This window comes from Nonomuraea sp. MTCD27, assembly GCF_041950495.1.
GTDB lineage: Bacteria > Actinomycetota > Actinomycetes > Streptosporangiales > Streptosporangiaceae > Nonomuraea.
Genome location: NZ_JBGNUW010000032.1, coordinates 1 through 57,671, shown reverse-complemented (window position 1 = coordinate 57,671; position 57,671 = coordinate 1). Strand labels below are relative to the sequence as shown.

At 70.9% G+C, this 57,671-nt stretch carries 44 protein-coding genes and 1 pseudogene (1 of these 45 running past the window's edge); 25 read left to right on the top strand and 20 right to left on the bottom strand.

Features of this window, described 5'->3' with window-relative positions:
- The 9 genes from ACBJ59_RS55490 to ACBJ59_RS55450 form a co-directional block, all read left to right on the top strand.
- On the top strand, positions 1-54 hold the 3' end of the coding sequence (locus ACBJ59_RS55490) for an ABC transporter substrate-binding protein (protein WP_375118054.1). Its footprint begins 1,308 nt before the window's first position; the window shows 54 of its 1,362 coding nt (coding positions 1,309-1,362); the start codon falls outside the window, past its left edge; the stop codon is at positions 52-54.
- A 26-nt stretch (positions 55-80) separates the two neighbouring features.
- Positions 81-1,031, top strand: a complete 951-nt coding sequence (locus tag ACBJ59_RS55485) for a carbohydrate ABC transporter permease (RefSeq protein ID WP_375118053.1) — start codon at positions 81-83, stop codon at positions 1,029-1,031.
- Positions 1,028-1,879 (top strand): carbohydrate ABC transporter permease, encoded by an 852-nt coding sequence (locus ACBJ59_RS55480; protein ID WP_375118052.1) that lies wholly within the window; start codon positions 1,028-1,030, stop codon positions 1,877-1,879. Before ACBJ59_RS55485 ends, ACBJ59_RS55480 begins: the two co-directional genes overlap by 4 nt.
- A gap of 22 nt (positions 1,880-1,901) precedes the next feature.
- The gene (locus ACBJ59_RS55475) at positions 1,902-4,157 is read left to right on the top strand and encodes a hypothetical protein (RefSeq protein WP_375118051.1); all 2,256 of its coding nucleotides are present in this window, start codon (positions 1,902-1,904) and stop codon (positions 4,155-4,157) included.
- Complete coding sequence (locus ACBJ59_RS55470; RefSeq protein ID WP_375118050.1) at positions 4,154-6,391, top strand: FAD-dependent oxidoreductase; 2,238 nt, start codon at positions 4,154-4,156, stop codon at positions 6,389-6,391. The genes ACBJ59_RS55475 and ACBJ59_RS55470 overlap by 4 nt, the downstream gene beginning before the upstream one ends.
- Complete coding sequence (locus tag ACBJ59_RS55465; protein WP_375118049.1) at positions 6,388-7,248, top strand: NAD-dependent epimerase/dehydratase family protein; 861 nt, start codon at positions 6,388-6,390, stop codon at positions 7,246-7,248. Before ACBJ59_RS55470 ends, ACBJ59_RS55465 begins: the two co-directional genes overlap by 4 nt.
- A 98-nt stretch (positions 7,249-7,346) precedes the next feature.
- Entirely contained in the window at positions 7,347-8,156 is an 810-nt protein-coding gene (locus ACBJ59_RS55460) for a helix-turn-helix transcriptional regulator (protein ID WP_375118048.1), read from the top strand.
- A gap of 87 nt (positions 8,157-8,243) precedes the next feature.
- The gene (locus ACBJ59_RS55455) at positions 8,244-9,782 is read left to right on the top strand and encodes a long-chain fatty acid--CoA ligase (RefSeq protein WP_375118047.1); all 1,539 of its coding nucleotides are present in this window, start codon (positions 8,244-8,246) and stop codon (positions 9,780-9,782) included.
- A gap of 131 nt (positions 9,783-9,913) precedes the next feature.
- Positions 9,914-10,606 carry a DUF4386 domain-containing protein gene (locus ACBJ59_RS55450; RefSeq protein WP_375118046.1) on the top strand — a complete coding sequence of 231 codons (693 nt, stop codon included), beginning with the start codon at positions 9,914-9,916 and terminating at the stop codon, positions 10,604-10,606.
- Positions 10,607-10,642: 36 nt separating this feature from the next.
- On the opposite strand, the gene ACBJ59_RS55445 is transcribed toward ACBJ59_RS55450, so the two are convergent.
- The 9 genes from ACBJ59_RS55445 to ACBJ59_RS55405 all read right to left on the bottom strand — a co-directional run bounded on the left by ACBJ59_RS55445 (position 10,643) and on the right by ACBJ59_RS55405 (position 23,650).
- Positions 10,643-12,562, bottom strand: coding sequence for a molybdopterin biosynthesis protein (locus ACBJ59_RS55445; RefSeq protein WP_375118045.1), 1,920 nt, complete (start codon positions 12,560-12,562; stop codon positions 10,643-10,645).
- Positions 12,559-13,779, bottom strand: coding sequence for a gephyrin-like molybdotransferase Glp (glp, locus tag ACBJ59_RS55440; protein WP_375118044.1), 1,221 nt, complete (start codon positions 13,777-13,779; stop codon positions 12,559-12,561). The genes ACBJ59_RS55445 and glp overlap by 4 nt, the downstream gene beginning before the upstream one ends.
- A complete protein-coding gene (locus ACBJ59_RS55435) occupies positions 13,776-15,521 on the bottom strand; it encodes an NAD(P)H-dependent oxidoreductase subunit E (protein ID WP_375118043.1) in 1,746 nt (581 codons plus the stop codon). Before ACBJ59_RS55435 ends, glp begins: the two co-directional genes overlap by 4 nt.
- The gene (gene fdhF / locus ACBJ59_RS55430; RefSeq protein ID WP_375118042.1) at positions 15,518-18,496 is read right to left on the bottom strand and encodes a formate dehydrogenase subunit alpha; all 2,979 of its coding nucleotides are present in this window, start codon (positions 18,494-18,496) and stop codon (positions 15,518-15,520) included. The genes ACBJ59_RS55435 and fdhF overlap by 4 nt, the downstream gene beginning before the upstream one ends.
- A gap of 108 nt (positions 18,497-18,604) precedes the next feature.
- Complete coding sequence (locus ACBJ59_RS55425) at positions 18,605-20,407, bottom strand: aldehyde ferredoxin oxidoreductase family protein (protein ID WP_375118041.1); 1,803 nt, start codon at positions 20,405-20,407, stop codon at positions 18,605-18,607.
- A 62-nt stretch (positions 20,408-20,469) separates the two neighbouring features.
- Positions 20,470-21,315 (bottom strand): NTP transferase domain-containing protein, encoded by an 846-nt coding sequence (locus ACBJ59_RS55420; protein WP_375118040.1) that lies wholly within the window; start codon positions 21,313-21,315, stop codon positions 20,470-20,472.
- Positions 21,316-21,417: 102 nt separating this feature from the next.
- Entirely contained in the window at positions 21,418-21,993 is a 576-nt protein-coding gene (locus ACBJ59_RS55415; protein WP_375118039.1) for a TetR/AcrR family transcriptional regulator, read from the bottom strand.
- A gap of 148 nt (positions 21,994-22,141) precedes the next feature.
- Positions 22,142-22,969, bottom strand: a complete 828-nt coding sequence (locus ACBJ59_RS55410) for a class I SAM-dependent methyltransferase (RefSeq protein WP_375118038.1) — start codon at positions 22,967-22,969, stop codon at positions 22,142-22,144.
- A 114-nt stretch (positions 22,970-23,083) separates the two neighbouring features.
- Positions 23,084-23,650 (bottom strand): hypothetical protein, encoded by a 567-nt coding sequence (locus ACBJ59_RS55405; RefSeq protein ID WP_375118037.1) that lies wholly within the window; start codon positions 23,648-23,650, stop codon positions 23,084-23,086.
- A 253-nt stretch (positions 23,651-23,903) separates the two neighbouring features.
- Between ACBJ59_RS55405 and ACBJ59_RS55400 the strand changes: the two genes are divergently transcribed.
- From ACBJ59_RS55400 to ACBJ59_RS55375, 6 genes are all read left to right on the top strand, one after another.
- Positions 23,904-24,443: a MauE/DoxX family redox-associated membrane protein gene (locus tag ACBJ59_RS55400; protein WP_375118036.1), complete on the top strand. Its 540-nt coding sequence runs from the start codon at positions 23,904-23,906 to the stop codon at positions 24,441-24,443.
- Entirely contained in the window at positions 24,440-26,272 is a 1,833-nt protein-coding gene (locus ACBJ59_RS55395) for an ABC transporter ATP-binding protein (protein WP_375118035.1), read from the top strand. The genes ACBJ59_RS55400 and ACBJ59_RS55395 overlap by 4 nt, the downstream gene beginning before the upstream one ends.
- A 196-nt stretch (positions 26,273-26,468) precedes the next feature.
- Positions 26,469-27,377: a CAP domain-containing protein gene (locus ACBJ59_RS55390; protein WP_375118034.1), complete on the top strand. Its 909-nt coding sequence runs from the start codon at positions 26,469-26,471 to the stop codon at positions 27,375-27,377.
- 81 nt (positions 27,378-27,458) lie between these two features.
- Positions 27,459-27,908 (top strand): MerR family transcriptional regulator, encoded by a 450-nt coding sequence (locus tag ACBJ59_RS55385; protein WP_375118033.1) that lies wholly within the window; start codon positions 27,459-27,461, stop codon positions 27,906-27,908.
- Between the two features lie 14 nt (positions 27,909-27,922).
- Positions 27,923-28,957 carry an SDR family oxidoreductase gene (locus ACBJ59_RS55380; RefSeq protein ID WP_375118032.1) on the top strand — a complete coding sequence of 345 codons (1,035 nt, stop codon included), beginning with the start codon at positions 27,923-27,925 and terminating at the stop codon, positions 28,955-28,957.
- A gap of 593 nt (positions 28,958-29,550) precedes the next feature.
- Entirely contained in the window at positions 29,551-32,094 is a 2,544-nt protein-coding gene (locus ACBJ59_RS55375) for a tetratricopeptide repeat protein (protein WP_375118031.1), read from the top strand.
- A 488-nt stretch (positions 32,095-32,582) separates the two neighbouring features.
- Here the strand turns inward: ACBJ59_RS55375 and ACBJ59_RS55370 are convergent, their stop codons facing one another.
- Positions 32,583-32,801 (bottom strand): hypothetical protein, encoded by a 219-nt coding sequence (locus tag ACBJ59_RS55370; protein WP_375118030.1) that lies wholly within the window; start codon positions 32,799-32,801, stop codon positions 32,583-32,585.
- Between the two features lie 206 nt (positions 32,802-33,007).
- Between ACBJ59_RS55370 and ACBJ59_RS55365 the strand changes: the two genes are divergently transcribed.
- Positions 33,008-33,490 carry a S26 family signal peptidase gene (locus tag ACBJ59_RS55365; RefSeq protein WP_375118029.1) on the top strand — a complete coding sequence of 161 codons (483 nt, stop codon included), beginning with the start codon at positions 33,008-33,010 and terminating at the stop codon, positions 33,488-33,490.
- 507 nt (positions 33,491-33,997) lie between these two features.
- Here the strand turns inward: ACBJ59_RS55365 and ACBJ59_RS55360 are convergent.
- Complete coding sequence (locus tag ACBJ59_RS55360) at positions 33,998-34,627, bottom strand: TetR/AcrR family transcriptional regulator (protein ID WP_375118028.1); 630 nt, start codon at positions 34,625-34,627, stop codon at positions 33,998-34,000.
- Between the two features lie 84 nt (positions 34,628-34,711).
- Here ACBJ59_RS55360 and ACBJ59_RS55355 point away from each other — a divergent pair, with 84 nt between their 5' ends.
- Positions 34,712-35,485, top strand: coding sequence for an SDR family oxidoreductase (locus tag ACBJ59_RS55355; protein ID WP_375118027.1), 774 nt, complete (start codon positions 34,712-34,714; stop codon positions 35,483-35,485).
- A gap of 47 nt (positions 35,486-35,532) precedes the next feature.
- On the opposite strand, the gene ACBJ59_RS55350 is transcribed toward ACBJ59_RS55355, so the two are convergent.
- Entirely contained in the window at positions 35,533-36,069 is a 537-nt protein-coding gene (locus ACBJ59_RS55350) for a GNAT family N-acetyltransferase (protein WP_375118026.1), read from the bottom strand.
- An 85-nt stretch (positions 36,070-36,154) separates the two neighbouring features.
- Positions 36,155-38,338: a BTAD domain-containing putative transcriptional regulator gene (locus ACBJ59_RS55345; protein ID WP_375118025.1), complete on the bottom strand. Its 2,184-nt coding sequence runs from the start codon at positions 38,336-38,338 to the stop codon at positions 36,155-36,157.
- 332 nt (positions 38,339-38,670) lie between these two features.
- Here ACBJ59_RS55345 and ACBJ59_RS55340 point away from each other — a divergent pair, with 332 nt between their 5' ends.
- Both ACBJ59_RS55340 and ACBJ59_RS55335 read left to right on the top strand, forming a co-directional pair.
- Positions 38,671-39,777: a hypothetical protein gene (locus ACBJ59_RS55340; protein WP_375118024.1), complete on the top strand. Its 1,107-nt coding sequence runs from the start codon at positions 38,671-38,673 to the stop codon at positions 39,775-39,777.
- 185 nt (positions 39,778-39,962) lie between these two features.
- Positions 39,963-40,943 carry an MBL fold metallo-hydrolase gene (locus tag ACBJ59_RS55335; protein WP_375118023.1) on the top strand — a complete coding sequence of 327 codons (981 nt, stop codon included), beginning with the start codon at positions 39,963-39,965 and terminating at the stop codon, positions 40,941-40,943.
- A 24-nt stretch (positions 40,944-40,967) separates the two neighbouring features.
- Here the strand turns inward: ACBJ59_RS55335 and ACBJ59_RS55330 are convergent, their stop codons facing one another.
- From ACBJ59_RS55330 to ACBJ59_RS55320, 3 genes are all read right to left on the bottom strand, one after another.
- Complete coding sequence (locus tag ACBJ59_RS55330) at positions 40,968-42,494, bottom strand: beta-N-acetylhexosaminidase (RefSeq protein WP_375118022.1); 1,527 nt, start codon at positions 42,492-42,494, stop codon at positions 40,968-40,970.
- Between the two features lie 96 nt (positions 42,495-42,590).
- Complete coding sequence (locus ACBJ59_RS55325; protein WP_375118021.1) at positions 42,591-44,144, bottom strand: polysaccharide lyase family 1 protein; 1,554 nt, start codon at positions 44,142-44,144, stop codon at positions 42,591-42,593.
- A gap of 110 nt (positions 44,145-44,254) precedes the next feature.
- Positions 44,255-45,838 (bottom strand): right-handed parallel beta-helix repeat-containing protein, encoded by a 1,584-nt coding sequence (locus tag ACBJ59_RS55320; protein WP_375118020.1) that lies wholly within the window; start codon positions 45,836-45,838, stop codon positions 44,255-44,257.
- A gap of 417 nt (positions 45,839-46,255) precedes the next feature.
- Here ACBJ59_RS55320 and ACBJ59_RS55315 point away from each other — a divergent pair, with 417 nt between their 5' ends.
- Complete coding sequence (locus ACBJ59_RS55315; RefSeq protein ID WP_364122752.1) at positions 46,256-47,095, top strand: prephenate dehydratase; 840 nt, start codon at positions 46,256-46,258, stop codon at positions 47,093-47,095.
- A 178-nt stretch (positions 47,096-47,273) separates the two neighbouring features.
- Complete coding sequence (locus ACBJ59_RS55310) at positions 47,274-49,949, top strand: hypothetical protein (protein WP_375118019.1); 2,676 nt, start codon at positions 47,274-47,276, stop codon at positions 49,947-49,949.
- A gap of 144 nt (positions 49,950-50,093) precedes the next feature.
- Here the strand turns inward: ACBJ59_RS55310 and ACBJ59_RS55305 are convergent.
- A pseudogene (locus ACBJ59_RS55305) lies at positions 50,094-50,312 on the bottom strand (response regulator transcription factor); the annotation flags it as partial.
- Between ACBJ59_RS55305 and ACBJ59_RS55300 the strand changes: the two are divergent.
- On the top strand, positions 50,254-52,746 hold the full coding sequence (locus tag ACBJ59_RS55300; protein ID WP_375118018.1) for a tetratricopeptide repeat protein: 2,493 nt from the start codon (positions 50,254-50,256) through the stop codon (positions 52,744-52,746). The pseudogene ACBJ59_RS55305 and the gene ACBJ59_RS55300 overlap by 59 nt on opposite strands.
- Before the next feature lie 169 nt (positions 52,747-52,915).
- Here ACBJ59_RS55300 and ACBJ59_RS55295 read toward each other — a convergent pair whose 3' ends face one another.
- Positions 52,916-53,533, bottom strand: coding sequence for a class I SAM-dependent DNA methyltransferase (locus ACBJ59_RS55295; RefSeq protein WP_375118104.1), 618 nt, complete (start codon positions 53,531-53,533; stop codon positions 52,916-52,918).
- A gap of 225 nt (positions 53,534-53,758) precedes the next feature.
- Between ACBJ59_RS55295 and ACBJ59_RS55290 the strand changes: the two genes are divergently transcribed.
- Positions 53,759-54,130, top strand: a complete 372-nt coding sequence (locus ACBJ59_RS55290) for an STAS domain-containing protein (protein WP_375118017.1) — start codon at positions 53,759-53,761, stop codon at positions 54,128-54,130.
- The gene (locus ACBJ59_RS55285; protein ID WP_375118016.1) at positions 54,127-54,489 is read left to right on the top strand and encodes an STAS domain-containing protein; all 363 of its coding nucleotides are present in this window, start codon (positions 54,127-54,129) and stop codon (positions 54,487-54,489) included. Before ACBJ59_RS55290 ends, ACBJ59_RS55285 begins: the two co-directional genes overlap by 4 nt.
- 114 nt (positions 54,490-54,603) lie before the next feature.
- On the opposite strand, the gene ACBJ59_RS55280 is transcribed toward ACBJ59_RS55285, so the two are convergent.
- Positions 54,604-54,768 carry a DUF6461 domain-containing protein gene (locus tag ACBJ59_RS55280; RefSeq protein ID WP_375118015.1) on the bottom strand — a complete coding sequence of 55 codons (165 nt, stop codon included), beginning with the start codon at positions 54,766-54,768 and terminating at the stop codon, positions 54,604-54,606.
- Between the two features lie 169 nt (positions 54,769-54,937).
- On the opposite strand from ACBJ59_RS55280, the gene ACBJ59_RS55275 reads away from it, so the two are divergent.
- On the top strand, positions 54,938-55,567 hold the full coding sequence (locus ACBJ59_RS55275) for a hypothetical protein (RefSeq protein ID WP_375118014.1): 630 nt from the start codon (positions 54,938-54,940) through the stop codon (positions 55,565-55,567).
- Positions 55,568-56,122: 555 nt separating this feature from the next.
- Here the strand turns inward: ACBJ59_RS55275 and ACBJ59_RS55270 are convergent.
- A complete protein-coding gene (locus ACBJ59_RS55270; RefSeq protein WP_375118013.1) occupies positions 56,123-57,151 on the bottom strand; it encodes a trypsin-like serine peptidase in 1,029 nt (342 codons plus the stop codon).
- Positions 57,152-57,671: the final 520 nt, after the last annotated feature.

Below are 57,671 nucleotides of genomic sequence, written 5' to 3'. Positions count from 1 at the left end.
CTGGCCAAGGCGGAGACGGACGTCAACGCCAAGCTCGCGGCGGCCAGGCAGTGAGTGCCGGCCGCACCGGGACGCCCACCGTGTCCCCGCCCACCGTGTCCCCGCCCGCCGTGTCCCCACCCGCCGCGTCCGCGGTCCGGGCGGAGCCCACGAGACCGGCGGTCAGGAAGGGCCGGCACACGCTGACCGCGCTGGTGTTCCTGGTCCCGGCGCTGGTGGTGTTCGGGGTGTTCTCCTGGTGGCCGATCGTCAGAGGCCTGCTCATCAGCTTCCAGGAGACGAACCTGGTCGACCCCGCCGCCTGGGTCGGCCTGGACAACTTCCGCGCCCTGTTCGCCGACCCGCTGCTGGGCACGGCCGTCGCCAACACGCTGGTGTTCGTCGGGCTGGCACTGCTCATCGGCTTCCCCGCGCCGCTGGTGCTGGCCGTGGTGCTGTCCACCGTGCGCAGAGGCGCGGGCGTCTACCGCTTCCTCGTCTACCTGCCCGTGGTGGTGCCGCCCGTGGTGGCGATCCTGCTCTGGAAGTGGTTCTACGACCCGGGGCACGGCCTGTTCAACGGGCTGCTCGGCCTCGTGGGGCTGGGGCCCTACCCGTGGCTGGACTCGCCGGACACGGCGATGGTCAGCCTGGTCCTGCAGTCCACCTGGGCGGGCATGGGCGGCGCGGTGCTGATCTACCTGGCCGCGATCGTCGGCGTCCCGTCCGAGCTGTACGAGGCCGCCCAGATGGACGGGGCCTCCATCCGGACGCGCGTGTGGCACATCACGCTTCCCCAGCTCCGCCCGGTGATCGGCCTGCTGCTGCTCATGCAGCTCATCAACACCATGCAGGTCTTCACCGAACCGTACGTCTTCACCGGCGGCGGCCCGGAGAACGCCACGCTCACCGTCCTGCTGCTGATCTTCAGGTACGCCTTCCAGGACGGCGCCTACGGTCAGGCGGCGGCGCTGTCGTTCCTGCTGGCGATCGTCCTCGGCCTGCTGTCGGCCGTCTACCTGCGGGCCACCAGGAGCTGGAGCGCGTCATGAGCCTGATCTCACCTGTCGAGGAGCGCCGCCCGGCGGTCAGGGCGGGGCTGCGCACGATCCAGGCGCTCACGCTGGCCTTCCTGGTCCTGATCGGCCTCGGCCCGCTCTACATGACGGTCAAGGGCGCCGTGTCGCCGAGCGCCGACCTGATCTCCAAGCCGCTCGACCTGTGGCCCGCCGACCCGCGCCCGGAGAACTTCGCCACCGCCTGGGACGACCTCGGCATCGGCCACTACCTCCTCAACACCGTGCAGGTGGTGGGCGGTTCGTGGGCGGTGCAGCTCGTCGTGGCGATCACCGCGGGCTTCGCGCTGTCGGTGCTGCGACCCTGGTTCGGCAAGTACGTCTACGGCGCGATCCTGGCCACGATGTTCGTGCCCTACACGGTCTCGATGACCAGCCTGTTCCTGACGGTCATCGACCTGGGGCTGGTGGACTCGTACTGGTCGATCTGGCTGCCCTCCGGCGCCTATGCGTTCAACGTGCTGCTGGCCAAGCGGTTCTTCGACGCGCTGCCGCCCGAGCTGTTCGCGGCGGCGCGGGTGGACGGGGCGAACACGTGGCAGCTGCTGACCAGGATCGTGCTGCCGATGAGCCGGCCGATCCTGGCCGTGATCAGCCTGCTGGCCGTCATGCACAGCTGGAAGGACTTCATCTGGCCGCTCGTGGCCATCACCGATCCCGAGAAGCAGCCGATCAGCGTGGCCCTGGCCAGCCTGGCCGAGCAGGCGCCGCAGGACGAGCTGATCGCCGCCATGGCGATGGCACTGGCGCCTCCGGTGCTGGTGTTCCTGGTCTTCCAGAAGCACATCGTGGCCGGGCTCGGCTTCACCGGCATCAAGGGCTGACATTTAACGAAAGGCACCCCCCATGGCCGAAATTTCCCGTCGTATCCTCTTCCAGGCTCTCCCGGCCGCGGCCGGCGCCACCTTCGGCGCCACACCCGCCGCGGCGGCCGGCACCGCGACCGGCGGCGCCGCCGTCGCCGAGCCGATCTCCGTCCAGGCCGACGGCATCACGCTGATCGCCGAGGAGGGCGGCTCGATCCTGGTGCGCGACGACGCCGACCGCCTCCGGCTCAGCCACTTCATGATCAAGGACAGCGTGCTCGGGCAGCAGCGCACGTTCGGCGGCACGCCCTCGCTGGTGACGGTGGACGGCAAGCCCGCCATCCAGGTCGACTACGTGATGTCGGCGTCGGCCCAGCAGGTCAAGGTGCGTGGCCTGTTCACCGTCTCCGCCCGCAGGGCGCACCTGCGCTGGGAGGTGAGCGGCAGCGCCACCCTGACGCCTTCCGGCTTCATGTTCGCCAGGGCCGTGCTCGGCCCGTCGGCGCCCGAGCGGTACGTGCCCGTCACCAGGTGGACCCGCGACCCGCGCGGCGGCGTCCCGTACGAGGTCAACGCCGGCGCCCTCTACCAGGAGACCTGGACGGACACCGCCGCGTTCTTCCGCCTGGACAAGACCACGCCCGGCTTCACCAACGCCACCTGGATCCACGCCCCCGCCACCACCGGGACCGTGACCGAGGCCGAGCTGGTGCTCGGGGCGATGCGCCCGTCGGCCGCCAACGGGATCGCCACCGGGCTCCCGCTGAGCGTGGACGCCTGGTGCGACCAGCCGTTCGGCCTGTACGAGCCGAACGCGAGCATGCGGCTCAGGGCCCAGGTCGTCAACGGCTCGGCCACCGAGCGCAGCGTGCGGCTGAGCTGGTGCGCCCGCGACTTCGACGGCAGGAAGGCCGCGCACGGCGCGCTGACCAGGACGCTCGCGCCCGGCGCGGTCTGGGACGAGACGTTCACGGTCGGGGGCTCCCCGCAGGGCATTCTGTTCGCCGAGGTCAAGGCCGTCGCCGACGACACCGACGAGGCGTTCGCCCGGACGAACCTGGCCACGCTCAAGCCGTACGACTACCAGGCCGAGGGGAGGTTCGGCGTCGCCAACTACTTCTGGATGCTGGTGCCGGACAAGGAGTCGGTCGGCGCGCTGATGCGCAGGATCGGCGTGAAGTCGGTACGCATCGCCTACGACGGCGCGCCGGGCCACTCGCCCGCCGAGCTGGACGCGCTCGGCGTCCCGCACAACGTGCAGCTCGGCGGCGTCATCTTCAACGGCACGCCCGAGCAGATCGCCGCCTGGGCCGACGACCGGGCGGCGATCGCCAGGGCGTCGGGCGCCCGCTACTTCGAGGTGGCCAACGAGCTGAACAACCCGTGGATGCAGGGCAAGCGGGTGCCCGAGTACATCCGCGACGGGCTCAAGCCGATCCACGACCGGCTCAAGGACTCCGGCATCAAGCTGATGAACTGCGGCCTCGGCGGCATGGACACGGTGTGGACCGCGAAGTTCATCGAGGCGGGCGGCTGGGACCTGATCGACGGGTTCGCCATCCATCCGGGGCGCGGCAACTTCACCCCCGACTACGCGCCACCGCCCGAAGAGTGGGAGCAGGGCGAGAACGGCACGTACTGGAACTTCCTCGGCGCGCTGCGGGAGGCCCGCAGGACCATCGACGAGCAGGGCGGCGGCAAGGAGCTGTGGCTCACCGAGGCGTACGCCTGCACCAGGCCGAACCGGTGGTGGAACGACAACCACCGGCAGGCGGCCGAGAACGTGCTGCTCACCCTGGCGCTGGCGGTCTCGGAGGGCGTGGACGGGGTGAACTGGTACCAGCCCCACGACAGCACGATCCACCATCCGCAGGAGGCCGACCCCGCCAACCCCGAATACCACTTCGGGCTGATGAACCGCGACACCAGCGCCAAGGCCGCGCTGCTGGCCTACGCCACGGCCACGCGGATCCTGGAGGGAGCGAGGTTCGTCCGCTGGCTGACGTTCCCCGACCCGGAGCTCAAGGGCCTGCTGTTCGACGGGTTCTCGATCCTGTGGAGCCGCAAGGACGGCTATCTCCAGCACGCGGACCACGGCACCGACCAGTGGTATCCGCACAAGGAGGCCTGGGCCGACCACTGGCCCACCAAGACCCCCCTGCTCCTGCCCGCCGGGGGCGCCACGGTCCGCGAGGTGGACTGCATCGGCCGCGAGCGCACCCTGCCTGTCTACAACGGCAAGGTGCGGGTGGTCCTGGACGGCGCGCCCCGTGTCTACTACGGATTGAGCGAATGAGACAAGAAACCGTAAGTCATGACATCACCGTCGTGGGTGGCGGCCTGGCCGGGGTGTGCGCGGCCGTCGCCGCCGCCCGGCTCGGGCGTACGGTGGCGCTGGTCGGCAACCGGCCGGTGCTGGGCGGCAACTCCAGCAGCGAGGTGCGCGTCTGGGTGTGCGGCGCGACCGGCCACGGCAAGAACCACCACGCCCGCGAGGGCGGCATCATGGGCGAGCTGCTGGTCGAGAACCAGTATCGCAACCCGCTCGGCAACCCCTACTTCTGGGACACCACGGTGCTGGACGCGGTCCGCGCCGAGCCGAACGTCTCGCTCTACCTCAACACCGACGTCCGCCTCGTGGACGCCGACGGGAGCGGGATCTCCTCCGTCACGGGCTGGATGATGGGCTCGGAGCGGCTCATCACGTTCGAGTCGTCGCTCTTCCTCGACTGCACCGGCGACGGCCTGGTCGGCCACCTCGCGGGCGCCCGTCACCGCATCGGCCGCGAGGGCCGGGCGGAGTACGGCGAGCCGTGGGCGCCCGACGAGCCCGACGACATCACGCTGGGCAGCACGCTGCTGTTCTACACGAAGGACGCGGGAGAGCCGGTCCGCTACGTCCCGCCCGGCTTCGCCAAGGACATCACCACCACCTCGATCCCCGAGCGGCGCATCATCAAGGCCGGTGACAACGGCTGCGCGTACTGGTGGATCGAGTTCGGCGGCGAGCTGGACACCGTGCACGACAACGACCGCATCAGGGACGAGCTGTGGTCGGTCGTCTACGGCATCTGGGACTACATCAAGAACTCCGGCAAGTTCGACGCCGACACGATGACGCTCGAATGGGTGGGCGCGCTGCCGGGCAAGCGGGAGTACCGCCGCCTGCTCGGCGACTACGTGCTCACCCAGCACGACGTCCTCGGCCAGACGCCGTTCGACGATCGGGTCGCGTTCGGCGGCTGGTCGATCGACCTGCACCCGCCGCAGGGCATGTACGCGACCGAGGCCGGGGCCAAGCAGCGCTACGCCGACGGCGTCTACCACATCCCCTACCGCTCGCTCTACTCGGTCAACGTGCCCAACCTGCTCATGGCCGGGCGCAACATCTCCGCCTCCCACGTGGCGTTCGGCTCGACCAGGGTGATGGCCACCTGCGCCACGATCGGCCAGGCAGCGGGCACGGCCGCGGCGCTCTGCGCCGAGCGCGGCACGCGCCCGCGCGACCTGCCGGCCGCCGACCTGCAGCGAACCCTGCTGCGCGAGGACGCCTCCATCGTCGGGCTGCCGCTCGACGACCCGGCCGACCTCGCGGGCACCGCCACCGCGTCGGCGTCGAGCACGCTGTCCCGCCTGGTGGTGGACACCCCGGCCGACCCGTGGCCGCTCGACGCGGACGCGGGGCTGGTGCTGCCCGCCGACCCGGCCCTCGGCGGCGTGCGGCTGCTGGTCGACGCGGCCGGTGACACCACGCTGACCGTCGAGCTGCACGACCCTGTGCTCGGGCAGAACTACGTGCCGCGCGAGCTCGTCACGACCGGCGCGATCCCCCTGTCCGCGGGCGAGAAGCAGTGGGTCGACCTGGGCCTGGACTGGCGGCCCGGCACGCCGCGCAACGCCTTCATCGTCGTCAGGGCCAATCCGCTGGTCCGCCTGCACGTCGCCGACCAGCCGACGCCCGGCGTGCTCTGCTTCACCCGGATCCCGCTGCGCCCGCAGGACGAGAGCCCCCAGCCGCTCCGCGAGTGGGTGGACACGGGGCTGCTGCGCCGGACGTTCTGCCTGGAGACGGGCGGCACGGAGGCGTTCGCGCCGGGCAGGGCTCTGGACGGCTATCAGCGCCCCTATGCCGGGCCGCACATGTGGGTCTCCGGCACGCTGCCCGCCAGCCTGGATCTGGAGTGGGCGGAGCCCGTGACGATCGCGCGCATCGAGGTGATCGCCGACGACGACGTGAACGAGGACCTGATCAACCTGCACCACCACCGCACCCCGTTCGAGGTGCTGCCCACGCTCGTCCGCGGCTACCGGGTCGAGGTGCGGCGGGGCGGCGCCTGGCACGCGGTGGCCGAGACCCGCGAGAACCGGCGGCGGCGCAACGTGCACGTCCTCGACGAGCCGGTGCCGGCCGACGCGCTGCGGATCGTGGTCGAGGCCACCAACGGCGCGCCGTCGGCCCACGTGGTCGCGGTCCGGGCGTACCGTCCTGAGGACGGTCCGCGCGGCGGACGGACGGGAGGCGAGCGGTGAGCGGCGGCGTGCGGCGGGTGCTGGTGACGGGCGCGGCGGGCCGCATCGGGCGGGCGGTCCTCGACCTGCTGGCCGACCGGGGGATCGCGGCCGGTGCGCTCGTCCTGGACGACCCCGGCGACCTGCCCGCCGACCTGCCCGCCGATCTGGTGGTCGTGGGAGACGCGACCGACCCGGCCGCCGTACGCGCCGCGCTGAAGGGGGCCGACGCCGTCATCCACCTCGCCGCCATCCCGACCCCGGAGCGGGAGCCGGCCGAGAAGGTGTTCGCGGTCAACACCCAGTCCACCTTCACCGTGCTCGAACAGGCGGGGCTGGCGGGGGTTCGGCAGGTGTGCGTGGCGAGCTCGCAGGCGGCCGGCGGTCTGGCGTTCGCCTCGAAAGAGCTGCACCCCGCCTACGCGCCGGTCGACCACGCCCTGCCGTCGCAGGCCGAGGACCCGTACGCGCTGTCGAAGCTGGTCGACGAGCTCACGGCGGAGACGATGGCGCGCAGGCACGGGATGAGCGTGGTCGCGCTGCGCCTGCCGTACGTGGGGGGCGTGGACGAGCGGCTGCGCGACTTCGCCGCCGCGTGCGCGGCCGACCCCGGCCTGCACGCGCGCGGGCTGTGGGCGTACCTGGAGGTGCGCGACGCGGCCCGCGCGTGCCTGCTGGCGCTCGGCGTGCCCGGGCCCGGCGCGCGGACGGTGCTGGTCGCCGCCCCTACGACGCTCGTCCCCCATCCGACCGAGGACCTGATGCGCCGCTACCATCCGACGACCGAGCTGCGCGCGCCGCTGCCCGGCCGCACGGTGCCGATCGACCTCAGCCGGTCGGCCGGGCTGCTGGGCTTCACCGCCGACTTCGTCCTTTAGGGCCGCCGTCGGAACGCTCGGGGGCCGCACCTTCCCGGAAAGGGCTTCCGCCACGACGATCAGAGGTTGAGGCAACCTCATCCGGAGAAGGAGGCGTGATGTCGCATCACTGGCGCGGCTGGTGTCTGCTCCGCCCCGGCGTCCTGCTGTACGGCGGAACCATCGGTACGAACCAGCTGCACGCACACCACGCGGTCCACCTGATCGTCTCCGCGGAGCCCTTCACCATGGCCGACGCCCAGGGCCGGCGGCTGACCACCCGGACCGCGGTCATTCCGCCCGACACCGGCCACGCCATCCTCACGGGAGCTCGCGGGGCCCTCCTGGCTCAACTCGAACCCGGCAGCTCGCCAGGCCGCTCCCTTCTCGCCTCTTCGGGGGCGGGAGCCTGCGCCTCGACCTGGAGCCCGCCCCTCCCCCGTCCGACGCGCGCCGGCACGAGCCCGGGACACCACCAGGTCGCGGCACCGCTCACGTTCGCGAGACCCCCGAACGGCCACGAACACTCCGCCGAGGCCGCGGCCGCCCTGCAGATCGTCGAGGACTGGACGGGTCAGCGTCGTGCCGCGGAGATCCCGATTCACCCGGCGGTGGAGATGGCGATAGCCGTGATCCCCACTCTCCTGGCCGGGGGGCCGGTGCGTCTGGGCGTGCTCGCGGCCGCGGTGCACCTGTCCCCCAGCCGGTTGGCGCATCTGTTCAGCGCGCACGTGGGGATCCCGCTGCGGCCCTATGTGCGCTGGCAGCGCCTTCAGCATGCGATCAGGCTGGTCGCCGCGGGAGAGTCGCTGACGGTGGCCGCCCACGGTGCCGGATTCACCGACGGGTCGCATTTCACCCGGGTCTTCCGGCACAACTTCGGGACCGCGCCCTCCACGCTGGCCGCCGCCATCGACTGGCTGCCCTGATTCGACACGTTCGTACAAGCGCTGACCGCATCGACGCCGCATCCTTGCCACGGACGCAGGTATTAGCAGCCCGAGGGAAGGCCCGCGATGCTCAATCTGTCGATCATTCTGGAAGACAGCGCCCGCAATGTCCCAGACCGCACCGCCCTGGTCTTCGGCGACCTGCGCCTGCCGTACTCCATGGTGGACTCCGTCGCGAACCAGGTGGCCAACCTCCTGGTGGCCAGGGGGATCGGCAGGGGCGACAAGGTCGCGCTGCTCTGCCCGAACCTGCCCTACTTCCCCTTCGTCTACTTCGGCATCCTCAAGGCCGGGGCGACCGTGGTCCCGCTCAACGTGCTGCTGCAGCCGCGCGAGATCGCCTACCACCTGACCGACAGCGACACCAAGGCGCTCTTCTGCTTCGAGGGCTCCCCCGAGCTGCCCATGGGCGCGCGCGGGCGGCAGGCGTTCGACGCCGTCGAGGGCTGCGAGCACTTCTTCGTCCTGCCCGCCACGCCGCTGGCCACCGAGTCGGAGCACGGCGAATCGTTCTGGGCGGCGCTGAGCGGCGTGTCCGGGGAGTTCGAGACGGTGCGGACCGGGCCGGACGACACCGCGGCCATCCTCTACACCTCCGGCACCACCGGGCAGCCCAAGGGCGCCGAGCTGACCCACATGAACATCCTGACCAACACCATCGTCAGCGACGAGATGTTCCCCGCCGACCCCGACGGCGACGTCTCACTCACCGTGCTACCGCTCTTCCACTCCTTCGGCCAGATCGCGGGCATGAACGTGAGCGTGCGCCGCCGCGCCACCCTCGTACTCCAGCCGCGGTTCGAGCCCGGCGAGGCGCTGGAGCTCATGCGCAGGGAGAAGGTGACCATGTTCGCCGGGGTGCCGACGATGTTCTGGGCGCTGCTGTCGAAGATCCACGCCGACGGCGCCGAGGTGCCCTCGACGCTGCGGTTGGCGGTGGCGGGCGGGGCGTCCTGCCCGGTCGAGGTGCTCAAGGACTTCGAGGGCACCTTCGGCATCCCGATCCTGGAAGGGTACGGCCTGTCGGAGACCTCCCCGGTGGCCAGCTTCAACCAGCCCGGACGGCCCACCAAGCCCGGCACCATCGGCTTCCCCATCTGGGGCGTGGAGATGCGGCTGGTGGACGACGACTGGAACACCGTCGAGGGCGGGGGCCCCGGCGAGATCGCCATCCGCGGGCACAACGTCATGAAGGGCTACTACGGGCGGCCCGAGGCCACCGAGGAGGTCATGCGGGACGGCTGGTTCCGCACCGGCGACATCGCCACGCGTGACGAGGACGGCTACTACGCCGTCATCGAACGCACGAAGGACATGATCATCCGGGGCGGCTTCAACGTCTATCCGCGCGAGCTGGAGGAGGTGCTGATGACGCACCCGGCGGTCTCGCTGGCGGCGGTGGTCGGCGTGCCCCACGACTCGCACGGCGAGGAGGTCAAGGCCTACGTCATCCCGGCGCCCGGCGCGACGGCGAGCGAGGACGAGCTCGTCGCCTGGTGCAGGGAGAACATGGCGGCCTACAAGTACCCGCGGATCATCGAGTTCCGCGAGCGCCTGCCGATGACGGCGACCGGCAAGATCCTCAAACGCGAGCTGCGCCAGTAGTCGCGCCCGCCGCGGCGGCGGGGACGGCAGCACTCTTGCAGACTTACAGGTGTAAGGGGTAATGTCGGGGGCGCCCTTACAGGTGTAAGGAGAATGCGGCCGTCCCGCGCCGTCACATACGGGGAAGTGTCATGAACACCAGCAGGCGAGCGACCGCCATCGCCGGCGCACTGGTCATCGTGGGCATGATCGCCGGTGCGTTGAGTATTGTTCCCGCTCTCGAGGAGCCGCACTATCTCGCCCTCATCTCCGCGCATGAGGGTCAGGTCATCGCCGGTGCGTTCTTCCAGTCCATCATGATCCCCGCCTATGTCGGGTTCGCGCTGTACCTGTATCCCACCTTGCGGAAGGAGAACGAGGCGCTCAGCCTGGGTTTCCTCGGATTCAGGCTGATCGCGGCGACGTTCCATCTCGTCGGCGTGATTCTCCTGCCCCTGTTTCTGGTGCTGGGCCAGGAATTCGCCCAGGCCCAGGCCGGCGCTTCGGGCGCGGCTCACCTCGGGGTCCTCGGTGAGATGCTGCGGACGGGACGTGACCTGGTCAACCATGTCGCCTTGATCATCTCGCTGGCTCTCGGCGACCTTCTCCTGTTCTCGGTTCTCTATCGGTCGAGACTCGTCCCGCGCTGGCTGTCCGTGTGGGGGCTTCTCGGGGCCGGGCTGGCCATGTCGGCGAGCTTCCTGGTGCTGTTTGGCCTGACCGATGTCGTCACACCGCTCTACCTGGCCATCAACGCACCGCCGGCCCTACACAGCGTGGTCCTGGCCCTGTGGCTGATCGCACGAGGCTTCGAGACGAGGACATTGACCACGAGCGCGGGTTGAACCGGTACGGCGGGGACCCCCGCCGCCGAGCCGGCGTCAGCGGATGCGACGTCCCGTCTCGGCGCAGGAGTACCCGCCCAGGGCCTCCACCCCGGCGCGGAAGTCCGGCAGCTCCAGCAGCGCCCACAGCGGAGCCAGCAGCTCCTCCGACAGCGTGCTGGTACGCAGCACCAGGTCGTACGGCTCCTGGGCCACCGGGACGAAGTCGAGCCCGAAGGCGCGGGCGGCGGCGAGGATCCCCATGCCGGCGTCCGCGCGCCCCGCGGCCACGGCCGCGGCCACCGCCAGGTGCGTGTGCTCCTCGCGGGAGTAGCCGGACACCTCGCTCGCGTCGATGCCGAGGCCGGCCAGCTCGTGGTCCAGCAGCGCCCGGGTGCCGGCACCGCGCTGCCGGTTCACGTAGCGCAGGTCATGCCTGGTCAGGTCCTTGAGCCCGGTCAGGCCGAGCGGGTTGCCGGGGGCGACGATCAGCCCTTGCTCGCGGTGGACCAGCCGGACCACAGCGATGTCGGCGTCCGCCCCGAGCAGCCGGTCCACGTAGGGCAGCGTGTACTCGCCGGTGGCCGGGTCCAGCAGATGCGACCCGGCCAGGTGGCACAGGCCGTCGCGCAGCGCCACGAGGCCGCCCAGCGAGCCGACGTTCGACGACGCCAGGGTGATCAGCGGGTCGGCGGCGCGCAGGGCGGAGGCCGCGAGGTCGAGCACCATGTCGTGCGAGCCGATCGCGACGATGGTCCGGCCGATCTCGGACAGCCCGCGCAGCAGCTCGACCCGGACCCGCTCCCCGGCGTGGTGGCCCTCCACGCCCGAGGGCACGACGAGCAGGCCGTCGGCGCGTACGAGCGAGGTGAGCACCCCGGCACCCCGGGGCAGCGGGGTGGCCACGAGCCGGTCCTGCACCCGCCCCAGGCGCACGCGTACCCAGTCGTCCATGCCGATGGCGGACGGCAGCTTCCTGGCCAGGTGCGCCGTGGCCGACGGGCGTTCCCGCGGGGCGGCGCCCTCCAGCTCGGCGAGCAGCGGAGCCGCGAAGATCTCGAAGGTCAGCGCCGCCGACACCGGGTAGCCGGGCACGCCGATCACCGGCGTCTCCTCGACCGCGCCGAGGACGACGGGATGGCCGGGACGCACGGCGACCCCGTGGACCGCGACGACGCCGGCCCCGGCGACCACGCGCGCGGTGTAGTCGTCCCGCCCGGCGCTGGAGCCCGCGATGAGCAGGACCAGGTCGGCGTCGCGGGTGGCCTCCCGGAGCACGGCGGCGATGGCTTCGGGGTCGTCGGGGACGATCTCCGTGACCCGGGCCGCGCAGCCCGCCTCCCGGGCCTGCGCCGCCAGCATCATCGAGTTCGTGTCGAGGATGTCACCGGGGGCCAGCTCGACGCCGATCGGGCGGATCTCGTCGCCGGTCGGCACGATCACCACGCGCGGTGCGCGGCGGACGCCGAGCTCGACGACTCCCGCCGCGGCGCAGGCCGCGACGTCCACGGGGCGCAGCCGGTGGCCCTCCGGCAGCAGCAGCTCGCCGGCGCTGATGTCCTCCCCGATGGAGCGGACGTGCTGGTAAGGCGGGACGGCCGCCTGGAGCTCGGCCCGCCCTTCCGCGGTGCGGTGCACGTGCTCCCGCATGACCACGGCGTCGTAACCGTCGGGCAGCGGGTCGCCGGTGTCCACGACGGCGAAGTCGCCTGGAGACAGGAGCACCGGGCTGGTCTCGGCCGCGCCCACGGTGTCGGCGGCGCGTACGGCGATGCCGTCCATCGCCGCGGAGTCGAAGGCGGGCGAGGACCGCAGCGCCCACACCGGCTCGGCCGTCACCCGCCCGACGGCGGCGCCGACCGGCGTACGGACCAGGCCGACCCGGGCGGGGCAGCCGGCCGCGGCGCGCGCCTCGCGCCAGACGAGCCGGGCCTGCGCCGCGGGGACGTCGGAGACGAAGGGACTTTCCACGTTCATCGATACAGGATGACCTCTACCTCGGTGCCCGCGTCCAGCCCGGTGGCCGGTTCGGGCACGATCACATAGCCGTCGGCGCGGGTCAGCACCGACAGCAGCGCCGACGGGCCGAAGATCGGCTCGGCCACGCCGTTCCGTACCCCGACCTGGACCACGTCAAGCCGGCCGGCCGCCGATGCCAGGTCGCGCGACAGTCGAGCCCGCGTGCTCGGCTGCGGCGGCGGGGTCTCGCAGCCGGCGACGCGCCACAGCAACGGCACTCCGACCTGCCCGAACACGACCAGCGCGGACAGGGGGTTGCCGGGCAGCCCGATGAGCGGGATCCCGGAGCACTCGGCCAGCAGCGTGGGCTTGCCCGGCTTGATGGCGATCCCGTGGCACCAGACCTCGCCGATGGCGGCCACGGCGCCCGCCGTCTCGTCCCTCGCGCCGACCGACGAACCCGCCGACACGACCACCAGGTCGGAATCGGCCAGGACCGCGGTCAGCCGCTCCTTGAGCGCGCCGGGCTCGTCCGGGACGATGCCGGCGATCACCGGCTCGCCGCCCGCGTCGGCGACCAGCCCCGCCAGCGCGGAGGCGGTGGCGTCGCGTACCTGCCCGGATGCGAGCCGCGCGGTGGCGGGCGGCACCACCTCGTCGCCGGTGGAGATGATCGCCACGCGGGGGCGGCGGTGCACGGTGACCGTGGTCACCCCCGCGGCGGCGAGGAACCCGAGATCCGGGGCGCGCAACGGCCGGCCACCGGGCGCCAGCACGCCGCCCGCCGCGACGTCCTCGTCGGCGCGCACGACGCCGCCGCCGGGCGCGACGGGCCGGGTCACCTCGATCGTGCCCGGCATGGTCTCCGCGGTGTACTCCACCATGACCACCGCGTCGGCGCCGGCCGGAAGCACTCCCCCGGTCGGCATCGCGACGCATCCGCCGGCCCGGACCGCCACGGTCGGCTCGGCGCCCATGCGTACCGCGCCGAGCAGGTCGAGGTAGGACGGGAGCCCGTCGGAGGCGCCGTAGGTGTCCATCGCCCGCACCGCGAAACCGTCCACGGTGGACCGGGCGAAGCCGGGCAGGGCGGCGGGGGCCGTGACGTCCGCGGCGGGCACCCGGTGCAGCGCCTCGGACAGCGGGACGCGCTCGGCGGGCGTGCGATGCGAGGGCCGGAACCCGGAGCGGACCTCGGCGAGGGTACGGGCGGTGAAGAACTCTCTGCCGCTCAACGGTCCGGCTGCTCCCTCGATCCTTCCGGCCGGGGCTGCGGACGCGCCGCCGCACCGCCCTTGTCCAGCCCGAGCACGGACACCACCGGGCCCAGCGCCACCTGCCCGAGCCCGCAGATCGACGTCTTGCGCATGGTCTCCTCCAATTGCAGGATCCGGCCCTTCCGCGCGGCGTCGAGGGTGGCGGATCCGGAGTCCAGCACTTCGCGCAGCAGCTCGTGGGCCTTGGTGGAGCCGACCCGGCAGGGCACGCACTTGCCGCACGACTCGTTACGGAAGAAGCGCAGCACGTTGGTGGAGGCAGCCAGCAGATCGGTGCCCTCGGCGAGCACCACCAGGGCGCCGGAGCCGAGCATGGTCCCGGCCTCGGCGAGCGTCCCGAAGTCCAGCGCCAGGTCCAGCCGGCCGGGGCCGATGAAGTTCGAGGACGCGCCGCCCGGCTGGACGGCCGCGACCCGGGCGCCGCCGAGCACCCCGCCGGCCAGGTCGATCAGCCGGCGCACCGTGGTGCCCATCGGCACGCAGTACACGCCGGGGTTCTCGACGTGCCCGGACACGGCGAAGAACTTCCAGCCGACGCTGTCGCCCTCGCCCTGCTCGGCCCACCATGCGGCGCCGCGTTGCAGGATCACCGGCACGTCGGCGAAGGTCTCCACCGAGTTGATCAGGGTGGGGCGGCCGTGCAGGCCGTAGTTGCCCGGGAAGGGCGGCTTGTTGCGCGGCTCGCCGCGGTGGCCCTCCATGCACTCCAGCAGCGCGGTCTCCTCGCCGAGGATGTAGCCGCCGGGCGAGACGAAGATGTCGAGGTCGAGGCGGCGGCCGCTGCCGCAGGCGTTCTCGCCGATCACGCTGGCCGCGCGCAGTGCCGCGATCTCCGCGTGCAGCACGCGCTCCTCGGGGCCGTACTCGTGCCGGATGAAGATCCAGCCCTGCTCGGCACCGACCACGGCCATGCCGAGCAGGAGCCCCTCGATCACCAGGTGCGGCTGATCGGTCAGGATCTGCCGGTCCTTGAACGTACCCGGCTCGGACTCGTCGGCGTTGCAGATCACGTATTTGACGCCGCCCGGATCCGCGGAGGCGACCAGGCCCCACTTGCGGCCCGTGGGGAACCCGGCGCCGCCCATGCCGCGCAGCCCGGAGGCCTCCAGCGTGGCCACCACGCTCTCGGCGCTCACCTCGCCGGCCAGCAGCGCGCGCAGGCTCGCGTACCTGGTCGAGACGTCCGAGCCGGCCGGGTACGGGTCGTTCGGCCAAGGGTCGGCGCGTCCGGTCACGGTGGCCTCGGCGAGCTCCTCCTCCCGCGCGGCGGCCACGAGCGCGTCGACGTCGGCGACCGGGGCCGGGTGCTCGTTGACGGCCAGCGCCGGGGCGCTGTCGCACCGGCCCAGGCAGGACACCTCGACGAGCTCGATCTCGGCCTCGTCGCCGTAACGCTCGCGCACCTCGGCGATCCGGTCGTCGGCCGAGCGCAGCCAGCACGACAGGTCGTGGCACACGTTGACGGACACCTTGGCGGGCGGGGTCGTGCGGAAGTGCGGGTAGAACGAGACGAGGCCCTCGATCTCGTACAGCGGCCGCCGCATGGTGCGGCCCAGCTCCTCCAGCTCCTCACGCGGCAGCCAGCCCAGCCGCGCCTGGATGGCGTTGAGCGCCGGGATCAGCGACGGCCCGGGGAACTTGCCGGCTCGTGCCTCGACGCCCGGAAGCCGCCCGCGCACCGACTCGAAACTCAGGGTCATTCAGACACTTCCCCTATTACTGAGGGGCGCATGTCGAGGGCCTCCGTGCCATCGACGCTCAGCGCCTCGATCTGGATCGCGCAGAACTTGAACTCGGGGATCTTGCCGTGGGGGTCGATCTCGTCGATCGTCAGCAGGTTCGCCGCCGCCTCCCGGAAGTGGAACGGGATGAAGCAGTTGCCGAGCTGCTCCCGGTGGGAGACGCGTACCTGCAGCTCGATCGAGCCGCGCCGGGAGCGCACGCGGGCCATCTGGCCGTGCGTCAGCCCGCGGTCGGCGGCGTCCTTGGGGTGCATGTACACCTCGGCGATCGGCGAGATCGTGTCCAGCGCGTACGAGCGCCGCGTCATGGACCCGGTGTGCCAGTGTTCGAGCAGCCGGCCGGTGTTGAGCACCAGCGGGTATTCCGCGTCCGGCAGCTCCTTGGCCGGCAGCCACTGCGCCGGGACGAGGTGGGCGAGGCCGTCGTCGGTGTTGAACCGCTCGTCGAACAGGACCACGGTCCCGTCGGAGTGCTCGGGGTCGGCGTTGGGGTAGAGCTTTCCGGTCAGCCCCAGGTTGTCGTATCGCAGGTTCGCGTACGACGGCATGAGCGCGACCATCTCGTCGAACACCTCGCTGGGCGAGGAGTAGGACCAGTCCAGCCCGATCCGCTGCGCGATGTCCTGGATGATCTCCCAGTCCACCCGGGCCTGGCCCGGCGGGTCCATCACCTTGCGGCCCAGCTGCACGCGCCGGTCGGTGTTGGTGTAGCTGCCGTCCTTCTCCAGGTACGACGACGCCGGCAGGATCACGTCGGCGAACTCCGCGGTCTCGGTCAGGAAGATGTCCTGCACCACCAGGAAGTCGAGCTGCGACAGCGCCTTGCGCACCTTGTTGATGTTGGGGTCGGACAGGAACGGGTTCTCGCCGAGCATGTACATGCCGCGCACGCCGCCCGGCTTGAGCACCGAGCCGATGATCTCGGTGACGGTGAGACCTCGGTTGGGGTCGAGCTCGACCCCCCATGCCTCCTCGAACCGCCGGCGGGTGCCGTCGAGGTCGACGCCCTGGTAGTCGGGGAAGAACATGGGGATCAGCCCCGCGTCGGAGGCGCCCTGCACGTTGTTCTGCCCGCGCAGGGGGTGCAGCCCCGTCCCCGGCCGGCCCACGTTGCCGGTGATCGAGCAGAGCGCGATCAGGCAGCGGGCGTTGTCGGTGCCGGTGGTGTGCTGGGAGATGCCCATCCCCCAGTAGATGACCCCGGCCTTGGCCTCGCCCCAGACCCGCGCGACCGTGCGGATGAGGTCCGCGTCGACGCCGGTGATCTGCGCGGCACGCTCCGGCGGGTATTCGTTGACCGTGCGCACCAGCTCCTCGAAGCCGGAGACGCGGGCCTTGACGAACTCCATGTCGATCAGGCCGAGCCGGATCACCTCGTGCATGACCGCGTTGTAGAACGCCACGTCGGTGCCGGGCTTGACCTGGCAGTAGTAGTCGGCGTGCTCGGCCACGGTGCTGGCGCGCGGGTCGACATAGATGATCTTCGTGCCGCGCCGGCGGGCCTGCTTGAAGAAGGAACTGGCGACGGGGTGGTTCGCCGTCGGGTTCGATCCGGTGATGATGACGACCTCGGCGTTGGCGACGTCGCCGTACGTGGTCGAGACCGCGCCGGAGCCGACGCCCTCGAACAGCGCGGCCACCGACGAGGCGTGGCACAGCCGGGTGCAGTGATCGACGTTGTTGGTGCCGAACCCGGCCCGGATCAGCTTCTGGAAGAGGTAGGCCTCCTCGTTGGAGCACTTCGCCGAGCCGAACCCCGCGATGGCGCCGGCGCCCAGCTCCGCGTGGATCTCCTTCAGCCGCCGGGCGACGAGGTCGAGAGCCTCCTCCCAGGTGGCCTCGCGGAAGTGCGGCAGCACCTCGTCGTAGTCGACCAGGCCGCCGGGCTTGCGCCGGCCGTCCTTGCCGTTCTTGCTCAGCCGGCCACCGCGTCCCCCGCCGCTGCGGTCGCCTCCGCCGCCCGCCCGCCCGCGGTCGTTGCGGGCGTCACCGCGCACGTCCGCCGACAGCGGGCCCTTGGGATAGGCCGAATCCACCCGGATCAGGGGCATGGTCAGGCGCTGCGGCGACGCCGCGTAGTCCCAGCCGTACCGGCCCTTGACGCACAGCCGGCTCTTCGAGCCCGGCTGGTCGCGGCCCTCCGCGAAGGAGATCGCGCCGCGCGACCGGTCGACGTAGTAGGTGAGGGCACAGCCGACGCCGCAGTACGGGCACACGGTGTCGACCGCGTCCAGCTCCTCGCGGGGCCGGATGGGGATGTCGTTGATCGCCTTGTTGGTCAGGGCGCCGGTGGGGCAGGCCTGCACGCACTCGCCGCAGGTCACGCACGAGCTGGCGCCCATCGGATCGTTGAGGTCGAAGGCGATCCTGGTCGAGTAGCCCTTGCCCGAGCGGCCGATGACGTCGTTGCCCTGGATGTCGTCGCACGCGCGCACGCAGCGGTCGCACAGGATGCACGCGTCGTGGTCGACCGCGATCACCGGGTTGGAGGTGTCCAGACCCCGGCCCGAGCCGCACGGCAGGTCGGTCGTCTCCTTGGCCACGTCGAACCGGTCGGCGAGGTCGAGGAGCAGGTTGTCGCCGGTGGTCGTCTGTTTCGGGTCCTCCGCGCGCGGTGGCTGGTCGGAGATCAGCAGCTCGGTCAGGGTGGCGCGGTTGCGCTCCAGCTCGGGGGTGCTGGTCTTGACCTGCATGCCGTCCTCGCAGGGGCGTACGCAGGCGGCGGCGAAGGCCCGCCCGCCCGTGTCCACGACGCACATGCGGCACACCCCGACGGGGTCATAACGCTCGTTGTGGCACAACACCGGGATGTCGATGTCCAGCAGCTTCGCGGCATCGTAAATACTCGCGCCCTCCGGCACGGTCACAACACGGCCATCGATCTCGACTGTCACGGTCCGTACGGCGGTCGCCGGCTCCTCGAGCGTCGTCATGTCTACCTCAAGCTGGTATACGGAATACGGCATACGCTATGCCGGTAATTTACCCCTGCGGGCACCCGATCTTCTACCCCCCTCGCCCGTTCCGTGACACACGATCTTCTACTCGTCCAGCAGGAGATCTGCGAGGTCGGCCGCCATGACGCGCCCCTCCTCGTCCAGACCACGCGCGGCGTAGTATCCGGCCACCATCGACCGCAGGCGGCTCTCGTCCAGTGCCGCCCGACGGCCGGAGGGGAGCTCCAGCGGCGTTTCCAGCATCCGCGCCGGCAGCGTGTCGTCGGCCGCGGTGGCCCCCTCGCGCACGTTGAAGGCGCGCTTGGCCCGGACGATCCGCCGGGCGGTCTCCCGCAGCTCGGGGGCGTCCAGCCGCCATCCGGTGACCAGCGCGAGCAGTTTCGCCCACTCCGTGAAGGGGTCGTCGAAGACGCCGCGCAGGAACTTGCACAGGATCATCGAGTCCATGACCGCGGCGCGGTCCTCGGTGTCGATCGCGGCGGCGACATGGGCCGCGCCGCCGGCCAGCCGGTCGAGCTCACCCGACAGGTCGGCCTCGTAGGCACCGGACCGGTTGTGATCTGCTCCCCTGGAGTTCACCGCGAGCCCGAGCGCCATCGCCTGCAGGCTGCGAGGCTCGTAACCGGGCAGCTCCAGCCCCTTGACCTGCGGCGCGAAGTCGATCGAGGACTGCCCGACCACACCGGCGGCCCGGCGTGAGCCCTGCGCGAGCAGCTCCCCCAGGCCCGGCGACCGCTCCCCGATCGCGTCCAGCGCGCGCAGCAGCGCCGCGCCGTCGCCGAACCGCAGCCACGGCTCGTCGAGCAGGCCACGCTCGACGCACTCCATGGCCCACGCGATCGTGCCACCCGCCGAGATCGTGTCGATGCCCAGCTCGTCGCAGCGCGCGCTGGCGGCGAACACCTCGTCGGGGTCGGACACGCCGCACAGCGGGCCGAGCGCGAAGACGTTCTCGTACTCCATCCGCTGGCTGCCGCCGCCCTTGCGCGAGTAGATGTGCTCGCAGCCGATGGAGCACGACGCGCAGCTGTTGCGCGCCACCCCGCGCAGCTCGTGCAACTCCTCGGCGGCCAGCCGGGGCGCGCCCTCGAAGGTCGCCGCGGTGAAGTTGCGCGTGGGCAGGGTGCTGACGGCGTTGAAGGCCAGGAGGTTGGCCAGCGTGCCCAGCTCGCGGTATTTCGCGGTGGCCGGGCCGAAACTGCGCCGGCGCAGGTCGCGGGCGGCGGCGAGGACTCCCGCCGGATCCGCCACCGGCACCTTGGCCGCCGCTCTGACCAGCACCGCCTTGATGTTCTTCGCGCCCATCACCGCGCCCAGGCCGCCCCGGCCGGCGTGGCGGCCGTCGTGGCTGATGGTCGCGTACCTCACCTGCCGCTCCCCCGCCGGGCCGATGGCCGCGGTCTGCCAGTTGCGGCCGAAGCGCGCCCGGGCCTCCGCCTCCGCCTGCGCCGCGGTCAGCCCGGCGAGTTCGGGAGCCGGTACGAGCCGCACCCCGTCGCCCTCGATCAGCAGCACCGACAGCTCCTCGGCCCGGCCGCGGATCACGATCGCGTCATGCCCGGTCAGCTTGCCCGCGATGGCGAACCGGCTGGAGGCGAGGGCATCGGTCAGCAGCCCGGTCAACGGCGACTTGGCCACGACCGCGAACTTCGCGCTGGTCGTCAGCGGGGTGCCGACCAGCGAGGAGAAGACGAAGGCCAGCGGCGCCTCCGGAGCCAGCGGATCGACCCCGGCGGGCGCCAGCCGGTGCAGCAGCCACGTGCCGAGGCCCACCCCGCCCAGGTAGGCGCGCAGCACCCGCTCGTTCAGCTCGTAGGGGGTGCCGCTCGCCTCTCCGGCGGCGACGTCGATCAGCAACGCTCTTCCGAAGAAACCGCCAGTCACCATGTCCCGACTCTACGACGGGACAGGCCGAGCCCCGGACGGGCGACCGGCGGACGCCACACTCCTCAGCCGCCGGCGTCCGCGGACAGAAAGGTGACGGTGTCCCCGGCCACGAGGGGCAGCGACCCGTCCCGGGTGACCTGATCGCCGTTGAGCGCGGCCACCACGTGACGATCCAGGGCCAGACCGGCGGCGGTGGCCGCGGCTCCGAGCGTGGCGGCCCGGACGGCGCGCGGCCGGTGGCCGCCGTTCCTCGCGAGCGCGCCGAAGCTCTCCACCACGACCTCGGGCGGCTGCCGGTCCCGGGCCGCGGCGTAGTCCTCCGGAGAGTTGACGTTCACCACGGACTCCAGCGTCGGGTCGTGCCGCGCGAGCGCGGCGTCGGCCAGCAGTTCCGCGTCGCTCAGCTGGACCGCCTCGCAGTGCTTGAAGAGCATGCCCGGCCGTAGGTCACCCGCCGCCAGGAGGTCGGTGACCAGCCCGGCCAGGGAGGTCCGGTATCCGGCGGCCAGCGGCTGCCGGAACCCGCGGGCGACCGGCAGCGCCACGTCCGTCCCCGGGACCATGGCGCGCAGGACGCGGCGGACGAAGGCCGGGTGGAGGAACGGCAGGTCGGTCGAGCACACGAAGGCCGTCTCAGCCCGGTCGGCCACCGCGCCCAGCCCCACGGCCAGTCCCTGCATGGGCCCCAGCCCCTCCACGGGATCCTCGACCACCGCGACCCCCGAGGGCACTTGCGGGAGCTCCTGCCCGGGCGCGGCCACCACGACGACCGGACCGTCGACGGCCCGGGCGAGCACGGCGGTGGCCCGGTAGAGCAACGTCGAACCATGCCATTCCAGCCAGGCCTTCGGCTGCCCCATCCGCGAGGATCGCCCACCCGCAAGCACCACGCCCGCAGCAGTCTGCATGCCCGCATGTTAGGGCACGCCGGGGCGCGAACAGGCTCCGGGGGCGCTACGGCAGCGCAGCGTGATCGCCGGCCACCGTGATGCAGCGATCCTTGGTGATCGTCACGTCCGCGGGCCGATGCCGTCCAGTACGGCACCGGCCAGATCATCGACGAACTCGGCGGTCGGCTCCCGGGGGGCGGAGCCGTTGGCGAGCAGCCCGGCGAGGATCATCTCGTGGCAGATCCCGACGATCATCGCCGCGGCCGCGTCCACCTTGGCATCCGGGGCAAGTCGCCCCAGGCCGACCTCGGCACGCAGGTATCCGCGCAGCCGATCGCGCCAATCCTTACCGGGCACCCCGAGCTCGGCGAACGCGGCGAGCACCTTCGGCTGAGAGATCAGACCGGCGGACGCCGGCAGCACCGCCGTGTGGAACGCGATGCCGTACGCGATGTACGCCCGCAGGTTCTCCCGGACGCAACCGTCGCCCGGGCCGGGCAACTCGCCCAGATCCCGCTCCACCGCACCGACATGTGCGCGCAGGGCGAGCGCCAGCAGTTCCTCCTTGTCGGCGAAATGGTTGTAGAGCACCCCGTCGGCGACGCCCGCCTCCCGGGCTATGACCCGGACGGCCAGGCCGGCGGTCCCACGTTCGGCGATCAGGCGTTCGGCCGTCGCGATCAGATGCTCCCGCATGCTGAGGTTGGTCCCACGCAGTACCGGTGCTTTTCTCGGTGACACTAGGGCACCGTATCGAGGTCGAGCCCGAAGCCGTGGGCCGATGCCGCCCCGGAGGGGGTCGGCACCGACCCGTCAGCGCCGGCGTGCGTCCAGGCCGGCGACTTCATCGGTCGGCGCGCACCAGCCAGGCGGCGCTCCGGAGACGGACGGCGCCGTCGCTTTCGAAGTCCCGGAACGCCGCCTCCAGGACCGTACGGACCGGCGCCGGATCGGCGCCGCCGAGGTGGTGCCGGACCGGGCCCCAACCGCTGAAGAACTCGGCCGCGGCCACGGCGCTCGGCCCCCAGTCCCCCACTCCCTCCACGTGCGTCACCGTGATGTTCCGGAAGCCCGCCCGCGCGAGCACCTCACGGATCCGGTCAGGGTCGGCGAGTGAGAGCGGGCCCGACCCATCCGGTGCGGACGCCGGCTGCCCGCCGGGCAGGTGCCCGGCGAGCGCCGCCATGATCGTGCCCAGCTCCGTGCCGTCCAGCTCCTTCATCGACACGAAGGCGAGGCGGCCACCGGGCCGGAGCGCCCTTGCGACGTTGCCGAAGGCGGCGACCGGCTCGCCGAAGAACATCACGGCGAACCTGCTGACCGCCACATCGAACGAACCCGCCGAGAACGGATACACCTGGACATCACCGGACTCGAACCTGACATTCCGGATGCCCTCGGCGGCGGCCGTCGATCGGGCCCGCGCCAGCATCGGCTCCGACAGGTCCACCCCCACGGCCTGCCGGGCCGTGCGGGCGGCGAGCCTGGCGATCTGCCCGGTTCCGCAGCCGATGTCGAGTACCCGATCGCCATCGCCGATCTCCGCCGCGTCCAGCAGAGCCTCGTTGAACCCGCTGTTCACCGCGTCGTACCGGTCGTGATTCGCCGCCCAGTGCTCGCCCTCGTACCCGTTCCACGCCTTCGCCTGTGCGGTGTTGACGATCGGTTGCATGGCGCTCCAGTCTGTGAACGTACGTTCATGAACACGTGTTCATAGTGGAGCACGGGCAGGGACGCGTCAACCGCCGACCGCACGGCCCGCCCCGGCCCGGCGGAGGCGAAGGGATCAGCCCGGCACCGTCTCGGCCGTCGTCGGCAGGTCGGCGGCCCGGTGGGACACCGCCGCCACCCGCCCGCCCTCGACGACGAAGTACGTCGGGTAGACGCTGACGTCGAAAGCCGTCTGGAGCGGCCCCTGGAAAGCCTCGACGATCACCTCGCCGGCCTCTCCGATCCGGTCGGCCAACTCGGCCACGTGCGGATCGGACGCCACGTCCCCGGCGGAGCCGGCCAGCACGGCATGGCCCGACCAGCCGCGCCCGGCCGCCTCGGCCATGCGCCCGGCCAGTGCGGAAACGTCCTCCTCGCAGGAGTGGCAACCGAGCGAGTGGAAGGCGACGATGCCGGTCCCGTTCCGCAGCGCGGCCGGCGAGAAGGTGGCGCCCCGGGTGGTCGCGGTGGCGGGAAACGCACCGACCGGGGCTCCCGGCCGCAATCCAGGTCTCGGACCCTCCAGGCCGTCTCTGAGCGTGGCCAATCTGGTGGTGTGCTCACGCAATCTGCGAATCACTCCGAAGGTCAGCAGCAGATCGACGAGCACCAACAGGATGAGCACTCCGACCAGGAATTCCATCGTTTTCCCTGTTCTCCATACGAGAATAGTCCGCCGGGCCGGCACGCGCCCCGCCCGGCATTTGCCGATGACGTAGTCGACTTCTTTTCAGCCTGCTCAGGCCACTCGACCACGGTGCCACGCGGCTGTTTCCGCGCGGCTTCACGAGGGCTTCATCGCGGCTTCGACGGGCTTTTCACCGTTGAAATGCCTGTCGGCCGTCGGCAGACTCGGAGAAAGCCACGGACGGATTTGACCGGTCATGAGGATGCGAATGCTTGCCTATTTACTGCTGAGCTGCCGAGTCGCCGTCTCCGGCGTGTTCCTGCTGTCGTTCGCCGGCAAAATACGGGGGCGGACGGCCTATCGCGAATTCGTGGCGTCCGTCGAGGCGCTGAACGTGGTGCCCCGGCCGCTGGCCCGAGCCGCCGCGACCGCCGTGATCGCCGCGGAGGCGTGCACCGCGCTGCTCGTCGCCCTGCCGCCGCCGGCCTCGTTCGCCGGATTCGTCCTGGCCGTCGGCCTGCTGACCGCCTTCACGGGCGTGATCCTCGTCGCGCTGCGCAGGGGTTCCACGGCCCCGTGCCGCTGCTTCGGCGCCGCGGCGGCCCCGCCGGGCCGCCCGCACGTGATCCGCAACCTGACCCTCCTGGCGGTCTCCGTGACCGGCCTGGCGGGGGCCGCCGGGGTCGCCACCGTACGGCTCGCGGGGGAAGGCGTCCTGGCGGCCGTCATCGCCGCCGCGGTGGTGGTGCTGCTCGTGTCTCGCTTCGACGACCTCCTCGCGCTGTTCCGCCCGGAGGGAGCCCGGTGATCCGCGACCTCGGCACGGCCTGGCGGCTGACCTGGCAGGCGGGCCCGCTGCCCGCCATGGGACTGCTGGCCTGCGCGATCGTCGGCGGGCTCATCCCGGCGAGCACGGTGTGGCTGACCAAGCTGCTGCTGGACGGCATCGTCGCGGGCCACCCGGGCGCCCTGCTCCTCGGCTGGTCGGTCGGGCTGGCCGTCGCGGGCACCGCGGCCGCCGCGCTCCCCCAGCTCAGCCAGTACCTCGACAGCCAGCTCGGCCGCAGCGTGGACCGGCTGGTCCAGGACCGCCTCTACACCGCGGTGTGCACTTTCCAAGGACTGTCCAGGTTCGAGGACCCCCGCTTCCGTGACCGGCTCCAGCTCGCCACGCGTGCCGGCGGCGGCCTGCTGGCACCGGCCACCACCGGGCTGTTCACCATGGGCGCGAGCGTCATCACCCTGGTCAGCCTGCTGGCCACGCTCGCCGTCCTGAGTCCGGTCATGGCCGGCATCGTCGCGCTGGCCGCCGTTCCCGCCCTGATGGCGCAGATCTGGCTGCGCAGGAGCTGGGCCGGGGTCATGCTCGACATCACCCCGGCCAACCGCCGTCACCTCTTCTACTGCTCGCTCATCACCGACGTCTCGGCCGCCAAGGAGATCCGGCTGCTCGGCCTCGGCGCCTTCTTCAAGCGGCGGCTGCTCGGCGAGCTGGTCAAGGTGCAGGCGGGGGAGCGGCTCATGGACCGGCAGAGGCTCAAGATCCAGTTCCTGCTGTCGGTGCTGGGCAGCCTGATCGCCGGCGCGGGGCTGGTCTGGGCCATCCAGAACGCGGCGGCCGGCCGGCTGACGATCGGCGACGTCTCGGCGTTCATCGCGGCGGTCGCCGGCGCGCAGCAGGCACTGGTCTCCCTGGTCAACGCGATCGCCAACGCGTACCAGTCGCTGCTGACGTTCGCGCACTACCGCCACGTGACAGACCTGCCCGACGCGCTGGCGGCCGCCTCCGCCGCCCCGCTCTCGCCGGAGCCGCTGCGGCGCGGCATCGAGCTGCGCGACGTCTGGTTCCGCTATCACGAGGGGCACCCCTGGGTCCTGCGGGGCGTCAGCCTGACCATTCCCCACGGGCGTTCCGTGGCGCTGGTCGGGCTGAACGGCGCCGGCAAGAGCACGATCGTGAAGCTGCTGTGCCGCTTCTACGATCCCACCCGGGGCGCCATCCTGTGGGACGGCGTCGACCTCCGCGACCTGGACCCCGCCGAGCTGCGGCAGCGCCTGGGCGTGCTGTTCCAGGACTTCATGTCCTACGAGCTGACCGCCGCCGAGAACATCGGCGTCGGCGACCTCCTCGCCCGGCACGACGCACCCCGGATCGAGCGGGCCGCTCGCGACGCCATGGTGCACGCCGAGGTGGCAGCCCTGCCGCACGGTTACCGGACCATGCTGAGCCGGATCTTCTTCGCCGAGTCGGGCGAGGACGACCCGGACGCCGGCGTCGTCCTGTCCGGCGGCCAGTGGCAACGGCTGGCCCTGGCCAGGACCCTCATGCGCGGTGACCGCGACCTGCTCATCCTCGACGAGCCGAGCGCCGGCCTGGACGCCGAGGCCGAGCACCGGGTGCACACCCGGCTGCGTCTTCACCGCGCGGGCCGTACCAGCCTGCTCATCTCGCACCGGCTCGGCGCGGTGCGCGAGGCGGACGAGATCGTCGTCCTGGCCGACGGAGGGATCGCCGAACAGGGCACCCACGCGGAGCTGATGGCCCTGGACGGCCACTACGCCCGGCTGTTCACCATCCAGGCCAGCGGCTACCAGGCCGAGGACACCCCCGCGGAGGACGCCGCCGTCCACCGGTGAGCCGCCTGCTCTCCCCCGGGAGTGAGCGGCGCCTTCCGCGCAGCGCCGTCACGCAGGACGCCGAAGCGCCCTGAACGTCTCCCGGGGCGCTCCGTTGACATTAATCACAGAGCGAAATGTCCGTTTTGCGTGACAAGTCCGTAATGGGGACGACAGAATGCGGGACCGACAGCCTCTCCCGCCCCTGGAGGAACCCATGCGCAGATCCCTGGGTGTACTCGCCGCCGTCGCCGGCCTCGCCGCCTGCGCCCCGTCCGCCGACCGGCCGCCGGCCGGAGCGGCCGGAGCGGGGCCCGAGGTGACCGCGCCGGCGGACGGCGCGGCGCCGGCACAGACCGGGGAGCCGACTCCCCGGGCGACCCCTGAATCGGACGAGTGCCGCGTGAGCGTGACCAGGCCGGGCGTCTCCGCACTGGAGATCCGAACCTCGGCCGCCCGCCGTGGCTGCGTGCACCCGGCGCTGCTGCGCATCCGGGTCAAGCGCGCCGTCCCCGGCGCCGATCCGGTCGTCAAGAGTGGCGCCACCAGGAAGGGCAGCATCGCCCTGCGCCTGCCCTGCGAGCCGGGTACGTACTACGCGGTCGCCACCGACTACCGGGGCGGCACAGCCAAATCCAAGGCCGTACGGCTGACCTGCGCCACCCCCACCCCGACCCCCACGACACGGGAGACGGAGGCGCCGCCGGCTCCCAAGACCAAGGCGCCCATCACGTCCGTCGGCACGACCATGGAGAACGAGGTCGTCCGGCTGACCAACGCCGAGCGGGCCAAGGGCGGCTGCGACCCGCTCAAGCACGACGCGCGGCTGCGCAGGGCCGCGTTCGGGCACTCGGCCGACATGGCGAAGAACGACTACTTCGACCACGACTCCCGGGACGGCCGCGACATGGTCGACCGCATGCGCGCGACCGGCTTCACCGGCTCGGCCTGGGCCGAGAACATCGCCATGGGTCAGCGGTCGGCGGCCGAGGTGGTCCGCGGCTGGATGAACAGCGACGGCCACCGGCAGAACATCATGAACTGCTCGTACACCTTCATCGGGGTGGGCGCGGCCAAGGACGCGCAGGGACAGATCTACTGGACGCAGGACTTCGCCACCCGCTGACCCCGCGGGCGCCGCGTCGCACTTCCGCTTCGTTGCCGCGCGCCTTGACTTGAAGCGCTTCAAGTTCCGGAGACTGGACTCATGGCGGCGACGGACAAGATTGACGGCACCTCTCGCATGACGATTCAGGAGGTGTCCAGGCTGAGTGGGCTGTCGGAGCCGACCCTGCGGTACTACGAGAAGATCGGGCTGATCAGCGCGGTCGAACGCGACCGGAGCAGTGGCCACCGGCGTTACGGTCCGGCCGTCGTGGAGACGATCGAGGCGCTCAGCTGCCTGCGGTCGACCGGGATGAGCGTGCGGGACATGCGCGCCTACCTCCGGCACCTGGACACAAGCGACGCGGGCCGGCTGCGTGAGTTGTTCCAGCGCAATGCCGAGCGCCTCGCCGGGGAGATCGAGCGCATGCGGGTGCGGCTGCGTTATCTGGAGCTCAAGGCCGACCTCTCGAGCGCACGGGAGCGCGGGGACGCCGAGGCCGAGCGCCGCGCCGTCACGGACATCATGCCGGTCATCGCTGACCTGTATTGACGAGGGGAAACGACATGACACAGCGATCAACCGCGGACGACGGGCTTGTGCTGGTGACGGGCGGCAGCGGTCACGTGGGCTCGCACGTGATCCGTCGCCTGCTCGCGGACTGGCACCGGGTGCGGACGACCGTCCGCTCGCTCAGCCGGGCGGCCGGCGTGCGGGCGATGGCAGACGAGGCCGGCGACCGGCTGGAGATCGTCAGCGCCGATCTGTCCGCCGATGATGGCTGGGCCGAGGCCGTGGCGGGGTGCGCCCATGTGCTGCACGTCGCGTCGCCGTTTCCGGCCGCCCAGCCCGACAACCCCGACGAGGTCATCGTTCCCGCGCGCGACGGCGCGCTGCGCGTCCTGCGGGCGGCACGCGATGCCGGGGTGAAGCGTGTGGTGCTCACCTCGTCGTTCGCCGCCGTGGGCTACAGCCGCAAACCCGGCGACGAGTACGACGAGAACGACTGGACCGATCCCGCCGACGACAACACCCCGTACATCAGGTCGAAGGCCATCGCCGAACGGGCGGCGTGGGACTTCGTCGACGCGGAAGGCGGCGGCCTGGAACTGGCGGTGATCAACCCCAGCGGGATCTTCGGCCCACTGCTCGGACCGTACCTGTCCGCCTCGACCGGCCTCATCAAGGCGATGCTGGAGGGTGCCATGCCGATCGTGCCCCCGGTGTACTTCGGCGTGGTGGACGTACGCGACGTCGCCGACATCCACGTGCGGGCCATGAGGCATCCAGCCGCCGCCGGCCAGCGGTTCCTGGCCGGCAGCGGCGAGGCGCTCAGCTTCCTCCGGCTGGCCCGGATACTGGCCGCGCATCTGGGCACGGCCGCGGCCCGGGTGCCGACGCGGGAGTTCACCCCCGACGAGGTACGCGAGGCGGCCCGGTCCAACCCCGCGTTGCGGGAGACGGTCAGCCGGCTGGGCCACATCCCTGTCCTGCGCACCGACAAGGCCCGCGAGGTGCTCGGGTGGGCGCCCCGCGACCCGGAGACCACGATCGTCGACACGGCGGAAAGCCTCATCCGCCTGAAGCTCGTGGCGACCTGAACCGCTCATCCAGCTCGGGAATCCTCTGGAAACCGCTCACCACGGACGACGCGTGGCCGATCACCCGCTTCGCGTACCCCTGCGCCCGCGCCGGCCGACCCACGCGCAGGTTCGTCGACCCGGCGCCCGATCCGCGGCGCTTCGGGTGGTCGCTCGAGCGCCGCACTCCACCCGGAGACGTCCGCGCCAGGAGATCAGCAGGACGAGCAGCGCTGCAGCGTACGCGACCCCGTAGCACATGGGGAGCCAGCCACCCCCCAGCAGCCCCGAGCCTGCCGGCGGGCCGAACCTGCCGATGCCGGCACAACCCGCTCGCCGAGACGTTTGACACAGAAGCTCAATCCGGATGAGCTGGAGGCCGAACTGCACGCGATCCGCACGTTCTACACCGGGGGGCGAAGCTGCACGAGCCGGGCTCGAGGCCGCGCACGAAACCGGGCTGCAAGTCGGCAGGACCTTCGCCAGGCTCCCCTATGACAGCCTCCCCGCGATTGATGGGTATTTACGGCCAGATCTGGTGCATTTTCCGTGAATGCCGCCAGAAGGGCATAGGCCTTGTCTTTCATCGCAACTAGGCTGCGGGAGGAGCCCTCATGCCGCCGACGGACGGACCGGTTCTGAGCGTCTTGCTGCGCGCTTGGCGCGAGCGCGCCCTGCTGACCCAGGAGCAGCTGGCAGCACGGGCCAACCTCAACGTACGAACCATCCGCCGGTTGGAGGCGGGCGAGCTGCAACGCCCGCGCGGCGCATCGATCCGGTTGCTGGCCACGGCGCTGTGCCTGGACGATGCGGAGCTGGCGATCTTGATAGGCGCCGTCAACACGACCCCGCCGCCCTCGCCTTCGGCGCGCATCACACCACGGCAGCTGCCCACTGACGTGGCCGCGTTCGTCGGCCGGGCGCGGGAGTTGGACCTGCTGGACCAGGCCCAGGCCGGGGACGACGCGGCCGCCGTGGTGATCACGGCGATCGACGGCATGGCGGGGGTGGGCAAGACCGCGCTCGCCGTCCATGCCGCTCACCGGCTGGCGCCACGTTTCCCCGACGGGAACCTGTTCGTCGACCTGCACGGCTACACCCGGAGCATGACCCCGGCGAACCCGGCCGACACGCTCGCCTCCATGCTCGGGGCACTCGGCGTGCCGGGTGACATGATTCCTCAGCGCCTGGACGAGCGGGCGGCTCTCTATCGCAGCGTGCTCGCCGGCCGCAGGATGATCGTCGTCTTGGACAATGCCACCGATGAAGCGCAGGTCCGGCCGCTGCTGCCGGGCGGCACGTGTCTGGTGCTGATCACCAGCCGTCGGCGGCTGATCGGTCTGGACGGCGCCCGGACGGTGTCGGTGGACGTGCTGTCTCCGGCGGAGGCGATCGCGTTGTTCTCCCGTACCGCCGGACCGGACCGCGTCGCGGACGTGTCACACGAACTGCTGGCCGAAGTGGTACGGCGGTGCGGGCTGTTGCCGCTGGCGATCCGTCTGGCCGCGGCCCGGCTCAAGGTCCACCCGGCGTGGAGCGTGGCACATCTGCTGAACCGGCTGGAAGAACATCAACGCCGGCTGACCGAACTGCACGCCGGCGAGCGCAGCGTCACCGGCGCACTGGGCCTGTCCTATCGTGAGCTGGCCACCTCCGACCAGCGCGCCTACCGGCTGCTGAGCTTGCACGCCGGGGTGGACATCGCCCCCGATGCGGCGGCCGCGCTGCTGGCCACCACCACTGAGCGGGCCGAACGGGTTCTCGAGGGGCTGCTGGAGGTTCACCTGCTGCAGGAGCCGACAACCGGCCGCTACCGGTTCCACGACTTGATCCGCGTCCATGCGAGGGAGCGGGCCGACGACGAAGAAGCCGAGCTCGATCGGCGCGCCGCGCTGACCCGGCTGCTGGACCACTACCGCCAGGCCACCTCAGCGGTGATGGACCGCCTCCACCCCTACGAGTCCGACCTGCGCCGGCACCCTGCGACCGGGACCTTCTCGCTGCCCGACGCACCAGCCGCCACCGCCTGGCTGGACGCTGAACTGACCAATCTGCTCGCCCTCGCCCAGCACGCCGCCGAACACGATTTCCCCGAGCACGTCCAGCACCTCTCGACCACCCTGCACTGGTGCCTGCGCTCCCGCGGGCGCTGGGCCGAAGCTGAAACCCTCCACACGTCGGCGTTGTCCACCGCCCGGGCCACCGCAGACCTCAAGGGCGAGATGGACGCGCTCATCGCCCGCGGCGGAATCCACCACATAGGTGGTCGACACCAAGCAGCAATCGAGGACACCAAGGGCGCGCTTGGTATCGCCCGTGCCATCCAGCACCGCTCCGGCGAGCTCCGGGCGCTGAACGTCCTGGGCATGACCCACGGGCTCCAAGGAAGGTTCGCCCAGGCCGGCGAATGCGCCGCGCAGGCGCTCCGCATCGCTCGGGCGATCGGCCACCGGGCCGGCCAGGTGGAGGCGCTGATCAGTTCCGGCAAAGTCCATCGGATCATGGGCGAGCACAAACAAGCCGTCGACGATCTGACGCAAGCCATCACCATCGCGGAGGCGATGGATGACCAAACGGGTGCGCTGCGAGCATTGAACAGCCTCGGACGCATCCATCTGGGGCAGGGTGAGTACGACCTGGCCACCGGCTCGTTCACCCGCGCCCTGGATCTTGCCCGCGGCACCGGTCACCGGGTCGGCGAACTCGACAGTCTCACCGCCCTCGGCCACCTGCACCGCATCCACGGGCGATCCCACCAGGCCCAGGAGTGCTACCAGCAGGCGCTGGTTCGCGCACGCGAAGTCGGGGACAGGAACTGGCAGTTCGAAGCCATCCATGGCATGGGCCGCCTCCATCACGAATGCGGTCGAGCCGATCAAGCACTGGACGACCACCACCAGGCACTCCGCCTCGCCTCAGACCTCGATCAGCCCAGCGATCAGGCCCGTGCCCACGACGGCCTGGCCCACGCCCACACCACACTGAACCACCGCGACAAAGCCCGCCACCACTGGGCTCAGGCCCTGGCCATCCTGACGTCCCTCGGCATCGACCGGACAGAGGAGAGCGGTGTCGATGTCACGAGCATCCGCCTGCACCTCGATGACGCCGTCGTGATGAACGCTCGATCGACGATCACAGACGAGTCCCACACGTAGTCTCCCCCGCTCCAAGCGCCCCACCTCCCTGGGAGTGCCCTCGTGTCCGGGCTCCTGACTGAGCTGCGCCGCAGGTGCGGTCAGAGCCGTCCGATGCAATAGCCGGGCCGACATCGGGTTCGGTACGAGGAGTCTCAAGCACGCTTGCGGGCCACCACCCGGGAAGCCCGAGCGTGCGTCCGGCGTCGATGGCGAACCGGCGGGCCCAGCCGGCGCAGAACTCCCGCCACTCGGCATCGGCGGCCGCGCCCCGAGTTCGTGCCAGCGCATCCAGTGGCGCCTACCGGATGTAGAACCAGCGATCGACCAGGCCGTCATCTCGCAGCGCGGCGGCGGGCCGCTGGTCTCGGTGCTACGCGGGACGCGGGCGTAGGTCTTCCTGCCGTGCGAACTCGTGAGGTTCACCGTGGCGACCCACGCCCGCTCCCCCTCCGCACCGCATTCAGGAGGTCAGCCGGCTTCCGCCGCGGCTGACGGATCTGTGACCGTCAGCAGCACTGGAAGCACTGGTACTGCCAGCCGTCGCAGGTGACGAGCCCCGACTGCCAGCGGCAACAGGTGCGGAGGTACAGGTACGAACCGAACTGGTCCCGGTCACAGCGCCGTTCCGTCCAGCAATCAGCTGCCTGGGCGACACCGACGCTGGGGACGAGCAGCTCGACCAGCCGATCCCCGGCATTCACAACAAGACGGATGATCTTATCCACGTTCTGCCTCCTCTTCCTGCTGGACAGCTTCGGTGGAAATGTAGGCGGGGGCTGCGTCATACCAGCCTCAAAGTGCTCCACCACGGTCCGGACGACGAGCACACCCGTCCTTGCGCGTGAAGCCGGAACGAAGCCGACGAGACGTTTACTGGAGACGCGCGACCCACGTCCGTCGCGCCCGCCGACGACACGCAGGAGGCCGGGCTTTGCTGCTGACCACGGTGCTGCTGGTGGTGATCGCCGCCGCCTTCTGCGCCCTGCGATGGGTGCGGCGCAACACGGTGCTGGTGACGGTCGCGGGACACAGCATGGAGCCGACCCTCCGCGACGGCGACCGCGTTCTCGTCCGGCGCCGCAAGGTGACTCAGCTCAAACTGGCGGACATCGTGGTGCTCGACCCGCCCGGCACGGTCGTGGAGGCCGGCGCCGTACAGCGCTCACCCTCGGCCGGGCTCCAGGTCAAGCGGCTCGTGGGCCTGCCAGGTCAGCCAGTGCCTCCCAGGATGCGCGCGGCCGTGAAGTCCGACCGGGTGCCTGCGGGGACGGTGCTGGTGCTCAGCGACAACCTTCGTCACGGCCTCGACTCGCGCGTGTGGGGTCCGTATCCGGCGGGCGGCGTGGTCGGCGTGGTTCTGTTCGGTCAATGGTTCGGTTCCGGGGGCACGAGGTTGCCGGGCTGCCGTTCCTAGCGCGGTGTGGGCGTCGTGATCGACGTGACGACGCCCGGCCGTAAGGCGTCGGTGGCGTTCTTCGAGACCGAATCGGCAGCGCCGCCGGGAGGAGCCGGTGCCGTCCGGCCCGATCCCGGGTGGCCCGGTGAAGGTGACACCGTTCATGCTGGGCCGGCCGGTCTCCACCCCCTGGCTCGCCGCCGAACTCGTACGCCTGGCCGAGGGCGAACGGTGGCGTGCTGCCGGTCGGCGACTTCCGCAGCGGGAAGACCACCTTCGAGCAGTGGGCGCATGACGTCCTTCGCGCAGGCCTGGTAACCCCAGCCGGCCTTGCTGCGGTGCGCCTTGGAGCAGGCGGTCTTGCTCTTGATCTGTGTATGGCCGCTGGATTCCCACTTCTTCGTGGAGGGGTGGTAAACCTCCAGCCGGAGAATACGGTGCGGTGCCACCGCCACTGACCTCATGGGGACTCCTAACGTTGACGAGCAGTTCGCTGCTCCCGCCTGGCCGATCGAGGGCTGTGCGTCAGCTTGGCGGACCTGGCTCGTGCCGCGGCCACGCGGCCAGGGCCAGTTCGGCGATCTCGGCGAGTTCGGCCGCGTCAGCTCCGTCCCGGGCGCGCTGCGACATCCCTTGGATGACGGTGGCGAAGTAGCCGGCCAGGGCGCGGGGGTCGGCGTCGGCGGGGAGCTCGCCATCCTGCTGAGCGGTGCGCAGGCGGTCGTGGAAGATCTCGAGGTTGGCGTTGCGCAGGTCGCGCAGGAACGCCGCTATCTCGGCGTCCTGGACGGTCACGTTGGTGGCGGCACTGATGGTGAGGCAGCCGGCGGGATGTGAGGGGTCGGGGTAGATCGCCGCGGCCTCGCGCAGGATGCGGGCGAAAGCGTGGTACGCCGCGGGCTCCTCGCGGAGGGCGACGCCGACGAACGCGCCGACGGGCGAGCGGGCGTATGTGTGCACGACCTCCTTGAACAGCGCCTTCTTGTCCCTGAAGGCGGCGTACAGGCTGCCCGGGCGGATGCCCATCGCCTCGGTGAGCTCGTTGAGCGAGGTGGCCTCGTAACCGCGCTCCCAGAACAGCCGCGTGGCCGCGGCGAGTGCCGCGTCACGGTCGAACGTGCGCGGGCGGCCCCGTGCCGTGCCTGCTTGACCCATGCCGCACATTCTAGAGCGTCCGCTCAAGAAGTCGTGCTAGCGTACTTGTTGAGCAATCACTCAATAAATAGAGGACGGGACATCATGGACGGACGCATGCTGGAGGGCAAGGTGGCGCTGGTCACCGGCGGCAGCAGGGGGATCGGGCGGGCCATCGCCGAGCGGCTCGGCCGGGACGGCGCCGTCGTGGCCGTCGCCTACGCCCGCGATCAGGCCGCGGCCGACGAGGTCGTCGAGAGAATCGGCAAGGACGGCGGCCGGGCGTTCGCGATCCGGGCGGAGCTGGGCAGGCACGGCGACGCGGCCGCGCTGTGGGCCGCCTTCGACGCCCGGGTCCAACCGCACTCGCTCCGGCCGGGCGTCGACATCATCGTCAACAACGCCGGCATCGGCCGCAGCTCCGACCTGGCCGCGCTCACCGAGGAGCAGTTCGACGAGGTCTTCGCGGTGAACGTCCGGGCGCCCTTCTTCGTCGTGCGGCACGGGCTCAGCCGGCTGCGCGACGGCGGGCGCGTCATCAACATCTCCAGCGGCGCCGCCCGCCTGGCCATGCCCGAGATCATCGCCTACGCCGCCACCAAGGGCGCCCTGGACACCTTCACCCTCAACCTGGCCGCGCAACTGGGCCCGCGGGGCATCACGGCGAACTCGGTGGCCCCCGGGATCGTCGACACCGACATCAACGCGGGATGGCTGCGCGGCAACCCGGAGGCCGAGGCCCACGCCGCGTCACTGGCCGCCCTCGGCCGCGTCGGGCAGCCCGAGGACATCGCCGGCATCGTGGCCTTCCTCGCCTCCGACGACGCCCGCTGGGTGACCGGCAGGGTGATCGACGCGACCGGCGGCGCCGGATTGTGACCCGCTTCTCGGGTGGGACCGCCGCGCCGGTCCCACCCGAGAAGCGGTCACAGCGCCGGCTTCCAGTCCTGCACGAGCAGCCCGAGCAGCACCTCGTCCAGGAACTCGCCCATCACCCAGGCCGAGGAGCGCAGCACGCCCTCGCGGAGGAAACCGTTGCGCTCCGCGGCGCGCAGCATCGCGACGTTGTCCGACAGCGTCTCGATCTGCAGCCGGTGCAGGCTGCGCACGACGAAACCGTAGTGGCACAGCACCGCGACCACGTCGGTGCCGTAGCCCTTGCCACGGGCCGACGGCAGCAGCCCCAGCCCGATGTGCGCGGACCGGTTGTGGGTGTCGATGCCCCAGAACGTCGCGGTGCCGACCAGCGTGCCGCCGTCCAGCTCCACGACCGAGAACGGGACGCGCCCGTGCTCCTTGTCGTCCACCACGAGCCGCGGATCCTTCGAGCCGGGGGTGATCGGCCGCCACGGCCCGCCTTCGGCCCGCGAGGAGTTGACCACGTCGTCGTAGAGCTCGGTCCGCAGGATCGGAATGTCGTCCTCGTACCGGGCCCTGAGCCCGACCTTGCTACCTCTCAGCATGCCGACTTCCTATCCGACCGGGCTGTCCGGCGGCAAACCGCGCCGATCCTGACCGCCTCCGTCGCGCTTCCGGCGTCAGGAACGCTCACAAGCCGGCCGGCGCGCCGTTGTCCGAGGTGCACGCGGTGGCGAGGTCGCCCTGGAGGGCGCCGCGGTGGCGGGCGAGAAGCCGGACGACCCGACGGATCGGGAGCTGGGCGGCCAGGCCCAGTCCGAGGGAATGGAACCGGTCGGGGAAGCCGTGCCGGGCGAGGGCGAGCAGGTTGGGCAGCTCCGCCTTCAGCCAGCCGGCGGCATCGGCCATCGGAGGCGTGAGGATCCCGCTCGGGTCAAGGCACGGGCGCGTGCCGAATTCGTACGGATAAAGGCGGTCGATGGCCGCCGAAGCACCCCGGCTGTAGTAGTCGAGCAGGCGGCTCAACGCGGCACGCTGCTCGGCCTCGGGCTCCTCCGCGACAGCCTTCTCGGCGGCATGGGCACTGATCAGGTCGTGAAAGCGGTAGCGGGCGGGAACCTGCTCCTGCAGCAGATGGCTCTCCAGCAGCCTGTCCAGCAGCACCGAGGCACGCGTGACGGTGGTGGCCAGCAGGGCCGCGGCCGCGTCAGGGGTGATGTCCACGCCGGCGTGCAACCCCAGCAGGCGGTAGGCGCGCCGCTCGGCGGTGGTGAGCGTGCGGTAGGAGACGTCGAGGGCGGCGGTGACGCTGCGTTGCCCGGCGTGCAGCTCGCTCAGCCGGTGCTGACGCCGTCGCAGTCGCTCCAGGAGATGGCTCACGCTCCAGGCGGGATGGGCGTTCAGCCGGGCCGCCGCCAGCCGGATCGCCAGCGGCAGCAGCCCGCACCACCGCACCACCTCGGTCAGCGCCTCCGCCGGCGTGTCGACGAGGCGCTGTCGTGCCGCGGTGGCGGCGAACAGCGCGACCGCGTCCGTGAGCGGCATGACGTCCACGGTCACCGTACGCGCGCCGTCCAGGCCGACCAGCCGCCGCCGGCCCGTGATCAGGACGAGGCAGCTGCCCTCCCCCGGCAACAGCGGCCGAACCTGTGCCTCGTCGGCGGCGTTGTCGAGCACGATCAGCAGCTTCTTGTCGGCCAGCACGCTGCGGTACAAGGCCGCCCGGTCGTCGAGGTGTCGCGGGATCGACTCGCCGGGGACGCCCAGCACACCGAGCACGCGGGCGAGCGTGTCGGCCGGGTCGGCCGGAGCCACGCCGCAGGTGTAGCCGTGCAGGTCGATGAACAGGTTCCCGTCGGGGAAGCGGGGAGCCAGCTCGTGGGCGGCGTGGACGGCCAGCGCGGTCTTACCGGCTCCCGGCATGCCGTCGATGGCGATGATCGGCGCCGTGGTCGTGTCGCCGGCCCGCACCAGGACGGCGAGCTCCGGCTCCCGGCCGACGAACGACCCCACATCGGTGGGCAGCTGCCGGGGCGCGGCATGGACGTTGAGGCACGCCCGCGCCGCGAGGTGCTCCTGCGTCAGCGACTCCCGCTCCCGCCAGGTGCGCGGCAGCGCACCCGCTGCCGGATCCTCCTTACGGAGGAGCGGCTGCCTCCCGTTCCGTGCCTTTGACGGCGCGGGCGAAGGGGGACGCGTCTGGTGCGCATGCTCCTGGGTGAGGACGGCCTGATGCAGCCGTCGCAGCTCGGCGCCGGGGTCGATGCCGAGCTCCTCCTTGAGGAGGTGGGTGACGGTGCGGTAGGCCTCCAGGGCTTCGGCCTGCCGTCCGGTCCGGCACAGGGTGGTCATGAGCTGGACCCACAAACGCTCCCGCAGGGGATGTTCGGCGGTCAACCCACGCAACTCCGCGATCAGCGCGGCGTCTTCTCCCAGCTGGATATCGAGGTCGATACGGCGTTCGAGCCCATAAAGGCGCTGCTCGGTGAGGGGCGGGACATCGATCTGGTGGAGGGCGTCGGAGTCGACGTCGGCGCATGCCGGACCGCGCCACAGAGCGAGCGCCTCGTGCAGGAAGCGGTTCTCCAGCACCGGCGTCGCCGCGTCGGCTGCCAGCCGCATCAACTGCTGGAACTCGAGCAGGTCGAGTTGGCCGGGCTCAAGGCAGGCAAGATAGCCGCCCGGCTCTGTCTGGATCACTTCGCTCAGATCCAGGATCTGCCGCAGGCGTACGATGTTGGTCTGCACGACCCGGCGCGGGTTTCGCGGAGGCCGCTGGCCCCACATACGCTCGGTGAGCTGGTCGAGGGGGACGACCTGGTTGGGCCGGAGCAGGAGGGCGGCGAGCAGCACCCGGATCTTGCCGACCGGCACCGACAGCTGCGTCCCGTCACAAGTCACTGTCAATGGGCCGAGCAGCGAAAACCGCAAAGCGGCCATGACACCCCCACTCCTGCGTTGACGCGCCCCGTCACGCGCCCCCGGCAGTTCAGACTGTGCAGCACCCGGCGGGAGCAAAACAGGGCAGCAACCAGACATAGTGCGGTCATTTCGTCCGGGGCCTCGGTCCCGGCGGTCGTTTCAGGGACCGGGCCGACGCTTCGATGAGGCGATGGACAGGCCGGTCTCGCGAAGGGCGGAGAGCGGGGCGCAGCGGGCACCGCCGTGCTCGCAGGCGCGCTGTATAGTCCGTCGCGGAGGCGCCGATGAGAGCACGGTTGCTGGCCGTCGCGGCCTGCCTGGTCGTGCAGGGCTGCGCTGCCGCGCCCACCCCGGCGGTCAGATCCGAGCCGCCACCCGTGCCCGTTCCCACGTCCGAGTTCGCGCCCGAGCCCACGCCGACGCCGGTGGACGAGGACGTTCCGCTGTCGGCGCGGTGGGAGCTCGTCCCCGGCCTGCCCGACGACGACAGCTGGGAGCGGGGCCTGTACGACGTGAGCGCCGCCTCCCCCGGCCTCGCCTGGGCCGCCGGCTACAAGGGCTGGGAGGACGGCGTGGAGATGACCCTGCGCCACTGGGACGGCTCCCGCTGGCGGCGTCTGCCGGCGGGCCATACCGGCAGCTTGGCGGCGGTCGACGCCGACGGGCCGGCCAACGCCTGGGCGGTGGGCGGCGGCGCCTTCGACGAGCCCGTCGCCCTGCAGTGGGACGGCCGCTCCTGGCGACGCCATCGGTCGCCGATGACGTCGCGGGACGTCGCGGTGGACGGCGGTCGCGTCGTCCTCATCTCGTCCTCGCAGGTGATGCAGGGGTACGGCGCCCGCTTCAGCCGGAAGCTCACCGTCAACCCGCCGGCCGACGAGCTGCGCGCGGTGAGCGCGGGCGCGGGGCACACCTGGATCGCCGGATCACGCATGGGGCAGCCGATGGTCTGGCACGGCTCGGCCCGCGGGTTCGAGCAGTCCGAGATGCCCGTGGTGCCGGGCGGCGGCACGCTGGGCGCCGTCTGGCAGAACAACCCGTCCGACGTGTGGGCGGTGGGACAGGCCGGGGAAAGCCCCCTCGTCCTGCGGTGGGACGGCGCCTCCTGGACGCGGGTCGCGCTGCCGCCGGACTGGCGAGGCGAGCTGACCAGCGTGACGGCCTCCGGCCCCCACGACGTGTGGATCGCGAGCCTGCGCACCGGGACCACTCCGCGGCACGTCGTGCTGCTGCACTGGGACGGCCGGACGTGGACGCGCGAGCGCTCGCCGTCGCCCGGCGAGGTGACCCGGGCGGTGGTCGAGCGCATCCCGGGCACGTCCCAGCTGTGGCTGGCGACCTCGATCGTGAACGGCGACTCCGAGTCGATCGTCACCTACCGCCGCCGCTGAGGTCAGGCGGCCCCCAGGACCGCGCGGTCCTGGACGCGCGGGCCCCGGGTTCGTCGGGGCTGCGGACTCCACCGCCGGCCTGGAAAACCGGTGTGCCCGGGGGAAGATCGGGCGCTACGATCGCGGACGCTTGATCACCGGCGGCGGGAAGCGCTGTCCACGACCGCTCAGGAAAGGCGCCCTCGATGATGCAGGTTCCGGAGCAACGGCTTGACCACCCCGAGCTGCTGGAGCGAGGGCATCCCTTCCGGCAGTGGAAGACCTGGCGGATCGACGGCACCGAGCTGACGCTCACCGGCTACTCCCGCGCGAACGACAAGACCTTCTTCCACATCCCCGAGCTACGGTGCAGCCTCGACGCGGGGCTGTGTGAAGGGCGGCAGGTGGACACGGTCTTCCTGACCCACACCCATCACGATCACTCCAAGGACCTCGATTTCCTGGCGTCCTCCGGCGCGGACATCTACCTGCCCGCTGAGTCGGTGCCGTACGCGGAGTCCTACCTGCGTGCGTCCGCCGAACTGAATCACGGGGCGGGGTTCGACCCCGCGCTGGCGGGGGGTCACCGCCTGCATGGCGTGCGGCAGGACGACGAGTTCGTCTTCGGAAGACGCGGACACCACGTGCGGGTGGTGGAGTGCGAGCACAAGGTGCCCTGCGTGGGATACGCCTTCTCGGAGCGGCGCAAGGCGCTGCGGCCGGAGTTCGAGGAGCTGCGGCGGTCCCTGGTGAGGGAGGGGCGGGGCGAGGAGTTCGGCCGGATCATGGCCCGGCGGCGCAAGGAGGGGGCCGAGGTCGACGCCGAGGTCAGCCGGCCGCTGTTCGCCTTTCTCGGCGACACCCATGTGAAGGTGTTCGAGCGGAACCCGTGGCTCTTCGACTATCCGGTCGTCATCACCGAGTGCACCTTCCTGGACGACGCCGAGGAGGAGCGCGCGAATCGGGTCGGGCACACGGTGTGGAGCCGGCTCAGACCCCTGGTCGAGGCGCACCCGCAGACCTTGTTCGTCCTGGTGCACTTCAGCCTGCGCCACTCGGACCGAGAGATCCTCTCGTTCTTCCGGCGGGAGCGGGCGGAGGCGGCGGACGGGCGGCTGGACAACGTCCTGTTGTGGGCGCACCCGGCAAGCCGCCTGCCCGAGCAGCACCAGCACACCGGATCTTGAACTGGCCGCTCCCGGCCGTCGCGGTCAGTTCGCCATCCGCCAGGTCTTCCGGGGTTTGTTGTGCATGCGTCCGGGAACGCCGGGGCGTTGCTGCCATGGGTACGGCCCGGTGGGCGGGCGGTATCCGACGCCCAGCGCGTCCAAGCGGGCATAGTGCGCCATGCTCATCCGGCGCTCGAAGTCCTCGAAATCGCGTTCGTCCGGGTCCGGCAGGTCCGACCAGGCCACCTCGGCGAACGCGACGAGGCGGGGGAAGGCCTGGTAGTCAACCCGGCTGCGGTTCTCGGCAACCTCGGTCCACAGGTTGGCCTGGGTGCCGATGATGTTGGCCGCGTGCGGGGTGCCGGCCAGCCGGGGCGGTACGGGTTCGAAGCGGTAGACGTCCTCCAGCGTGTGCACCCATCCGAACGGTACGGGCTCCTCGTCGCCGTGGGCCTGCACATGGTCGAGGTAGACCTCCTGTTGCGGGCACATCACCACGCTGTGCCCGGCCTCCGCGGCGGCGATCCCGCCCCCGTACCACCGCCAGCACATGACGGCTGCGTCCGCTGCCAGGCCGCCGTCCAGGATCTCGTCCCAGCCGATGAGGCACCGCCCCCGCGCGGCGAGCCAGCGGTCGAAGTGACGGATCATCCAGGCCTGGAGCTCGTCCTCGCCCCGGAGCCCCAGTTCACCGATGCGCGCCTGGGCCGTGGGCGACTTGCGCCACTGATCCTTGAAGCACTCGTCACCGCCGATGTGGACGTACCGGCTGGGAAAGATCTCCAGCACCTCCTCCAGGACGCCCTCGTAGAAACGCAGCACGCCGTCGGTAGGAGCCAGCACATTGCGGTTGAATCCCCAGTCGGTCCACACCTCCAGCGCGGCGGTGTCGACGACGTCGGCGTTGCCCAGTTCGGGGTAGGCGGCGATGGCGGCCTGCGAATGGCCCGGAAGCTCGATCTCGGGGAGGACCGTGACATGCCGCTCCGCCGCGTACGCGACGATCTCCCGCAGATCGTCCTGAGTGTAGAAGCCGCCGTGCGGCCGCTCGTCCCAGAGCGGCGGCTCGCCCCAGCCCATGCGAGTCCGCCGCCGCCAGGCGCCGACCTCGGTCAGCCGGGGGTACCGTCGGATCTCCACCCGCCAGCCTTGGTCGTCGGTGAGATGCAGGTGCAGGACGTTCAGCTTGTGGGCGGCCAGCAGGTCGACATAGCGCAGCACGTCGTCCTTGGGCAGGAAGTGCCGCGCGACGTCGAGCATGAAGCCCCGCCAGGCGAAGCGCGGCATGTCCTCGATGGTCACGTACGGCACCGTGACCGGCCCTCGCGTGATGGGGGCCCGGCGGAAGGCGTCCGGGCCCAGCATCTGCCGCAGGGTCTGGCGCCCCCAGAAGACACCGGCCTCGTCGCCGCCCACGATCTCGACGCCGCCGGCCGACACGGTCAGCCGGTACGCCTCCGGCCCCAGCGACGGATCGACACCGGTACGCGCGTCCCCGCCGAACGCCCCGGAGCCTCCGGCCCGTTCGAGCCGACGCGGGGCAGGGATCAAGCTCACCTCGGACGCCATACGCCCAGTCTCACCACAGAAACGAGTCATTCGCCAGGCGGCTCGGTGAACGGCCGGCCGGGTGGCACCGGCCGGCCGAGCACCGAACCTGACTATCTACCCGGCGTAGGTCTCGAACTCGGCGACCCGCGGCGTCCCGGTCGAGCCGGTGATCCTGAAGGTGATCTTGCTCAGCGAGGTCGGGGCGAAGGTGATGCTGCCCGCACCGCTGCCGGACTTCAGCACGGCACCGTTGGTGCCGTTGAGGACCTGCCAGGACCCGATGGCGCCCGCGGCGCCCGACGCCTCACGGATGACGATCCTGGACACCGTCTGGGCCGAGCCCCACTTGATGGAGATGTCGCCGGTCGAGCCGGCCGGTGACCAGTAGGTGCTCAGGTTGCCGTCCCGCACGTTGCCGTAGCTCGTCCCGTCGGCCTTGCTGGAGCCGTCGGAGCCGGCCCCGATGCTGAGGTTGTTCCCGCCGGGCGTGGGGCTGATCGTCGGCGTGGGGGTGACCGTCGGCGTGGGGCCGGTAGGTGTCGGCGTCGCCGTCGGCGTCTGCGGCGAGCAGTTGCCGTTCGACACCTGCAGCCCCTTGTTGGCGCCCGCCGTCTGCCGGACGATGCCCGGCACGCAACCGGCCCCGTCGAGGCTGTAGGAGTACGGGACGCTGACGGAGGTGTTGGACTGCGGGTCGGGGCCGGCGGGGTTGTTCTCGCTGCCGGGGCTGGACCAGGTCACGTTGTCGAAGATGTTGCCGGCGACCTGCCAGTAGCCGGCCTCGCTGGTGTAGAAGGTGCCCAGGACGTCCTTGGAGTCCTTGAAGTGGTTGTTCTCCACCTTGGCGCGAGCCCCGGCCCGGGAGTTGATGCCGGACTCATGCAGACTCACGTAGGAGTTGTTGTAGATGTGAGCTATGCCGCCGCGCAGCAGGGGCGTACGGGAGTCGATGTTCTCGTACAGGTTGTGGTGGAAGGTGATGAAGCCGTTCGAGCGGTCGCTCTCGCTGGACCCGATGAGCCCGCCGCGGCCGGAGTTGCGCAGGATGCTGTACGACAGGGTCACGTACTGGGTGTTGTCCTTCATGTCGAACAGGCCGTCGAACCCCTCCGACTCCCCGCCCGAGGCCTCCAGGGTGACGTGATCGACCCAGACGTTGCGCACGTCGCTCTCCATGGAGATGGCGTCACCGCCGTTGGACGTGGGCGAGCCCGACTTCTTGACGTTCCGGACGGTCACGTTCTGGATGATGATGTTGGCGGCCTCGCGGATGTGGATGCCCACCTGGTCGAAGACGGCCCCGCCGCCGACCCCGATGATGGTGACGTTGCTGATCTGCTTGAGCTCGATCACGCCGGCGGCGGTGTTGCAGCTCCCCCCCGACACCTTGCTGGTGTTGCCGTGATTGATGGTCCCCTCGACCTCGATGGTGATCGGGGTGCTGCTGCTGGCCCGGCCGCACAGGGCCGCATGGATCGCGGTGCCCGTCGTGGCCCGTACCGTCTGCCCGCCCGCGCCGCCGGTGGTCCCGCCGTTGGCGGTCGCGTAGCCCGTGGCGCTGCCGGCCGCCGCCGACGCCTGGAATGCCGGTAGGGCCATGCCGACCGCGGCCGCGACGGCCGCCGCGGCCAGCCCCGCCTGAAGTCGCAAGGCGACTGCTCGTCTCATGCTCGTCTCACCTTCGTCGTCGTCGATTGCTGGATGCGTTCTTCTCTGTCGGGTCGGTGCTCTCTCCGGAGCGGCCGGGGAGCGAAGCCGTGCTGCGGCACGCGCCGACGTCAGATCCGCGCGCCGACGTCGGCGCCGTTGGACGGACGCAGGAAGGCGGAGGACGGGATCGAGCCGTCGGCCGCCCGAGGTCCCTTGATCACGCTCGCGTCGGTGCTCGTGAACGTCCATGAGCCGCCGAGGTCCCACGAGTTGCCCGAGCCGGACGACGACGAGCCGAGCGAGACCTGGGTCTGGTTCGCCACCGACAGGTTCTTCGTGAGGGTGGAGCCGGAGTCGGCGAAGTCGAACCCGGTGCCGCCGTTGCGCCAGGCGGTGTTGCGGTCAGCGGTCAGCCGGCCGGGGTTGCCGTTGTCGATGAAGCCGCCGACCGCGTTGTCGAAGGCGACGGAGTTGCGGATGACGTGGCCGGCCGGCGGGTCGGGGTCGCCGCCGCCGAGCTTGAAGCCGTTGCCGTCGCCGGTGTAGCCGGGCAGGTTCCACCGGTTGACGCCGTTGCCCCAGGCCACCGACGACTCCACGGTGACCGGGGACAGGAACATCCAGAAGTCCAGGCCGTCGTCGGAGTTGTGCCACAGCCGGGCGCCACGGATCACGTTGCCGCTGCCCGAGCCCTCCTTGATGGCGACCCCGTCGGCGCTCTCGCCGTTCTTGCGCGGGTCGCGGTTGCCGTAGGCGTCCAGGTTGACGATCTGGTTGTTGCTGGACGCGCCCTGCAGGTGCAGGCCGGATTCGTAGTTGTCCCTGACGGTCAGGAGGTCGAAGACGTTGTCGCTGGTGTCCAGGCCGAAGATCCCGTACGGGCCGTTGACGATCTCCAGCCCGACCAGCCGCCAGTGCTCGCCCTCGATGTGGATGGCGCCGCGCTCGGGGCGCGGGATGGTGGAGCCGACCGCGCCGGGCGTGTACGGCATGTTCTCGCCGTCGATGATCACCCGCTCGCCCTGGTACGCGGTCATCGTGATCGGCCGGCTCGCCGTGCCGCTCTTGACCAGCTGGATGTTCGTGCTCGGCGCGTACGTCCCGCCGCGGATGACGATCGTGTGTCCCGGCTGCGCCAGATCCACGGCCCGCTGGATCGTCCGCAGCGGCGACGCCTGCGTGCCCGGGTTGCCGTCGTCGCCGTTGGTCGCGACGTACAACGTGTTCGCCGGCGGTGGCTGGTCACCGGTCTCGACGTCGAGGTGGTCGAGGTTGGGCAGGCCGGCGGCGGTGGCCGGGTTCAGCCGGATGGTGTTGGCGCCGGCGTTCAGCGAGACGGTCATGGTCCTGGTGACCCAGGCCGACCATGCGCCGGTGCCCTCGAACGACGGGGTCGCCACTGTGGCACCGTTGACGATCAGGCCGGCGGTCCTGGCGGTGGTGGTGCCGTTGGCGAAGCGGATGCCCAGCGTCGCGGTGCCGGCGGTGGCGGAGCTCACGGTGAACTGGGCGTAGGCGCCGGTGGCGTTGTCGGCGTTGCAGAAACCGGTGCCGGAGTAGCCGGCCCAGTTGGAGTCGATCGTGCCGACGCAGACCGCCGGAGAGGTCTCGGCCTCGTACCGGATGGGCGCGGCGTGCGCCGGGTTCCCGGACAGCGCGACGAGCACGCCGGCCACCAGGCCGGCGCATGCGAGGAAGGGCGTCAGGCGCATCGATGGCCTCCCGGCGACGGACGCGACGAGCGGCCGCCACCCGGCCACGTGGCCGGCACGGCCGCCGATTTTCGGTTTCTGCGCACGGTGAAACTCCAGTTCGGCTGAGGGGGTGTGAGCGCTTGGCGCGCTGACCTGCCGGACACCGTCGGAGAAGGCGCCCGCCTTCAATTGGTAAGCGCTTTCCCGGGTGCGTTTGGAGTGAAGCACAAGGTGGCGGGGATGAGAAGTCCCGGATGGCGGCATACCCCGCCGGCCCGCCATCCGGGCTGGTCAGGCTGCCCGCCTGGCGGCTGCCCGAGTTGCAGCGGCCGCTGAAACTTTCATCCGCGGCACGCCGCGGCTGTCTTGGGCGGCGGGCAGCGGACCGGGCCGTCGCCGGGCAACCGGGTTCCGGCCGCGTGGGAAACTGCTGCGGTGACCGCACGACGTATCGCCTACCAGGGCGAGCCCGGCTCGAACTCCCACATGGTGTGCAAGCGCCACTACCCCGACTGGCACACGGTGCCGTGCGCGTCCTTCGAGGACGTGTTCGCGGTGGTGGAGAACGGGGAGGCCGAGCTGGCGATGATCCCGATCGACAACTCGATCGCCGGCCGGGTCGCCGACATCCACCACTTCCTGCCGACCTCGGACCTGTACATCATCGGCGAGCACTTCCTGCGCATCCAGTTCAACCTGATGGCGCCGCCGGGCGCCACCCTGGACACGATCAGGGCCGTGCACAGCCACGTGCATGCCCTCGGCCAGTGCCGCCGGATCATCCGCGAGCACGGCCTGGTGCCGGTGATCGCCGGTGACACCGCCGGCGCCGCGCGCGAGGTGGCCGAGGCGGACGACCCGACCCAGGCGGCGATCGCGCCGCCGCTCGCTGCGGAGATCTACGGCCTGCGCATCCTCGCCCGCGACGTCGAGGACGAGGAGCACAACACCACCCGGTTCGTGGTGCTCAGCCCGCACTTCATCCAGGCACCGCGCGGCGCGGGCCCGGTGGTCACCTCGTTCGTCTTCAACGTCCGCAACCTGCCGGCCGCGCTCTACAAGGCGCTGGGCGGGTTCGCGACCAACGGCATCAACATGACCAAGCTGGAGAGCTACATGGTCGGCGGCCATTTCGCGGCCACCCAGTTCCTCGCCGAGGTCGACGGGCACCCCGAGGACCCCGGCCTGAAGAACGCGCTGGAGGAGCTGGCGTTCTTCACCACGGACGTGAAGATCCTCGGGGTCTACCCGGCCGACCCGTCCCGCGCCGGCTGAGTCCCGGCACGGCCGCCGGGGGCGCCCTCCTGGACCACCGTCTGTCCGGCGCCCTCCAGCCCGGTCTTCCCGTGCACGCAGGCGTTGCTCTTGACTTGACGGTCCGGCGCACCGCTCTTGTGCGAGCACGCGAAGTCTGTCACCGTCGGCCGGGAAATCATCCACGGGGAGGCATCACATGGGGCTGGCAGGCGTGTTACGGGTGGCGACGATCACCTTCATGATCGTCGCCTTGGGGGCGGTAGCCGCCCCCGCGCAGGCGGATCAGCGGTCGGCACCGGCGCTCGCCGAGGTCGCCGCCGATCAGCAGCCGCGCGATGATTACACCAAGCTCGCGCCCGGTCTGCGGGCGCTGCTGGAGGATGTACGTTCCGGAAGCCTGAACGAGCAGGCGTTCGTCAACCACGGATACGCCAAGCTCGGCTTCCAGGGGAACAACCCGCCGAAGAGGTACCGGGACGAGTCGCTCACGGAGCAGGAGCACGCGTACCTGGCGCTGGTGGTCAACGACGTGCTGCAGAAGCTCCCGCACGGGGTGCGCAACGGCATCGTCAACCGCATCGCGAAGGGGGCCTTCGACAGCCCGCCGGCCGAGCCGGAGCCGTCCACGACGGCGCTCGTGCCCGGGTTCCCGCAGTGCGACAAGGATCTGAACCTCGCCTGGGTGGGGCGGTGGAAGTGCAAGCACAGCACCCCGCACTTCGAGATCTGGTACAACGTCGACGGCGACCGGCCGGTGGACACCGACGACGGGCCGGTGCCGTATTGGACCTACGGGATCGAGGGAGACGGCATCCCCAACTACATCCAGCGGGCCGCGGGCCAGCTGGAGGTGGCGCTCTACGACTACGCCAACCTGGGCTACAAGCGGCCCAACGACGACCCGATCGTCGTGCTGTACGGGTCGAGCCGGGGCACGGAGACCGACGCGTTCACGCCGCCGACGTCGTTGCTCGGTGCCCGCAACACGATCTGGATGGGCAACAAGGCCGACGAGTGGTCCACGCCGCGGCACGAGGTCTTCCATGTGCATCAATACGCCTACATGAAGACCGATGTGATCAACAAGGTGGGCAACTTCGTCCCGCTCCAGTCGTGGATGGAGGCGACAGCGGAGTGGGCGACGCATCAGTCGGTGCGCGACGAGCCCGCTCCGGGGTTCCCCGACACCGAGCGCTACGACTACGCCAAGAACATCGTCGAGTTCCTCGGCCGTCCCGACCTGCGGCTCACCCACTGGGACGGCTTCGCGCGGGGGCGGCAGTACGGCGGGTTCATCTTCGCGGAGTTCCTGGAGGAGCGCTTCGACACCGATGTGATCCGTAAGTCGTGGGAGAACATCGCCGCCTCCGACGACGGCGATCCCGGCATCCAGCTCGCCAACACGGTGCAGCAGCTCGGCAGCCACATCGTCCACGAGACCATCGCGTTCGCCCAGGCGAGCTACCAGCTCTGCGGCGAGGCGAAAGGCGGGCACCCGGGCGATCCGTGGGGCGGCGTCTGGCACATGACCGACCCCGACATCCCCAAGTGGTGCGACCTCCTGGACGCCGACCCGCGGACCACCAAGGGCGACCCCTTCCCCGCGATCCCCCGCCCGGCGCGCCAGGTGGTGAACCTCCAGGAGAGCGGGACCGTGAGCGGTGACGTCACGCTCCACCCCGGCGGCAGTGCCTACCTGGACATCACCGCGCCCAAGGCCACCTCCGACAAGACGTGGCGATCCTGGATCGTCGCGCTCAAGGCGAAGGTGGAGCAGCAGGTCGGCTTCGTCACGATCTCCACGATGCACTGGAAGGACTTCCCCACCCGCGCGTACGAGGACGACAGCGTCACCCCGCTGCCCGACTTCGACCAGAGCGTGCGGATGGGCCCGTGCGGCGGACACGTACGGCAGATCACCCTCGCGTTCACGCACCACAACCCGGCGCAGGTCGACCACCGTGAGCCGCCCGCGAAGGTGCACTGGGAGGTCGGCGCGAGCAAGCTGGACAGCGCCGGCATCACCAACGGCACCGTACAGCTGGGCGTCAGCAAGTACGGCACGCTGATCGAGGAGGGTTGCGGCCCCTCCACCGGGGAGGGCGTGACCTCGCTCGGGCTGCGCTACGTGCCCACGGGGGCCGAGGCGCTGGCCCACCCCGACCCGGCGCACCAGTGCCCGTGCGAGGGCTGGGGCACGCAGGTCACCTGGCCGGTCGGCGCGGGTGCCTATTCCACCTGGGCCCACGCCGGGCGGGGCATCTCCGGGCTGCCGGGCAGCGGCACCGGGAACATCGAGGTGGTCAGCTTCGACGCGACGGATTCCACGGCCAAGTCCGTGCTCAAGGTCGGGCATCCGACGGGCGACCTGATCGTGGAGCACGAGTTCGTGCCGTCGGCGCGGCCCGAGCTGTACCAGGTCAAGGTGACCGTACGGACCGCGGGCGAGGCCGCCGACCAGCCGCACGTCACCTACCGCCGGGTGATGAACTGGAACGTCGAGCCGACGGCGCGCCAGGAGTTCCTCACCACCGACACGGCTGCGCCGGGCACGGAGTACGTCAGCGACGACGGCTTCGCCTCGCCCGATCCTGCCGCCGGGCGGACGAAGCTGGTCAACGAGGGCGAGATCAACGAAGGCGGGCCGTACGACCAGGGCAGCCTGTTCGATCTCAACGTGCCGATGACGTACGACCCGGCGGAGGGGCTGATCGGCAAGATGTCCGTCTACTACGGCGCGGCGGGCACCAGCGTCGCCGCCAACGAGGCGCTGGACGCCCTGGGGATCCGGACGTCGGCGCGGGCCAGGGCCAACACGACCGGGAGCGGCTCGCCGAACGTGTTCATGTTCGGCTACGTGCCGCACCACTAGCCGCCGGCCCCGGCAGCCCTCCTCGAACGGGCCGGGTCGCTCGCAAGGTGGCGCAGAGCCTGCCTGCGACCTGGCCGTTCGAGGGATCGGCGGTGCCCGGGCCCGGAAGTCGCGGTGGCCGGAACGCCCTACCCGTTCACCCCGTCAGGCTCGTAGGTAGGCGAGCACAGCCAGGACGCGACGGTGGTCGTCGGGCGCCGGCGGCAGCTCGTGCTTGGCGAGGATGCTGTTGACGTGCTTGGCCACGGCGGCGTCGGAAACGAGCAGCGCGCGGCTGATCGCGGTGTTGGAGCGCCCCTCGGCCATGAGCGCGAGGACGTCGCGTTCGCGAGGGGTGAGCCGTTCGAGCGGAGCCTTCAGCCGCAAACAGCGAGCCGCAGGAGCGCTCCGTCTTCAAGCGCCCCGCGTTCAAGCGCCCCGCGCCGGCCGCGGCCATGACCGACGCGCTTCACACCCGTGGCGTGCCGGGATCCGCGCGCCGCGGCCGCCGCCCTCACCCAGGACTGATCGTGGCGACGAGCCGGCCCGCCCCTCTCCCGTCATCGGCCGGCGGCGTGTGACACTCATCGGGTACGGCCTTCCGATTCATCACAGACACCTTTTCTGCGCAGAGAGGGATGAAGTGCTGCCGCGCTGGCTCAAGGTCGTGATCGCGGCGCTGCTGCCGTCGACGGCTGGGGTTGTGGCCTGGTGGATCTGTGTGGCGCACGGGCTCGGGCTGGACACCACAGGCATCGTCGTGGGCCTGGTCGTCCTGCTTCCCGGAACGCCGCTTGCCATTTGGGCCGGGCAGCCGGTGCCGAGCGCCGGCCCGCCGCCTGCCCCGAAGAGTGACCCGCGCCCGGTGCCTGCGGTGATCGGTGACGTTCCCCGCGAGCCGAAGGCCTTTCAGCCGCGTCCGGATCTGAGCGAGCGCATCGACAAGCTGTTCTCCGCCTCTCACACGGCGGCGGTGGGCGCCCTGGTCGGTGGACGCGGGGTGGGGAAGACCCAGCTGGCGGCGGCGTACGCCCGGCGCTGTATCGAGCAGGGCATCCCGGTGGCCTGGCTGCACGCCGAGACCGTCGAGCAACTTCACGGTTCCGTGGATCAGATGGCTGCCGAACTCGGATTACGCAGCGACGTCGACGACTCGGCGACCGTCGCGCGCAAGGTCAGAGGCTGGCTCCAGGAGCGGCGTGCGCCGTACCTCGTCATGATGGACAACGCGACGGACCCCGATCTGCTCGCGCCGCTGCTCCCCTCGCACGGCCGGACGCGCGTGCTGATCACCACTAATGATCATTCATTCGAGCGGCTCGCCACGCTGGTTCCGGTGGAGCAGTTCACCGAGGCAGAAGCGGTGGGCTACCTTCGCATGCGAGTGAGCGGAGACGATGGCGGCTTCCGGTCGCTTGCCGAGGAGCTGGACCGCCTGCCGCTCGCCCTGGGCATCGCCGCCGCCGCTCTGGTCGGCCCGCCACGCCTGTCCTGCGAGTCCTACCTGCAACGGCTGCACGCCACCCCCATCGAGGTGCTTCTCGCGCGGCCTCGCGGCGAGCCGTACCCGACCGGCGTCGCGCAGGCGATCATGCTGTCGGTCGGGCAGACCAGCCCGGCCGCCGCGCACCTGCTCGGCGAGCTGTCCGTGCTGTCGACGTCCGGGGTCGATCCCGACCTGCTCGGCCCGCAGGCGGAGACGGCTCTGGCCGAGTTGGGTGCCCGATCGCTGGTCACGTTCAGCCGGAGCGACACGACCGCGTTCGTCCACCGCCTCGTCCGGCGTGCCGTACGCGATCAGGCAGCTCGTGACCGCACCCTGTCCGAGATGATCGAGACGGCCGCGCAGCGGCTGTGCGCGGCCGTCGAGGACATCTCCGACCAGGACACCTGGCGGAAGTTCCCCACGATCATGGCGGCGGCCGAGCACGCGACAGCCTTGTGGGAGGCCGTGGAGCAGGTTCCGGAGGAGGAATCCGCGCGGCTGCGCACGGCAGCCGAGCTCGTGCTCCGGGTCCGCCATGGCGTCGCGTCCCACCTGGTCTATCTCAACGACGGCGGCCGAGCCGTCCCGATCGCCGAAGCCGTCGTCCGGGGGCGTGAGCAGCTCCTGGGAGCCGAGCACCCGGACACCCTCACGGCGCGGCACACGCTGGCGCATGCCTTCGAGTACGCGGGCCAGGCCACGGACGCCGCCGCGCTTTACCAGCGGGTCGCGGACGAGCGTTCCCGGATCCTTGGTGATGATCATCCGGATACGTTGTGGTCGCGGGCTTCGGTGGCCTTCTCGTACACGATGGCGGGCAGGGCGGCGGAGGCGGTGCCGCTGTTGGATCGGGTGGTGGCCGACCAGGAGCGGGCGCTTGAACCCGACCATCCCACCCTGCTCGCGGCGCGCTATTTCCAGGCCTACACCAACGTCGAGGGAGGCCGGCCCGAGCGGGGCATCAGGTTGTTCCAGGACCTGATAGCCGATCATGAGCGGATCTTCGATGCCGACCATCCCGACACCTGGGTCGTCAGAGGGCAGCTGGCGCGTGCGTACAAGGCGGCGGACCGGGCTGATGAGGCCGTCCAGCTGTACGAGCACGTCGCCGGACAGCAGGCGCGGCTGCTGGGCGCCGACCATCCCGACACGCTGATCACCCGGCATGGCCTGGCCGCGGCTTACGAGGCGGTCGGACGGACCACCGACGCGCTGGCCGAATACGCATGGGTCGTGAACCGATTCGAGGCCGTCATGGGCCCCGAGCAGACGCTCACCAAGACCGCCAGAGACGACCTGGAGCGCGCCCGCCGGAATCTCCGCCAGGGTTGAGACACCTCCACCGAAACCGGCCGGCGGCCTGGCCAGCGGGGTGGGACGAGCGGCGGCAGGGGATCGAGCCGCCACGCCTGCCTGACCTCCGAGAGGGTGGACCTGGCGAGCCTGCCGATCTCGTGCTGTACCCGCGCCGGCGCGGGAAAGGAACCAGGTCGCTGGTCAGCTAGGCGTCCGCGCCAGCATCCGGCGGCGGTACCTCGACGACGAAGCACAGGAAGGCGAGCTTGTCCGCGAAGTTCGGGAAGTCGTCGGGGAACACCTCACGGGCGGCCGGGTCGGCCTTCGGCTCGCTGATGACGGCGAGGCGGAAGCCCGCGGCGGCGAAGGCATCGGTCATCGCCTGCAACGGCCGGCGCCAGAAGGTCATCGGGAACGGCTGCCCGTCCTCCAGGTAGTTCAGCACCAGCGAGGCGACCACGTCGTCGAACGCGCCGTCGTCGAACGGCAGCGGATCACGCAGGTCGGCCACGTGCAGGTCCGCGTCGTCACCGAGCCGCCGCCTGGCCACCGCCAGCATTCCGGCGCCGGCGTCGACGCCGGTGACGACGGCACCGCGCTCGCGTAGCGCGGCCGACAGGGGGCCCGAGCCACAGCCGGCGTCCAGGATCCGGCGGCCGGCCACGTCCCCGGCGAGGGCCATGATCGCGGGCCGCGCGATGTACGCGTTGATGAGGCTGTTCTCGGTCTCCGCCGAGTACGCCTCGGCGAAGCTGTCGTAGTCATTCGCCCGGGCCGTCGGATAGGCAGGCTGGGCCGCGGTCGAGTGACCGCCACGTCGTATGAACCGGAGTCACATGCCCCGGCAGAACCCGGAATGCGGCACGGATACACCTCGCCACCCCAAGATCATGTGACGAACTGGCTTTCCTGCACCGGTGTTCACTCATAGCCTGTGCGGTGACGGCGATGACGCCGCCGTACCAACCGGGCCTACCTCCAACACGGTCGTGATCATCATCGCTCAGCTTCCCGCAGCCTGAACCCGCCGAGGCCCACCATGACATCCTTGAGCCTTGACTGCCGCTCACTCACGGCCTTTGTGGTGATCAGCGTGGCCGGCGAACTCGATGCGACCAACGCCGATGACCTGGAGTCCTACATCGGCCGGATGCGGCGGCCGGGCCAGCCCGTGGTGCTCGATCTCGGCGGGCTCACCTTCATGGACAGCATCGGCCTGCACGTCCTGCTCCGCGTCCACGCTGACGTGCGCAAGCAGGGCAGCGCCTTACACCTGGCCGCTGTACAGGATCTGCCCGCCCGCGTACTGCAGATCACCGAAGTGTGGGATGCCCTCAACATCCATCCCAGCGCAGAGGCGGCGATCACGACCCTGCTCAGTTCTACCGCCCCGGCGCCGCGCCTGCGGAGGCTACCATGATCCTCACGCACCGATACGTGGATGGCGCGAGCGTGATCACGATCACCGGGGAGGTGGACGCCATCACCTCGGGCGAGCTGGAGACCTACATCGACCAGGTACGCCGCAGCCTGGACGAACATCTGATCATCGACGCCGGCCGGCTGTCGTTCCTGGACAGCTCAGGACTGGCCGTGCTGCTCGCCGCCGCGACCCTTGCCCAAGCCCACGGCGCCGCCATGCACCTGGCCGGACTGCAGCCACGGACAGCTCGCATCCTGGAGATCACCGGCTCCTGGCCGGCCGTGAACACTTACGACCACCTGGAACAGGCGACGGCCGCGGTAGAGCGAATCGGTGGCGTCGAACGACAGCCTTAACCGAACAGCGAGCGCCAACGGGAACGGGCGAGATTCCGTACGGCGGCGAATGGTGCTTCCGTGGAGCCCGCAGGAGTTTACAGCGGAGTGGCCACCTCGGACGGTTGGTCCTGGTCACCTCGGCCCGGGAACGACCCCGCTCAGGTAGGTGGACTGCTCCAGCAGCTGCTGTGTCAGTGGGATCCCCGTGAGGCGTTCGGCCAAGCGGAAGCCAAGGCCGGCGAGTGTCGGGCAGACGGAATCGATCCGCTCCCTCGTCTCGACGAGTTCGTCCGGCACCTTCTCCGAATAACCCTGGTCGGCGGACTCGTACCGGATCGTGCCGACGTGTGGATGGCTCTATCAGCGGAGGGAGGCTACCCCCACCCGCGATCTTCATGCTTGCCGCAGGGACACGGCAGCGCTCAGATGATCAACTGGTTGCCCTCCGAAGAGAAGGGAACGGGAGATGGAGCAGTGTGATCGGCGGGCTGCGATCGGAACGGCGGCCGCGTTGTTGGCAAGCGGTGTGACCGTGATGGGGGGAAGTGCACCCGCCCGAGCGGAGTCCTCCGGGGAGCAGGCCCGGGAATCGTTCCGGGTGGTGGACCGCCGAGGCCGACAGCGTTTTCTGGCGAGCTCGAGCAAACCTCCCGTGATCATTGGGGGCAAGACGTACCCGGCCGACCAACGCCAAGGGCCCGAAGGCACCTATCTGATCTTCAATGATGGCGACGGCAACGAGAAGGGAGGAATCGTTGCCTCCTCTGTCGGGGCCAGCATCTCGCTCGACTACACCAACGCCCAGGCGATCACGATGGCCGCCCGCTGGGAGGGCGTCCACGGCGCGGCGCTGCTGGAGATGAAGCACATGCCTGATCCGGCGCTCCCGATCGACCAGGTGCCCGCCATGCCGCCTCGCGTCCAGCTCGGCTACAGCACGCCAGAAGGCGCCTTCCTGGTGCTCAGCGACTCGCGAGGACGCCCGAGGATTGTGCTGGAGATCGACGGCGACGACAACCCGGTGATCAAGGTGCTGGACTCCGAGGGCAAGGTGGTCGGGCAGCTTCCCGAAACGCCGGTCGGGCGGCGTTCGTAGCCGCCATCCGAGGTTGCCGGCCCAGGCATGATGTCTCGAGGCGGTCGAACCACGCATATCCAGCCGAGCGTCTCGCTGTGCTGATCCCAGTCACGAATTCGCCTGAGGTGGTCGGTGGTTGACACCGTGGACCGCCGACGTCATGCCGGACCTCAACGCGATCAAGCGAAGTACGAGCCAGGGTCCCTGCGCCGGAGCCACCCTCACGGTAGGTCCACGACCCCGAAAGGCCCAGGCACCGGGCAACGCGGTGGGCTGAGGTCGCGGCGGCCCGTTGTGTACGGCGATGCGCCGCGCAGGGACGGTGTTCACCAATGGTCAAACCTGCCTGAACCTGAAGCGGGCTGTCGGCCTGCGCTCCGGTGGACGTCTCTCCGACCGGCGGTGGGCGGCTCCAGCGCCGCCCACCGCGCGGTGGGTGAGGTCGTGCCGCCTCGTCACCGCCACGCCGGTGACGAGGTCTCCGGTGGTTCGTTCTTCTTGGTCGTTGAACCGACTACCGGCGACCTCTTCCTTTCACGATCACCGGCACACCCACACCTTGAAACACGGCCTCTAGACGATGCGGCCGGTCCAAGCCACCGCGGCGGCCTTGTAGACCGTGGCCGTCTGGGAGTCGAAGTACGGCGAGACGCCGGTGTCGTAGCGGTTGTCGGCATCGGTGTCGGAGACGCTCATCGTGATGCCGTTGAGGTGGCCGAGCCCCCTGTCCGCGTCGTAACGCAGCAGCCACGCGGAGCCGAGGGAGCCCGCGCCGGTGAACGGGGACTCGGCGCCGAGGAGCCATTCGGCGGACAGCTCGGGGGCCGCCAGCCCGGACGCCGCTCCGGTGGACCGCTCGAGGGTCTGGCCCGTGTAGGGCAGCGTCCCGTCGGGGTGCGGGCCCGCCGGGTAGCCGAACACGTCGAGCGAGGGCGGCAGCGGCTGGCCCCAGGCGAACCCCTGCGCGCCGGTGTTGTCCGCCAGCCGCCCGACGTTGCTCAGCACGCCGGCCGAGTCGGCGACGACGCCGCTGTACACGTTCATGAAGGCGTAGTCGCGCTCCAAGTCGTCGTAGAGGGAGAACTCCTCGTGGACGAAGGCCTGCTTGCCGACGTACAGGCCCTTGGGCGCCGTGCCATCGGAGTAGCCGGGCACGAACACCACCTGGCTCTGCGTGGCGGAGGCGCCGTCGATGTCGAGCACGCAGTGCCCGGCCGTGGCGACGAGGTTGCGGTACTGGCCCTGGACGGCGGTGCCCGTGCACCAGTGCGGCTGCCCGTCGGCGCCGACGAAGAACACCTTGCCCGAGGTCGTGGGCGCCTCCCCCGTGTCCGGGCTCAGCGGTGGGACGCTGCCGGGCTTGGTGTCCGGCACGGGTGCGGTGGTCGCGTCGGTCACGGAGACCGAGGTCCGCACGGAGTAGGGTGTGGCGTTCTTGAGGTTGGCGCCTCCGTTGGCGAGCCAGAACGTCGCGATCTGCGGCGCGCCGGGCGTGCCGGCCAGCGTGACCGTGGCAACGACCGCGGCCTGGGCCGGCGTGGCGATGGCGGTGGCGCCCACCAGCCCGAAGCCGACGCCTAACGCGATCAGTGTGCGCTTCATGGTCGGATCTCCCCGTTCGATCGTGGGATGCCTCGTGGGCCCCCGTCGGCAGACGAACGATCAAGATCTTATTCAGGGAAGACCGCAATAGGCCATCCCTGGAGGCCATTTTCTGGATCACGAGTTCGAATCAGGGAGTGGAGGCGTACTCGTAGGCGCCGGCCTCGATGCCGCCGTCCGAGCCGATCGTGACGCCGTTCATGTCGATCTCGCCGTACTTGACCTTGCCCAGGCCGATCGCCTTGCTGCCGGCGAGGAGCTGGAGCGGGTTGCCCGGGTCGACCGCGGGTTCTCGGAGACGGTCCCGGTGCCGTCGTCGCCTGCCTGGTGCTGGTCGCCGTCCAGCACGTTGTACGGGTTGGAGACGGCGGTGACGCCGGGGGCCTAGGGCGTGTATTGGGTTGTGATCAAGGGGTGGGTCGTGTGAGGTCTTTGATCCAAATCATCGCGCCACGAAGGTGGAGGCCGGCGATGTAGCTCTCAGGGGTCTTGTCGTAGCGGGTGGCGATGCCTCGCCAGG

Excerpts from the sequence above, each read along its gene's own strand:
- ACBJ59_RS55480 (WP_375118052.1), top strand. The coding sequence starts at position 1,028 with ATGAGCCTGATCTCACCTGTCGAGGAGCGCCGCCCGGCGGTCAGGGCG.
- ACBJ59_RS55475 (WP_375118051.1), top strand. The coding sequence starts at position 1,902 with ATGGCCGAAATTTCCCGTCGTATCCTCTTCCAGGCTCTCCCGGCCGCG.
- ACBJ59_RS55470 (WP_375118050.1), top strand. The coding sequence starts at position 4,154 with ATGAGACAAGAAACCGTAAGTCATGACATCACCGTCGTGGGTGGCGGC.
- ACBJ59_RS55460 (WP_375118048.1), top strand. The coding sequence starts at position 7,347 with ATGTCGCATCACTGGCGCGGCTGGTGTCTGCTCCGCCCCGGCGTCCTG.
- ACBJ59_RS55455 (WP_375118047.1), top strand. The coding sequence starts at position 8,244 with ATGCTCAATCTGTCGATCATTCTGGAAGACAGCGCCCGCAATGTCCCA.
- ACBJ59_RS55450 (WP_375118046.1), top strand. The coding sequence starts at position 9,914 with ATGAACACCAGCAGGCGAGCGACCGCCATCGCCGGCGCACTGGTCATC.
- ACBJ59_RS55445 (WP_375118045.1), bottom strand. The coding sequence starts at position 12,562 with ATGAACGTGGAAAGTCCCTTCGTCTCCGACGTCCCCGCGGCGCAGGCC.
- ACBJ59_RS55435 (WP_375118043.1), bottom strand. The coding sequence starts at position 15,521 with ATGACCCTGAGTTTCGAGTCGGTGCGCGGGCGGCTTCCGGGCGTCGAG.
- fdhF (WP_375118042.1), bottom strand. The coding sequence starts at position 18,496 with ATGACGACGCTCGAGGAGCCGGCGACCGCCGTACGGACCGTGACAGTC.
- ACBJ59_RS55425 (WP_375118041.1), bottom strand. The coding sequence starts at position 20,407 with ATGGTGACTGGCGGTTTCTTCGGAAGAGCGTTGCTGATCGACGTCGCC.
- ACBJ59_RS55420 (WP_375118040.1), bottom strand. The coding sequence starts at position 21,315 with ATGCAGACTGCTGCGGGCGTGGTGCTTGCGGGTGGGCGATCCTCGCGG.
- ACBJ59_RS55415 (WP_375118039.1), bottom strand. The coding sequence starts at position 21,993 with ATGCGGGAGCATCTGATCGCGACGGCCGAACGCCTGATCGCCGAACGT.
- ACBJ59_RS55410 (WP_375118038.1), bottom strand. The coding sequence starts at position 22,969 with ATGCAACCGATCGTCAACACCGCACAGGCGAAGGCGTGGAACGGGTAC.
- ACBJ59_RS55405 (WP_375118037.1), bottom strand. The coding sequence starts at position 23,650 with ATGGAATTCCTGGTCGGAGTGCTCATCCTGTTGGTGCTCGTCGATCTG.
- ACBJ59_RS55400 (WP_375118036.1), top strand. The coding sequence starts at position 23,904 with ATGCTTGCCTATTTACTGCTGAGCTGCCGAGTCGCCGTCTCCGGCGTG.
- ACBJ59_RS55390 (WP_375118034.1), top strand. The coding sequence starts at position 26,469 with ATGCGCAGATCCCTGGGTGTACTCGCCGCCGTCGCCGGCCTCGCCGCC.
- ACBJ59_RS55385 (WP_375118033.1), top strand. The coding sequence starts at position 27,459 with ATGGCGGCGACGGACAAGATTGACGGCACCTCTCGCATGACGATTCAG.
- ACBJ59_RS55380 (WP_375118032.1), top strand. The coding sequence starts at position 27,923 with ATGACACAGCGATCAACCGCGGACGACGGGCTTGTGCTGGTGACGGGC.
- ACBJ59_RS55375 (WP_375118031.1), top strand. The coding sequence starts at position 29,551 with ATGCCGCCGACGGACGGACCGGTTCTGAGCGTCTTGCTGCGCGCTTGG.
- ACBJ59_RS55360 (WP_375118028.1), bottom strand. The coding sequence starts at position 34,627 with ATGGGTCAAGCAGGCACGGCACGGGGCCGCCCGCGCACGTTCGACCGT.
- ACBJ59_RS55355 (WP_375118027.1), top strand. The coding sequence starts at position 34,712 with ATGGACGGACGCATGCTGGAGGGCAAGGTGGCGCTGGTCACCGGCGGC.
- ACBJ59_RS55350 (WP_375118026.1), bottom strand. The coding sequence starts at position 36,069 with ATGCTGAGAGGTAGCAAGGTCGGGCTCAGGGCCCGGTACGAGGACGAC.
- ACBJ59_RS55340 (WP_375118024.1), top strand. The coding sequence starts at position 38,671 with ATGAGAGCACGGTTGCTGGCCGTCGCGGCCTGCCTGGTCGTGCAGGGC.
- ACBJ59_RS55335 (WP_375118023.1), top strand. The coding sequence starts at position 39,963 with ATGATGCAGGTTCCGGAGCAACGGCTTGACCACCCCGAGCTGCTGGAG.
- ACBJ59_RS55330 (WP_375118022.1), bottom strand. The coding sequence starts at position 42,494 with ATGGCGTCCGAGGTGAGCTTGATCCCTGCCCCGCGTCGGCTCGAACGG.
- ACBJ59_RS55325 (WP_375118021.1), bottom strand. The coding sequence starts at position 44,144 with ATGAGACGAGCAGTCGCCTTGCGACTTCAGGCGGGGCTGGCCGCGGCG.
- ACBJ59_RS55320 (WP_375118020.1), bottom strand. The coding sequence starts at position 45,838 with ATGCGCCTGACGCCCTTCCTCGCATGCGCCGGCCTGGTGGCCGGCGTG.
- ACBJ59_RS55310 (WP_375118019.1), top strand. The coding sequence starts at position 47,274 with ATGGGGCTGGCAGGCGTGTTACGGGTGGCGACGATCACCTTCATGATC.
- ACBJ59_RS55300 (WP_375118018.1), top strand. The coding sequence starts at position 50,254 with ATGAGCGCGAGGACGTCGCGTTCGCGAGGGGTGAGCCGTTCGAGCGGA.
- ACBJ59_RS55285 (WP_375118016.1), top strand. The coding sequence starts at position 54,127 with ATGATCCTCACGCACCGATACGTGGATGGCGCGAGCGTGATCACGATC.
- ACBJ59_RS55275 (WP_375118014.1), top strand. The coding sequence starts at position 54,938 with ATGGAGCAGTGTGATCGGCGGGCTGCGATCGGAACGGCGGCCGCGTTG.
- ACBJ59_RS55270 (WP_375118013.1), bottom strand. The coding sequence starts at position 57,151 with ATGAAGCGCACACTGATCGCGTTAGGCGTCGGCTTCGGGCTGGTGGGC.